The sequence below is a fragment of the Methanosarcina siciliae T4/M genome (assembly GCF_000970085.1).
GTDB lineage: Archaea > Halobacteriota > Methanosarcinia > Methanosarcinales > Methanosarcinaceae > Methanosarcina > Methanosarcina siciliae.
In genome coordinates this window covers 3,689,809-3,747,479 of the sequence record NZ_CP009506.1, presented here as the reverse complement: position 1 = coordinate 3,747,479, position 57,671 = coordinate 3,689,809, and the positions used below count along the sequence as shown (strand labels likewise).

The 57,671-nt window shown below is 41.9% G+C and carries 55 protein-coding genes and 2 pseudogenes; 34 read left to right on the top strand and 23 right to left on the bottom strand.

Going from position 1 to position 57,671, the window contains the following annotated elements:
* Nucleotides 1-123 precede the first annotated feature (123 nt).
* From MSSIT_RS15640 to MSSIT_RS15600, 10 genes and pseudogenes are all read left to right on the top strand, one after another.
* Nucleotides 124-1,332 (top strand): C39 family peptidase, encoded by a 1,209-nt coding sequence (locus MSSIT_RS15640; RefSeq protein ID WP_048173497.1) that lies wholly within the window; start codon nt 124-126, stop codon nt 1,330-1,332.
* Between the two features lie 27 nt (nt 1,333-1,359).
* A complete protein-coding gene (locus MSSIT_RS15635) occupies nt 1,360-1,896 on the top strand; it encodes a UPF0228 family protein (protein ID WP_048173496.1) in 537 nt (178 codons plus the stop codon).
* 41 nt (nt 1,897-1,937) lie between these two features.
* A complete protein-coding gene (locus MSSIT_RS25400; RefSeq protein ID WP_269430792.1) occupies nt 1,938-2,069 on the top strand; it encodes a hypothetical protein in 132 nt (43 codons plus the stop codon).
* Between the two features lie 104 nt (nt 2,070-2,173).
* Nucleotides 2,174-3,502, top strand: a complete 1,329-nt coding sequence (locus MSSIT_RS15630; RefSeq protein ID WP_048173495.1) for a YncE family protein — start codon at nt 2,174-2,176, stop codon at nt 3,500-3,502.
* 736 nt (nt 3,503-4,238) lie between these two features.
* Complete coding sequence (locus MSSIT_RS25010; RefSeq protein WP_048173494.1) at nt 4,239-4,523, top strand: hypothetical protein; 285 nt, start codon at nt 4,239-4,241, stop codon at nt 4,521-4,523.
* Nucleotides 4,520-5,473 (top strand): GTPase - sulfate adenylate transferase subunit 1, encoded by a 954-nt coding sequence (locus MSSIT_RS15620; RefSeq protein WP_231589892.1) that lies wholly within the window; start codon nt 4,520-4,522, stop codon nt 5,471-5,473. The genes MSSIT_RS25010 and MSSIT_RS15620 overlap by 4 nt, the downstream gene beginning before the upstream one ends.
* Nucleotides 5,474-5,667: 194 nt before the next feature.
* Entirely contained in the window at nt 5,668-6,366 is a 699-nt protein-coding gene (locus tag MSSIT_RS15615; RefSeq protein ID WP_231590561.1) for a UPF0228 family protein, read from the top strand.
* A gap of 173 nt (nt 6,367-6,539) precedes the next feature.
* Nucleotides 6,540-7,856 carry a YVTN family beta-propeller repeat protein gene (locus MSSIT_RS15610; RefSeq protein ID WP_082089039.1) on the top strand — a complete coding sequence of 439 codons (1,317 nt, stop codon included), beginning with the start codon at nt 6,540-6,542 and terminating at the stop codon, nt 7,854-7,856.
* A 162-nt stretch (nt 7,857-8,018) separates the two neighbouring features.
* Nucleotides 8,019-8,402 (top strand): UPF0228 family protein, encoded by a 384-nt coding sequence (locus MSSIT_RS15605; protein ID WP_230626495.1) that lies wholly within the window; start codon nt 8,019-8,021, stop codon nt 8,400-8,402.
* 98 nt (nt 8,403-8,500) lie between these two features.
* Nucleotides 8,501-8,770: pseudogene (locus MSSIT_RS15600) on the top strand (UPF0228 family protein).
* A gap of 94 nt (nt 8,771-8,864) precedes the next feature.
* Here MSSIT_RS15600 and MSSIT_RS15595 read toward each other — a convergent pair.
* A complete protein-coding gene (locus MSSIT_RS15595; protein WP_048173493.1) occupies nt 8,865-9,161 on the bottom strand; it encodes a hypothetical protein in 297 nt (98 codons plus the stop codon).
* 536 nt (nt 9,162-9,697) lie between these two features.
* On the opposite strand from MSSIT_RS15595, the gene MSSIT_RS15590 reads away from it, so the two are divergent.
* From MSSIT_RS15590 to MSSIT_RS15570, 5 genes are read left to right on the top strand one after another with little or no spacing between them, the layout of a single operon-like run.
* Nucleotides 9,698-10,147 carry a hypothetical protein gene (locus MSSIT_RS15590; RefSeq protein ID WP_048173492.1) on the top strand — a complete coding sequence of 150 codons (450 nt, stop codon included), beginning with the start codon at nt 9,698-9,700 and terminating at the stop codon, nt 10,145-10,147.
* 41 nt (nt 10,148-10,188) lie between these two features.
* Nucleotides 10,189-10,977, top strand: a complete 789-nt coding sequence (locus MSSIT_RS15585) for a C39 family peptidase (RefSeq protein ID WP_048173491.1) — start codon at nt 10,189-10,191, stop codon at nt 10,975-10,977.
* 36 nt (nt 10,978-11,013) lie between these two features.
* Nucleotides 11,014-11,697, top strand: a complete 684-nt coding sequence (locus MSSIT_RS15580; protein WP_048039238.1) for a hypothetical protein — start codon at nt 11,014-11,016, stop codon at nt 11,695-11,697.
* Entirely contained in the window at nt 11,694-11,939 is a 246-nt protein-coding gene (locus MSSIT_RS15575) for a hypothetical protein (protein ID WP_048039237.1), read from the top strand. Before MSSIT_RS15580 ends, MSSIT_RS15575 begins: the two co-directional genes overlap by 4 nt.
* Before the next feature lie 22 nt (nt 11,940-11,961).
* A complete protein-coding gene (locus MSSIT_RS15570; protein WP_082089038.1) occupies nt 11,962-12,429 on the top strand; it encodes a UPF0228 family protein in 468 nt (155 codons plus the stop codon).
* A gap of 93 nt (nt 12,430-12,522) precedes the next feature.
* Here MSSIT_RS15570 and hdrB read toward each other — a convergent pair whose 3' ends face one another.
* The 4 genes from hdrB to MSSIT_RS23560 all read right to left on the bottom strand — a co-directional run bounded on the left by hdrB (nt 12,523) and on the right by MSSIT_RS23560 (nt 16,880).
* Nucleotides 12,523-13,467, bottom strand: a complete 945-nt coding sequence (gene hdrB / locus MSSIT_RS15565) for a ferredoxin:CoB-CoM heterodisulfide reductase subunit HdrB (protein ID WP_048173489.1) — start codon at nt 13,465-13,467, stop codon at nt 12,523-12,525.
* Nucleotides 13,421-14,146: a ferredoxin:CoB-CoM heterodisulfide reductase subunit HdrC gene (hdrC, locus tag MSSIT_RS15560; RefSeq protein WP_048173488.1), complete on the bottom strand. Its 726-nt coding sequence runs from the start codon at nt 14,144-14,146 to the stop codon at nt 13,421-13,423. Before hdrC ends, hdrB begins: the two co-directional genes overlap by 47 nt.
* Nucleotides 14,143-16,572 carry a ferredoxin:CoB-CoM heterodisulfide reductase subunit HdrA gene (gene hdrA, locus MSSIT_RS15555; protein ID WP_048173487.1) on the bottom strand — a complete coding sequence of 810 codons (2,430 nt, stop codon included), beginning with the start codon at nt 16,570-16,572 and terminating at the stop codon, nt 14,143-14,145. The genes hdrC and hdrA overlap by 4 nt, the downstream gene beginning before the upstream one ends.
* A gap of 173 nt (nt 16,573-16,745) precedes the next feature.
* Entirely contained in the window at nt 16,746-16,880 is a 135-nt protein-coding gene (locus MSSIT_RS23560) for a hypothetical protein (protein WP_148705796.1), read from the bottom strand.
* Nucleotides 16,881-17,201: 321 nt separating this feature from the next.
* Between MSSIT_RS23560 and MSSIT_RS15550 the strand changes: the two genes are divergently transcribed.
* The 7 genes from MSSIT_RS15550 (at nt 17,202) to MSSIT_RS15520 (ending at nt 24,419) form a co-directional block, all read left to right on the top strand.
* The gene (locus MSSIT_RS15550) at nt 17,202-18,233 is read left to right on the top strand and encodes a FecCD family ABC transporter permease (protein ID WP_048173486.1); all 1,032 of its coding nucleotides are present in this window, start codon (nt 17,202-17,204) and stop codon (nt 18,231-18,233) included.
* Nucleotides 18,224-19,012: an ABC transporter ATP-binding protein gene (locus tag MSSIT_RS15545; RefSeq protein WP_048173485.1), complete on the top strand. Its 789-nt coding sequence runs from the start codon at nt 18,224-18,226 to the stop codon at nt 19,010-19,012. The genes MSSIT_RS15550 and MSSIT_RS15545 overlap by 10 nt, the downstream gene beginning before the upstream one ends.
* 77 nt (nt 19,013-19,089) lie before the next feature.
* A complete protein-coding gene (locus tag MSSIT_RS15540; RefSeq protein ID WP_048173484.1) occupies nt 19,090-20,184 on the top strand; it encodes an ABC transporter substrate-binding protein in 1,095 nt (364 codons plus the stop codon).
* A 139-nt stretch (nt 20,185-20,323) separates the two neighbouring features.
* Nucleotides 20,324-21,334 carry an ABC transporter substrate-binding protein gene (locus tag MSSIT_RS15535; RefSeq protein WP_156158877.1) on the top strand — a complete coding sequence of 337 codons (1,011 nt, stop codon included), beginning with the start codon at nt 20,324-20,326 and terminating at the stop codon, nt 21,332-21,334.
* A 54-nt stretch (nt 21,335-21,388) separates the two neighbouring features.
* The gene (locus tag MSSIT_RS15530; RefSeq protein ID WP_048173483.1) at nt 21,389-22,519 is read left to right on the top strand and encodes a LeuA family protein; all 1,131 of its coding nucleotides are present in this window, start codon (nt 21,389-21,391) and stop codon (nt 22,517-22,519) included.
* Entirely contained in the window at nt 22,512-23,381 is an 870-nt protein-coding gene (locus tag MSSIT_RS15525) for a beta/alpha barrel domain-containing protein (protein WP_048173482.1), read from the top strand. Before MSSIT_RS15530 ends, MSSIT_RS15525 begins: the two co-directional genes overlap by 8 nt.
* A 99-nt stretch (nt 23,382-23,480) precedes the next feature.
* Nucleotides 23,481-24,419 carry a hypothetical protein gene (locus tag MSSIT_RS15520; RefSeq protein ID WP_048173481.1) on the top strand — a complete coding sequence of 313 codons (939 nt, stop codon included), beginning with the start codon at nt 23,481-23,483 and terminating at the stop codon, nt 24,417-24,419.
* 83 nt (nt 24,420-24,502) lie between these two features.
* Here the strand turns inward: MSSIT_RS15520 and hacB are convergent, their stop codons facing one another.
* From hacB to nifH (MSSIT_RS15465), 11 genes are all read right to left on the bottom strand, one after another.
* A complete protein-coding gene (gene hacB / locus MSSIT_RS15515) occupies nt 24,503-24,997 on the bottom strand; it encodes a homoaconitase small subunit (RefSeq protein WP_048173480.1) in 495 nt (164 codons plus the stop codon).
* 81 nt (nt 24,998-25,078) lie between these two features.
* Nucleotides 25,079-26,176: an ABC transporter substrate-binding protein gene (locus MSSIT_RS15510; RefSeq protein WP_048173479.1), complete on the bottom strand. Its 1,098-nt coding sequence runs from the start codon at nt 26,174-26,176 to the stop codon at nt 25,079-25,081.
* 223 nt (nt 26,177-26,399) lie between these two features.
* Nucleotides 26,400-26,684, bottom strand: a complete 285-nt coding sequence (locus MSSIT_RS15505; protein WP_052721686.1) for a hypothetical protein — start codon at nt 26,682-26,684, stop codon at nt 26,400-26,402.
* Between the two features lie 21 nt (nt 26,685-26,705).
* Nucleotides 26,706-28,046, bottom strand: a complete 1,341-nt coding sequence (locus tag MSSIT_RS15500) for a nitrogenase component 1 (protein ID WP_048173478.1) — start codon at nt 28,044-28,046, stop codon at nt 26,706-26,708.
* Nucleotides 28,031-29,560 carry a nitrogenase component 1 gene (locus tag MSSIT_RS15495; RefSeq protein ID WP_048173477.1) on the bottom strand — a complete coding sequence of 510 codons (1,530 nt, stop codon included), beginning with the start codon at nt 29,558-29,560 and terminating at the stop codon, nt 28,031-28,033. The genes MSSIT_RS15500 and MSSIT_RS15495 overlap by 16 nt, the downstream gene beginning before the upstream one ends.
* Nucleotides 29,561-29,722: 162 nt before the next feature.
* Nucleotides 29,723-31,108: a V-containing nitrogenase subunit beta gene (gene vnfK, locus MSSIT_RS15490; protein WP_048173476.1), complete on the bottom strand. Its 1,386-nt coding sequence runs from the start codon at nt 31,106-31,108 to the stop codon at nt 29,723-29,725.
* 40 nt (nt 31,109-31,148) lie between these two features.
* A complete protein-coding gene (gene vnfG, locus MSSIT_RS15485; RefSeq protein WP_011021238.1) occupies nt 31,149-31,487 on the bottom strand; it encodes a V-containing nitrogenase subunit delta in 339 nt (112 codons plus the stop codon).
* Nucleotides 31,484-32,926 (bottom strand): nitrogenase vanadium-iron protein, alpha chain, encoded by a 1,443-nt coding sequence (gene vnfD, locus MSSIT_RS15480; protein WP_048173475.1) that lies wholly within the window; start codon nt 32,924-32,926, stop codon nt 31,484-31,486. Before vnfD ends, vnfG begins: the two co-directional genes overlap by 4 nt.
* Nucleotides 32,927-32,945: 19 nt before the next feature.
* A complete protein-coding gene (locus tag MSSIT_RS15475) occupies nt 32,946-33,317 on the bottom strand; it encodes a P-II family nitrogen regulator (protein WP_048173474.1) in 372 nt (123 codons plus the stop codon).
* A 46-nt stretch (nt 33,318-33,363) separates the two neighbouring features.
* The gene (locus MSSIT_RS15470; RefSeq protein WP_011021235.1) at nt 33,364-33,681 is read right to left on the bottom strand and encodes a P-II family nitrogen regulator; all 318 of its coding nucleotides are present in this window, start codon (nt 33,679-33,681) and stop codon (nt 33,364-33,366) included.
* A 19-nt stretch (nt 33,682-33,700) separates the two neighbouring features.
* Nucleotides 33,701-34,528, bottom strand: coding sequence for a nitrogenase iron protein (gene nifH / locus MSSIT_RS15465; protein ID WP_011021227.1), 828 nt, complete (start codon nt 34,526-34,528; stop codon nt 33,701-33,703).
* Between the two features lie 1,323 nt (nt 34,529-35,851).
* Here nifH (MSSIT_RS15465) and MSSIT_RS15460 point away from each other — a divergent pair.
* From MSSIT_RS15460 to anfK, 5 genes are read left to right on the top strand one after another with little or no spacing between them, the layout of a single operon-like run.
* Nucleotides 35,852-36,169 (top strand): P-II family nitrogen regulator, encoded by a 318-nt coding sequence (locus MSSIT_RS15460; RefSeq protein WP_048173473.1) that lies wholly within the window; start codon nt 35,852-35,854, stop codon nt 36,167-36,169.
* A complete protein-coding gene (locus MSSIT_RS15455) occupies nt 36,126-36,563 on the top strand; it encodes a P-II family nitrogen regulator (RefSeq protein ID WP_231589891.1) in 438 nt (145 codons plus the stop codon). The genes MSSIT_RS15460 and MSSIT_RS15455 overlap by 44 nt, the downstream gene beginning before the upstream one ends.
* 33 nt (nt 36,564-36,596) lie before the next feature.
* Entirely contained in the window at nt 36,597-38,159 is a 1,563-nt protein-coding gene (gene anfD / locus MSSIT_RS15450; RefSeq protein WP_048173472.1) for a nitrogenase iron-iron protein, alpha chain, read from the top strand.
* A gap of 22 nt (nt 38,160-38,181) precedes the next feature.
* Nucleotides 38,182-38,532 carry a Fe-only nitrogenase subunit delta gene (gene anfG / locus MSSIT_RS15445; RefSeq protein ID WP_048173471.1) on the top strand — a complete coding sequence of 117 codons (351 nt, stop codon included), beginning with the start codon at nt 38,182-38,184 and terminating at the stop codon, nt 38,530-38,532.
* Between the two features lie 15 nt (nt 38,533-38,547).
* Nucleotides 38,548-39,936: a Fe-only nitrogenase subunit beta gene (anfK, locus tag MSSIT_RS15440; protein WP_048173470.1), complete on the top strand. Its 1,389-nt coding sequence runs from the start codon at nt 38,548-38,550 to the stop codon at nt 39,934-39,936.
* Between the two features lie 540 nt (nt 39,937-40,476).
* Here anfK and MSSIT_RS15435 read toward each other — a convergent pair.
* Both MSSIT_RS15435 and nifH (MSSIT_RS15430) read right to left on the bottom strand, forming a co-directional pair.
* Nucleotides 40,477-41,010: a pyridoxamine 5'-phosphate oxidase family protein gene (locus MSSIT_RS15435; RefSeq protein WP_048173469.1), complete on the bottom strand. Its 534-nt coding sequence runs from the start codon at nt 41,008-41,010 to the stop codon at nt 40,477-40,479.
* Between the two features lie 311 nt (nt 41,011-41,321).
* Nucleotides 41,322-42,149: a nitrogenase iron protein gene (gene nifH / locus MSSIT_RS15430; protein WP_048173468.1), complete on the bottom strand. Its 828-nt coding sequence runs from the start codon at nt 42,147-42,149 to the stop codon at nt 41,322-41,324.
* A gap of 900 nt (nt 42,150-43,049) precedes the next feature.
* On the opposite strand from nifH (MSSIT_RS15430), the gene MSSIT_RS15420 reads away from it, so the two are divergent.
* Together MSSIT_RS15420 and MSSIT_RS15415 are read left to right on the top strand one after the other, a co-directional pair.
* Complete coding sequence (locus tag MSSIT_RS15420; protein ID WP_048173466.1) at nt 43,050-44,840, top strand: radical SAM protein; 1,791 nt, start codon at nt 43,050-43,052, stop codon at nt 44,838-44,840.
* An 865-nt stretch (nt 44,841-45,705) separates the two neighbouring features.
* Nucleotides 45,706-46,080 (top strand): hypothetical protein, encoded by a 375-nt coding sequence (locus tag MSSIT_RS15415; protein ID WP_048173465.1) that lies wholly within the window; start codon nt 45,706-45,708, stop codon nt 46,078-46,080.
* 370 nt (nt 46,081-46,450) lie between these two features.
* On the opposite strand, the gene MSSIT_RS15410 is transcribed toward MSSIT_RS15415, so the two are convergent.
* Nucleotides 46,451-46,876: a pyridoxamine 5'-phosphate oxidase family protein gene (locus tag MSSIT_RS15410; protein WP_048173464.1), complete on the bottom strand. Its 426-nt coding sequence runs from the start codon at nt 46,874-46,876 to the stop codon at nt 46,451-46,453.
* Nucleotides 46,859-47,046, bottom strand: a pseudogene (gene nifH / locus MSSIT_RS24280) (nitrogenase reductase); the annotation flags it as partial. The pseudogene nifH (MSSIT_RS24280) and the gene MSSIT_RS15410, both read right to left, overlap by 18 nt.
* Nucleotides 47,047-47,430: 384 nt before the next feature.
* Here nifH (MSSIT_RS24280) and MSSIT_RS15405 point away from each other — a divergent pair.
* The 4 genes from MSSIT_RS15405 (at nt 47,431) to MSSIT_RS15390 (ending at nt 51,548) form a co-directional block, all read left to right on the top strand.
* Nucleotides 47,431-48,411 carry an iron ABC transporter substrate-binding protein gene (locus MSSIT_RS15405; protein ID WP_231589889.1) on the top strand — a complete coding sequence of 327 codons (981 nt, stop codon included), beginning with the start codon at nt 47,431-47,433 and terminating at the stop codon, nt 48,409-48,411.
* A 174-nt stretch (nt 48,412-48,585) separates the two neighbouring features.
* Nucleotides 48,586-49,629 carry a FecCD family ABC transporter permease gene (locus tag MSSIT_RS15400; RefSeq protein WP_048173462.1) on the top strand — a complete coding sequence of 348 codons (1,044 nt, stop codon included), beginning with the start codon at nt 48,586-48,588 and terminating at the stop codon, nt 49,627-49,629.
* Nucleotides 49,620-50,402 carry an ABC transporter ATP-binding protein gene (locus tag MSSIT_RS15395; protein ID WP_048173461.1) on the top strand — a complete coding sequence of 261 codons (783 nt, stop codon included), beginning with the start codon at nt 49,620-49,622 and terminating at the stop codon, nt 50,400-50,402. Before MSSIT_RS15400 ends, MSSIT_RS15395 begins: the two co-directional genes overlap by 10 nt.
* Nucleotides 50,403-50,471: 69 nt before the next feature.
* On the top strand, nt 50,472-51,548 hold the full coding sequence (locus tag MSSIT_RS15390) for an ABC transporter substrate-binding protein (protein ID WP_052721685.1): 1,077 nt from the start codon (nt 50,472-50,474) through the stop codon (nt 51,546-51,548).
* A gap of 251 nt (nt 51,549-51,799) precedes the next feature.
* On the opposite strand, the gene MSSIT_RS15385 is transcribed toward MSSIT_RS15390, so the two are convergent.
* A complete protein-coding gene (locus MSSIT_RS15385) occupies nt 51,800-53,296 on the bottom strand; it encodes a DUF4139 domain-containing protein (RefSeq protein ID WP_048173459.1) in 1,497 nt (498 codons plus the stop codon).
* Between the two features lie 302 nt (nt 53,297-53,598).
* Here MSSIT_RS15385 and MSSIT_RS15380 point away from each other — a divergent pair, with 302 nt between their 5' ends.
* Nucleotides 53,599-55,098, top strand: a complete 1,500-nt coding sequence (locus MSSIT_RS15380; RefSeq protein WP_048173458.1) for a PGF-pre-PGF domain-containing protein — start codon at nt 53,599-53,601, stop codon at nt 55,096-55,098.
* A 258-nt stretch (nt 55,099-55,356) separates the two neighbouring features.
* On the opposite strand, the gene MSSIT_RS15375 is transcribed toward MSSIT_RS15380, so the two are convergent.
* Nucleotides 55,357-56,649 (bottom strand): condensation domain-containing protein, encoded by a 1,293-nt coding sequence (locus MSSIT_RS15375; RefSeq protein WP_156158876.1) that lies wholly within the window; start codon nt 56,647-56,649, stop codon nt 55,357-55,359.
* Between the two features lie 43 nt (nt 56,650-56,692).
* Complete coding sequence (locus MSSIT_RS15370; protein WP_048173457.1) at nt 56,693-57,634, bottom strand: nucleotidyltransferase domain-containing protein; 942 nt, start codon at nt 57,632-57,634, stop codon at nt 56,693-56,695.
* Nucleotides 57,635-57,671 lie beyond the last annotated feature (37 nt).

Sequence of the window (57,671 nt, the reverse complement as noted above, 5' to 3'; positions counted from 1 at the left end):
AGGTACCGCCCGAACTCCACAAAACACGCCTTGAAGGCATGAGTTATGTTAGCTCTGTCTGTATTTAAGACTTAGCTTGCCTGATTCTGCCTCCTGGGTATAAGATCCACAGGAGATAAAGTAATGAACCGTAATAAAATTGGAGTAGGTATACTTGTTTTAGCAACACTGCTGATTGGTATGGTGTTAATACCGGCAGTAAGTGCACAGGAAGAAAAAGATTATTCTGTAACTGCTGAGGAAGCTTTTAAGCATGCCAATGCAAACATGATAAACTTTATCGCAACTAACACATCAGGATTTGAAAACTGGACAGGGGCATCTATTGATTCCAAACCATTGGAGCTTTACGATCCAACTGGTCAAAAATTGTATTATCAATTTTCGGTCTATAAAAATAAAACCCTGATAGGTATAATCGACATTGCTGCAGATAAAAGGCTTGGGCAAACAGTCCAACTTGTTTTATTTGAGCCAAAGCCTTTTGATGCCACTACAGTTATGAATAAATCAATAGAAATCGCCAAAAATGAATACCCAGATGGAAAAATCAAATCAACCCAGATGGTTGTATACGATTATCCTCTCGTAGGAGCAATGACTATAGTAAAGGACAAAACTACAGGAGATGAACATCGGATATTTGTGGATGCTTATACCCTTGATGTGGTACCAGATAAACCCGCAACTGAAACCGAACCCGGAATATGGTCAATATATGAGCAGAGATTAAAGAATGGGATAGAAAATAATCTAGAACACTGGCAAAAAAGTGATGAACTTGTTAAATCTATAGAACAAGCAGCAGCTACCAAGGGAGTTAGTATTAATGAGGCAGTCACTGAAGAAAAGATTAAAGAACTCAGTGCCGATATAACAAAATCGAGGACTGATGTTGAAGTAGATCTCGGTGCTACTGTATATGCGCAAATAACTAGTTACTACTGTGGTCCAGCAACTGCCAAAATGCTTACTAAATATTACAATGATGAAAGTCCTCACCAAACTACTATATATGAAATGATGGATGGGGTAGCCCCTAACGGGGTAAATAATTCCCAGCAGTTACTTTATTATCATTCAAGCAACGGATTAAATAAACCTAATTCATATGTAGAATATTCTATTAACTTTGAAGAAGCTACTAATGAGATTGACAATGGAAGGCCTTTCAAGAGTGCAGTTGATGGCCATGCTCGAATGTGTCGTGGATACAAAATAAGTGGTTCGGATGAGTATTTGCGTATAGGTGATCCTAACCCTGTGTATTTCCGTATACCTTATTGGGAAGCATTTGGTTCTGAAGTTAACCGTATATATGTGAGGAGTTAAAACTCCTCATTTTTTTCGGCGATTGATATGAGTAAAATTAGCAAAGTAGTAGTTGTTTTTATTGTTTTTCTAATTATCCTAGTACTGATGATGCAATCTCAAGGAGCTAAAGTAGCTGCTTTATCTATTCAATTTGAGAATGAAACTACTGAGCCGGAAGTTAAAGCCATTCTTGAAAATTACAACATACCTGTGAATTATACCATAGACTACAATTCTAATATTTCGCGTGGAAAGTACTACATAAAAGCAGATGAAGATAAAATCAATGAATTGAGGAAAGATGAAAACTGGACTTCTGTAGTTGAACTCAAAAAAGGAAATTATAACATAATTATGTTATCTGCAGAATTTGTTCCAGATGAAAATTTTCTTACAATACTGGAAAAAAATAACCTTCAATTGAAAAAGGCTGTTGTGTGTTATGTCCATTTTGGAGATGGGTCACCGGAATGGGTTGTGGGTAAGAATTGCGTTCTGGAAAAGGATGCAATTAGGATAAAAAATGAGCTTGAAACAAATGAGAAAGTTTTGACTGTAGGCCTGGATTATATTGAAGGGTAATACTCCAAGCTTCGGATCATTGGGAAGCTTGGCTTGCCAATATGGGAGTGGAAGTTCAAAAAGAAGTTACATGGGTTGGACAACCAAAAGTCGTTGGAAAAGTATATGCATTTAGATTCTGGTCCGATACAAAAACAATAGAAGTCTCTGATTCAAAAATCAACCATATATAAATGGGATTTACCCCCCCTCATTTTTAAGTGCTGGTATGAATAGAATCTATGAGGGAGTCGCTGATGTTGTTGCTTTTTAATGAGTCCATAAGTTGGGATTTAAAATGGAAGAAATAACATGTAATAAAACATATCGAGAGCATACTTTCACAAGAGTTTTAGGAATAACTGCACTTCTGGTTTTAATACTGATAGGAGTAGCAGGTGCAGCTCCGTTTGCATATGTGACAAATCTGGGAGATTATGATCAGAGAGGTTATTATTACGATACGAATTATAATGGTACTCTTCCTACTCATAATGTCGCTGTAATTGACACAGCAACTAACAATGTTACAGCCAGAGTGCCTGTAGAAGGCTGGCCTAGAGATATTGCAGTCAACCCTGCAGGAACAAAGGTATATGTGGCAACTCCAGGATTCGGTCCAACTATCTCGGTAATTGACATAGCGACAAATACGGTTAGTGCTACAGTGAATGTAGGAGGTTATCCAATGCAAGTTGCAGTCAACCCTGCAGGAACAAAAGTTTATGTGACGGACCGTGATAGCACCAATATCTCTGTAATTGACACAGCTACAAATACTTTAATGGAACAGATTAATGTGGGGATGATTACTCGTAATGTTGTCATTAGTCCTGACGGAAAAAAAATCTATGTTACGAACATTTTCAACAATACTACTTCTGTAATTGACGCAATTACAAACAAAGTTACAACCACTATATCTGTAGGAGACAGTCCTTATGAAGTTGCAATTGCTCCTGATGGAAATAAGGTTTACGTGACTAATACAGGCAGCAACACTGTTTCTGTAATCGACACAACTGCAGACAATGTTACGGCCACCGTGCCCGTAGGAGATGGAGATACCCCCAGTGATATTGCAGTCAGTCCTGATGGAAAAAAGGCATATGTGACAATCTCTGGTAACTTCAATGATTCCGGTAACACTGTTTCTGTAATTGACACAGTAAATAACACTGTTACAGCCACAGTTCCTGTAGGAATTACTCCTTTAGGAGTTGCAGTCACACCAGACGGAAAAAATGTATATGTGACAAAAGCCAAAAGCGACAATGTATCCGTAATTGACACAGACACGGACACTGTTACGGCTACGGTGAATGTAGGAGTCCACCCTACTAGTGTTGTAATTGTACCTCCTACAGATTCTGATATGACTGTCCAAAGCACAGAGGAAACCTCCAGTTCAACTGAAGATATGGGAGTTGAAGAAACTAATATTTCTTCATCTGAAGAAATAAACGCTGTCGAACTAAATAATTACAGCGATGAAAATAATTCAGAATCTGGTAAGGATAATGGCTCAAATACAAATGAATCGAGCAAAAATAATTCTACGCCAGTTTTTGGATTATTAGGAAGCCTGACCTGCCTTTATGGAGGTTGGAAACTTGGGAAAAGGTAATTATCCGCCGTATTCAATTTTTTGATTATTACAACAATGATTGTATTGCAGCACGGGCTGGTAGCGGTCGTACTGGATATGGTAATATGGTAGTCCGGGCACTATGGATCATTAATTCCACACCGGCTATCTGAAGGCTGTCGAGTTTGGCTTTGGTGACCTGAAGAGAGGTGCTCTTGTTAAGGTGGAGCTGGGAAAAACCCATTCCGCAGGTGAGAGCGTGAGCGATATTTTGTCATAATTTGTCTAAAATATAGGAGACCTAATTTTTAAATAGACATGCCAAAAATTCGAAGGTTTATGATATATAAAGATCCCCATAAGATACAAACACTGATTCTATGTGGCAAAACTGTGAGATTTAAATAAAAATCAATATATGAGAATATTCAGTAGAATTGGGAAGTTTATAGAGAAGTACTTGAATATATAATGAGACAATATACCTATTTATATAATTTCTGGCCAAATCATCAAACTGTCAAGGTCAAGGAACTATTACAGGCAATTACAGATTCAAAATCAGTTCGAAAATCGAATTGTTTGAGAATTTACACAGAAAACTTATAAGGAGTTAGATAAGAGGGATTTATGGAGTTCAGAAGTGCTTTCCAGGTACCGCCCGAACTCCACAAAACACGCCCTAAAGGTATGAGTTATGTTAGCTTTGTCTGTATTTAAGGCTTAACTTGCCTGATTCTGCCTCCTGGTTATAAGATACACAGGAGATAGAGTAATGAACCGTAATAAAATTGGAGTAGGTATACTTGTTTTAGCAACACTGCTGGTTGGTATGGTGTTAATACCGGCAGTGAGTGCACAGGCAGAAAAAGATTATTCTGTAACTGCTGAGGAAGCTTTTAAGCATGCCAGTGCGAACATGATAAGTTTCATAGCAGCCGATGCACCAGGCTTTGAAAACTGGACCGGTGCATCTGTTGATCCCAAACCGGTTGAGCTTTATGACATAAATGGTCAGAAATTATTTTATCAATTCTCAGTATACAAAGAAAAAAATTGATAGGTACAATTGACATTTATGCCAATAAAACGCTGGGAAACTCATTCAACGACATTGCATTTGATCCTGAAACTTATAAAGTGGCTGAAGCCATGAAGAAGTCAAAAGAAATCGCTAAAAATGAATACCCAGATGGGGAAATCAAATCAACTAAAATGGTTGTATACAGCTATCCAAGTATCGGGGCAATGACCATTATAAAAGATAAAGTCACTGGAGTTAAACACCGGATATTTGTAGATGCATATACTCTTGAAGAGGTAGAAGATAAACCTGCAACTGAAACCGAGCCTGGAGTTTGGTCAATGTATGAGATGAAATGGGAGAATGGAGTGGAAGAGAATTTAAAAGAGTGGGAGAAAAGTGATCAACTCACGAAATCTATAGAACAAGCAGCGGCTAATAAAGGAGTCAATATTAATGCGGCAGTCACGGAAGAAAATATTGAAAAACTAAGTGCTGACGCGGTAACGCCAAAAGCAAGTGGTATTACGCTTCCTGTTACCAAGCGTGGACAAGAAAACGATGTTTACTGTGGTTGCGCATGTTGCCAAACGATTGGTGAATACATATGTGACATATATCGGACCCAAGATTACATCTATGATTTTCAGGAATGGCATGACCATAATAATCTGAGTGGAGGACTCTCAATTTCCGACGCTGTAGGTTATTGTTACTATACTCAGCAACAGGGTGGATTAGGACAACGAGGCACAGATGATGATTATACGCTTAGTTCTATGGATGCAGTCGGTGAAATTAACAATAACAGGCCTTTTATGAGTCTGATTAAAGGGCATTTTCGACTTTGTTATGGATACTTATCATCTGGTTCATTAGTTTATATGTATATTATTGATCCAAAGCCTGTTGGATCTGGCTCATATACGATTGAACGCTGTGGTGCTAATAACGAAGTCGCACGTATATATGTGAGACCTTCTTAAAATTCCTTAGAGGAGTTTGATGAACTTCGGTTTTAACTGTTGATTATAGTTTTTACACATAACCAGCTAAAAATTGGGGTTTATCGAGATCCTCAGTGCAAATTTTTTAAAGTTACAAAGGATACTCGTTACTATATCCACGTAATCAAAACGATGAATAACTAAAACACATCATCACTTGCGGTGTGGTAGAAATGAGTAATGTTAGAAAGGAAATTGTTGCCTTTATTGTTTTGCTGAGTCTCTTACTCTTATGGACACTATTTACACAAGCTCCAATTAATACATCTACTTCAGTTAATACATCTACTCCAGTTAATATATCTACTCCAGTTAATACATCTACACCGGTTAATACATCTATTCCAGTTAATACATCTACTCCAGTTAATACATCTACTCTAGATCCTGAATCTCAAGTAGCTGGTATGGCTATTCAATTTAAAAATGGAACTTCTGAGTCTGAAGTAAAATCCATTCTTCAAAACTATAACATGACTCGGAACTATAGAATAACATTTGACGCTAATCATTATCCGGAATATTACATAATGGTGAACAAAGAAAATATAACAGATGTAAAAGGTAAACTTGAAAAAGAGAAAACTTGGACTGAACCTATTCCAGCTATCGAAAAAGGAAATTATTACATAATTACAATATCTGAACGAGTTATTCATAATAAAAATTTTATTATGATGTTAAGTAAATATAATCTTCAATTGGAAAAGTTTGTTTGGTGTGATATCCGTTTTCTTTATAGTGATGGACCTCTGACGTACTGGATTTCGAAAGAAGATGCAACAAGGTTAAAGAATGAACTCGAACAAAATGAAAATATTTTTACTATACGATTTGATTACCTTTATCCTCCATATGACCCCACGACCTAAGAGGCTGCCTGAAAATTAGATTTAACTGTTTCACCTGAAATTATTTTGTCTTGTAACTCGTTTGTTTTATCCTGAAATTGACTTAAATTGATGAAGATTTTAGAAAGATATCCTACGTCCAAATTTTTTGATAATGGCACTGGCATGAAAACAAACACTGCTTGGGGAAAAAGATGAAAAGTAAAACTATCTCAACAATACATATCAACACATTTTCGATTCCATTCCCATTTGTGACAAGGTCTAATAAAGCATGCAGAGGATATACCCTCATAAGAGCTTTTGGAATAACTTCACTTGCGATTTTAATACTGATAGGCATAGCAGGCGCAGCTCCATTTGCATATGTGACAAGTCCGGGGAAAAACATCAACATTGGCACTGTCTTTGTAATTGACACAAAAACTAATAATCTTACAACCATGGTGGAGATTGAAGGCTACCCTGGCAAAGTTGCAGCCACACCAGATGGAACGAAAATATATGTGACAGATTCAAGTATAGGTAGCACTACTGTCTCTGTAATTAACACAGAAACAAATACACGAAGTGCCGCAGTGGATGTAGGAGGAAGTTCTTGTGGAGTTGCCATTAACCCGACAGGAACGAGGGCATATGTGGCGATCCGTGACAGTAACACTGTCTCAGTAATTAGTACAGCCACAAACAGTGTGATAGATACTTTAAATGTTGGAACTGATCCTTGGGCAGTGGCTATCAATCCAGATGGAACGAAACTATATGTCACGAACCGTCGCAGCAACACTACTTCTGTAATTAACACGGCTACAAACAATATTATAGCCACTGTAAATGTAGGAAATTTTCCGATTGGAGTTGCAGTCACTCCAGATGGAACAAAAGTTTATGTGTTGAACGCTCGCAGTAATAATGTCTCTGTAATTGACACAGCAACTAATAATGTTACAACTACAATTTCTGTGGGGAATCGTCCTGGTAGAGTTGCAGTCACTCCGAATGGAAAAAGGGTATACGTAACGAACTGGGAAGATGACTCGGTTTCCGTAATTGACACAGCAACTAATGATGTTACAACTACAATTTCTGTAGGAACTCATCCAAATGGAGTTGCAGTCGATCCAGATGGAACAAAAGTATATGTGGCGAATTATGACAGCAATAACCTCTCCGTAATTGACGTAGCCACAAATAATGTTATAGCCACTGTAAATGTAGGATATCATCCATCAGGAGTTGCCTTTGGCCATTTTATAGATTCTAATGTAACTGATCAAAGCACAAGGGTAACCTCCAATGCAACTGAAGATGTAGATGTTGAAAAAACTAATCTGTCATCTGAAGAAAAAAGCACTGTCGAACTAAATAATTCAAACAATAATAATTCAGAACCAGATAATGGTAATAGCTCAGGTGAAAATGAATCGAGCAAAAATAACTCTACTCCAGGATTCGGGTTATTGGGAAGCCTGACCTGTCTGTATGGAGGGTGGAAACTCAGGAAGGACTAACTAATACAGACTTGGATAATCGGATCGCTAGCGACTTATAATTATTCATTTCCTTTCTGGTTTAATAAACAAACTATTGAAACCTCTGGTTCTAAAATTAACCGTATAAATTAACCGTGTATAAGAGAGGGATTAAACTCCTCACCTTTTTGAGTGGTTGATATGAGCAAAATCGGCAAGGAAATAACTATTTTTATTGTATTTCTAACTCTCGTAGTGCTTTTGGGATTGTTTACAAACCCACCAAGTGATATTAGAACGCCAGCTAACAATGAGCTTAAGGTGGGTGGTATGAACATCCGATTCGAAGACGGAACTTACGAATCGGAAGTTAAAACTGTTCTTGAAAACTATAACATGACTACGAACTATAGCATAGATTGCAACACGGGTTCTGTGGGAAACAAATACTACATTATGGTAGACAAAGATAATCGAGATATAAGATGCGAATTGAGAAAAGAGATGGAGGAAGAGAATAAAGATTGGATTCATTTGGATTCGGTTAGGATACGAATCATTACAAATGTGTTATTTTTATTGTAATTTCCGTCAACTACAAAATTGGAAATCAATATTCGGTTCAAATATGAGTAGCCAATTTAGGGTAAACAAAATCCTTAACCGAATCCAAATTATATTGGATTATATCTTCTTCTGCTACTGGCATCAGAAGAGGAGATTCTTACGTAATCGCGGTATCCGAACAGGCTGTCAATGATGAAAAGTTTCTTTCGATACTGAATAAATATGACACTCAGGTGAAAAAGTTCGTCTGATGCTATATTCGCTTTGAAAAGCCGGACGGATCCAGGTATTGGATTCCGGAGGAAGATGCAGTCAAAATGAAAAATGAGCTCGAAAATAATGAAAGTATTTTTTCCGTATCTATTGACTACATTAATGATCAGTAATTTAGATACATATTTTTAAAAACGTTTCAAGCCGTGCCCCTCTTCACTTCCATTGTAATAAAAAAGGTAGCCAGTTCTATTTAAAAACTGGACTTTAGATTATGCCGGTCTTCTCAAGAAAACCTTCCAGAGGCACGGAGTGAGTCTGGAAACAGCATACTTTGTAGGGGTCTGCTCCCATTGAGGGGGCTACGAACTGGGCAATGTTCATGTGCACCATGTCGTACTCTACCCCGAACTCTTTTAACAGGCTGGTAGCGGTCGTATGAATATTGCAGTTCTGGCACATGTGGATCATTAATTCCACGCCGGCTCTCTGGAGGCTGTTGAGTTTGGTTTTAGTAACCTGGAGAGAGGTGCTTTTGTTAAGGTGGAGCTGAGAAAAACCCATTCCACAGGTGAGGGTACTGGTGGTATTTTATCAGAATTTGTCTAAAATGTAGATGATCTAATTTTTGGCGAAGCCTGTCTAGGTTTAGAGATTCGCATGCCTGACAGGCTCGTATTGGATACAAACGCTGATTTTTTGCTATAAAACTATGAGCCGTTCACAAATATCACTATACGTGAGTATAAATTTCATTCCTGACGTTTGTATATAAATTAATGAATATATAGTGAGGCAATATGTTTATATATATAATTTCTGGCCAAATCATCAAACTATTACAGACTATTACAGACTCAAAATTAGTTCGAAAATCGAATAGTTAAAGGATATGGTCAGAAAGCTTATAAGGAGTTAGATAAGAGTGATTTATGGAGTTCAGAAGTGCTTTCCAGGTACCGGCCGAACTCCACAAAACACGCCCTGAAGGCATGAGTTATGTTAGCTCTGTCTGTATTTTTATGTTAGCTCTGTCTGTATTTAAGACTTAGCTTGCCTGATTCTGCCTCCTGGGTATAAGATACACAGGAGATAAAATAATGAACCGTAATAAAATTGGAGTAGGTATACTTGTTTTAGCAACACTGCTGGTTGGTATGGTGTTAATACCGGCAGTAAGTGCACAGAAAGAATCGTCGAATGTGACTTACTCATTAGGTATGATCAGCGAAAAACAGGCAGAAGAAGTTGCATCTTACTCTATAAAAGAGATTTCTGGATCTGTACCTAATTTTGAAGACTGGGGAGACGCGACTGTGAAACAATCTACTGCTTACTACGATCTTGATGGTAAAAGGTCAGCCTATTCATTTAACGTTATCGAAAATAAGCAACAAGCAGGGTACATATTCATTTCAGCGACAAAGGATAACTATCCAGTTTTGGAGTTTTCAAAAGGCAAAATACCTAATGAAATTCCAGAATTTACAACCCGTTCTAATTTACAACCCGGTCTAAATCACTGGCACAAGAACGTGCCAACAAGATAAGGTTAGAAAGTAATGAAAAAGAAGAACTGACTATAGGAAAGATGAAACCTCTTTATTTAGGCCCAACCTTCTACTACGCAGAGTATGCACTAATCGATACTGAAGGTAAGGCTAAAGAAAAAGTAATAGTGGATTTACCATTTTCAACTATAGTAGATTTTAATAAATCAAATGTGAGTATTCCCGTAAATGAAGAAGACTGTTTATTTAACAACACATATTTACAACAGCAACAAGAAATGAGAACACAAAATTCAAACACAAAATGGACTGTCTTAGAAAAAGAAATAGCTAATTCCTCAAGTTATTCTACGTCTTCCAGTTCAAAAACGATCAGTGGTGTACCTAAGTATGGCTGGCTCTGTGGTTGTTCTCCAACTGCGTCTGGGATGGTATTAGGATATTGGGCCAGCCATGGATATTCTTACTTAATAACGGGGCCTGATCTAATTAGGGAATTAGCTACTACGATGGGTACAGAGTGGCCGGGAAATGGAGCAACCTGGCCATGGGCTATTGACAATGGTATAGAGACAGTTTGCAATAACCATGGATATAATAACTTTGATGCAAGCAATGATATCTATGTCTCATGGTCTGAGGTAAAAACCGAAGTGAATGCAGATAAGCCTTTCGTGCTTAGCATGCTAAACGGTGGGACAGGTAATGGTTACACTCAGCCATATGGCGATCATAGTGTTACCTTTGTGGGATACTATGATGGAAGTAGCGATTATGTATATATCCATGATACATGGGACACGAGTAATAAACACTACCTAACTTTTGGGAGCTGGACTGGAGCTATGGCAACATGGGTGAGGCCTTAACCACCCATTATATTTTTATTGAATTGAGGCACATAAATGTTTCACAAGAAAATAAGTAAAAAAATAGCATTTTTGATATTTTTGATAATTGCTCTTATTGGAGTATGGTTTATTTTCGATGTTATTTCAATTGGTCCAGGTTTACCCCCCTCAGAGGGCATGCCAGGATGGTACATACCAGGAGCCTGGCAGGGGAATGAACTGGGCTGTACACCACTTTTTCCGAAGATTTCTCCTTACTGTAATGCAGGAAACTATTCTGAAAGAAAATTTATAAATGTCTGGTACTTTGACGATGAATCTAAATTTTTAAAAGGGGAAAATACCCTTTATGAGTATCTGGAAGAAAACGGTAATGTATCCCATCAGGGGCTGAATATTAGTGCAGAACTTCAGAAGGTAATTGAAAAGCGTGAAGCTAAAAATTCTTGGAGACCCATTTATGGTCCTTACTCCTTTAATGCAACTGAGTATATGAGTCCGGAAACATCAGGATATTTTCTGGTGTACAAGCATTCTTTCCTTAAGGAGAGAGAAGATTATTTCATAGTTTATTATGGAATCAGGGGAATGGCGAATCTCACTGAAGAAACACCAGAAATAAAGAAATTGATTGCTGAGTCCTATTATATGGCTAATGGAGAAGGGAAAGTTGATAGCTTAAAGCCGGAGGATAAAAAAGGTAATTTATTTTCATGGATTGAAACAAAGTATGTGTGACAAACGCCGAAAGCGACAATATCTCAGTTATCGACACGGCAACAAACACTGTTACGGCTACGGTGAATGCAGGAATCTATCCTACTGGGATTGTAATTGTGCCTCTTACGGATTCCAATATGACTGCCAAAAGCACAGGGGCAACATCCAATGAAACTGAAGACATAGGGATTAAAGAAACGAACTTGCCATCTGAAGAAATAAACACAAGTGCCAGTAGAAGATACAAAAACACAAGTTAATGATGAGCTTAAGGTGGGTGGTATGAACATCCGATTCGAAGACGGAACTTACGAATCGGAAGTTAAAACTGTTCTTGAAAACTATAACATGACTACGAACTATAGCATAGATTGCAACACGGGTTCTGTGGGAAACAAATACTACATTATGGCAGACAAAGATAATCGAGATATAAGATGCGAATTGAGAAAAGGGATGGAGGAAGAGAATAAAGATTGGATTATATCTTCTTCTGCTACCGGCATCAGAAGAGGAGATTCTTACGTAATCGCGGTATCCGAACAGGCTGTCAATGATGAAAAGTTTCTTTCGATACTGAATAAATATGACACTCGGGTGAAAAAGTTCGTCTGGTGCTATATTCGCTTTGAAAAGCCGGGCGGATCCAGGTATTGGATTCCGGAGGAAGATGCAGTCAAAATGAAAAACGAGCTTGAAAATAATGAAAGTATTTTTACCGTATCTATTGACTACATTAATGATCAGTAATTTAGATACATATTTTTAAAAACGTTTCAAGCCGTGACCCTCTTCACTCCAATTGTAATAAAAAAGGAGCCAGTTATACTTTGAAACTGGACTTTATATTATTCCGGTCTTTTCAAGAAAACCTTCCAGAGGCACGGAGTGAGTCTGGAAACCGCATACTTTGTAGGGGTCTGCTCCCATTGAGAGGGCTACGAACTGGGCAATGTTCATGTGCACCATGTCGTACTCTACCCCGAACTCTTTTTCGATCACGGGCTGGTAGCGGTCGTACTGGATATGGCAGTTCGGGCACATATGGAGCATTAACTCCACACCGGCTCTCTGGAGGCTGTCAAGTTTGGCTTTGGTAACCTGGAGAGAGGTGTTCTTGTTAAGGTGGAGCTGGGAAAAGCCCATTCCGCAGGTGAGGGTGCGGTCTTCGTACCAGCGCACAGGGGCTGCCCCGCAGGCTTCGGCTATCGTGTCTATAAGCTGGGGGTTTTCGGGGTTTCCGATTACGTCAAGGTATTTGACTTTATAATAGTGGCAGGCGTGATGAGAGGCTGCTTTAACACCGGGGAAATCGAACTTTATCTCTTCTTTGATCTTTTCGACTTTGCTCAGAAGGACCTCGACTGCATGGTAGATATTGGTTCTCGGGTTCATGTCTCCTTTTTCATAGACAAGGTCGTCAAAGCCTTTTTCGCGGAAGATGGAGTTGACTTTTTCCCGGACCTCATCGTTGGTGTTAAGGAGTTCGCATGCGTCTTTGTTTATGGCATAGCAGGTCGAACAGAGGCAGGTAATGTTCGGGTACCCGCACTTTCTGGCAACGGCAAAGTTCCGGGCTGCAATGGCGGCTGTTGTAAGCCCTTCAAAGACATCGGTATAGTGGCCTATCCCCGTGCAGCAGGACTGCTCATCATTTATGCAGTAATCTACCCCGAGCCGGTCAAACACGTAACTGGTGGCTGTTTCGATTCCGGGGTATTCCTGCCCGACCATGCAGCTCTTAAACAGTAAGAGCTTCCTGTCCGGGATACTCGCTATCGCTTTCAAAGCCGAAGTCTCCGCTGTTTTTCTTGTTTTCAGTGCAGGCTGTCCCTGTGCGGTCCGTCTTCATAAACCCGTGGATTCTTTTTTCCTGGACCCTTGCTTTAATCCACTTTTCCCTTTCGAAATATCCCGTGCTTTCAAGAATAGCCTGGACCTCTCCATGGGTGTTCCTCACATCCCTGGCACTGAGCCCCAGTTCGGAACGGATTGGCTCAAGGCTCCCTTTAATTCCGATCCAGCGCTTTCCAAGGTCTCTTTCCATGTTTTTGATGCCGGCGCCCGGGACCTTGCTTGCTCCGTTTTCTCCGAGGTGCTCTCCGATCTCAAGGAAATAGGCAAGCTTTTCAACCCCTATTCCTTCGTTGATAGCCATCTGCCGCAGCACCTGCACGATTGTTACAGGGCTGTTGTTCCTGGGGCAGCGCAAATTGCAGGAATAGCAGTAGAAGCAGGACCAGATCATTTCGGACTCAAGGACACTGCGGTCATTTTCGAGCACTTTTTTTACGATCTGCCGCGGGCTGTAGTCAGTAAACCGGGCTGCAGGGCAGGAAGCAGTGCAGGCTCCGCACTGGATACAGCGGTCCAGTCCGAGGGATTCAGGGGTTCGGATACTTTTCTTTGCGGTCTCTGCAAGAGTTTTACACTCCGGGGTATCGTATTTGTTTACATATGGCATCATCTTATCATCTCTCCTTCCCTGGCAAGGCTCGTAAAAGTTCCTGCAAGCCCTTTTGTGTTCGGGACATAGGCTTTCTTGAAATAGATCCGGTTTCCTGGATCCCCAAGTTCCTCTTTGAGTTTCTCAAAGTGGCTGACAGTAAGAGGATATATCACCTCAGCCCTTGGATTGTCAGGCGGGTCTTCTACAAAAAGGACAGAGGATGCCCCGTGCCTGAAAGCATGCAGCACCAGGTCACTGTCCACCACAAGGCCCGTCGGGACCTTTATCAATTTAACATTTGAAGGGTAAGTGAGTACGCTGTTACCGATATTGTCACAGGTAAGAGAAGCAATCCCACTGTTTACAAAGCCTAGCACATCCCCTTCTTCGAGCACGCCCTCCATCTCGGCTTTCAGCTGGAGTTTCGTAAAGCCTGCGATCTGGACGGCTCCTTCTCCGCAGAGCTCGGTACAGTATCCGCAGCCTGTGCAGATAAGCGGGTCAAGCACGACCCTTCCGCTCTCATTTACGGAGAGGGCATCAAAGGGGCATTTAAGGCATTCTCCGCAGCGCGTGCAGAGCAGCTGGTTAATAGTCGCAATTTCATTATCCAGCACCTTCGGGCTGTCTGTAATGAAAGCCCTTGCCCTTACGGCTGCAAGGCCTGCCTGGGCAATGGTATCGGTAACGTCCTTGGGGCTCTGGGCAGTGCCGCAGACAAAGATCCCGTCAAGAGAACTGTCCACGGGTTTCAGTTTGGAGTGCCTTTCCTTGATAAAACCGCTTTCGTCCTGGCTCAGGTTCAGCACACTGGCAATTTTTCTGGTTCCGGGAGACGGCACCATTGCCGCGGAGAGCACAACCAGGTCGGCAGGAATTTCCCTCATTTTCTGGTCAAGTGTATCTTCGACCCTCACGACAAGGCTCTTGTCCGGCTTTTCAATAACTTCGGCCGGCCTTCCCCGCACAAAGTTGACTCCGGTTTCCTGAACTGCGCGGTAATAGTTTTCGTAGAAACCAAAAGCTCTGACATCAATATAACAAATCGTGATTTCCATTTCCGGGTATTTTTTCTTAATCAAGCTTGCGTGTTTCAGGGCCGCCATGCAGCAGTATCTGGAACAGTAACGGTTTCCTCCTTCTTTTTCGTCCCTTGAGCCCACGCACTGGATCATGACTATTCTTTTCGGCGTTTCGACATCAGAAGAAAGGTCAGAAGAGGGATCAGAGGAATTTTCACACCCTGAAGTGCAGGCTGCGGGTGTCGGAACCGCAGAAGCCGTACTGAAGTCGGAGATCCTCAGGAGTTCTCCTTTTGTCGGGCCATTGATGCCGAGAACTCTGGCAAGTTCCATCTGGGTCAGCACGTTCTCAAAAATCCCGTATCCGTACTGGGGTTTCTGGGAGACGTCATACTCCTCAAACCCGGTGGCAACAACAACCGCCCCAACGTTAAGTTCAACGATTTCTTCCTTCTGGGAAAAGTCAATTGCTCCGTTTTTACAGGCATCCGCACATTTTCCGCAGGCTTCTCCGTTCAGCTGGAGGCAATAATCGGGATCTATACAGTAGATCTTGGGGACTGACTGGGAGAAGCGCAGAGAAATTGCCTTTTTGTCCATATATCCGCAGTTGAACTCGTCTTCAACCTGGACAGGACAGACCCGGCTGCACCTTCCGCATGCTGTGCAGCTGTCTTTGACGTATCTTGGCTTTTTCTTTAGCCTGACCGTAAAGTCTCCTGCGCTTCCGCTCAGGCTTTCAACTTCGGTCCGGGTCAAAAGTGTAATTTTCGGGTGGGCTGCAACCTCGTTCATCAGAGGGCTGAGCGAGCACATTGCACACTCTTCCGCAAGCTTATCCGGGGAAAAGATCTTCCCTATTTTCGCCATCTGCCCGCCAATGCTTGTGTTTTTCTCAACTAAAAAAGTGGAAACTCCGTTATCTGCAAGGTTCAGTGCAGCCGTTATTCCTGCTATCCCCCCACCGATAACAAGGGCCTGCTGAGCGATATCTACTTTAATTTCGTCCAGGGGTTCTACATTTTCCAGGCGTTTGAGTTTGGCCCGCAGGAGGGAAAGAGCTTTATCTGTAGCTCCGGTCCTGTCAGGGTGCACCCAGGCACACTGTTCCCTCAGGTTTGCAATTTCAAGCCCTGCCCTGTTCAAGCCGGTTTCCTGTATGCACTTTTTGAAGAGAGCACCGTGTTTGGAAGGAGTACACGAACCTATTACCACCCTGTCCAGGTTCCCCTCCAGAATCTTCTTTTTAATCAGCGCCTGTCCCTGGCTTGAGCACATGTATTCATAATCAAAAACCGAGATCCCCTCTGCCTTAAGGGTTTTTTTCACGGAATCAATATCAACGTGTTCGGAAATGTTCCCGCTGCAGTGGCAGATAAATACGGCAGCTTTGGCCAGCCCGTCAGTCATCCCATCAGTCATTATACTAAATCTTTCAGGGATTCATATTTAAGATTTGCCGGAAAATGTTGGATGATTCACCCAAAAAGGGCATATTTCAGGAAGTAATTGCCAAAATGAGATAGATACATTAGGATATCAGAGATTTCAACATTCCTCTGCCTGAGTTGAGTTGCAGCTTCACGTTGAGAATGTTATCCAAACTTAGGGACTGTCTGGCAAACTGAATCTTTGCATTTTTCATTTATATAGTTGAATTGCTGATCATGGTCATGATGGGAAGCTCCTTCTATTGTCTTCCTATTAGCCTGTAAACTACGACCAAGCATATGGAGCCCTAAGCTATAATCTTTCCATTTCTAAGCAAATCGTTATGTTAAATTGAACATATCTATTCTCAATCACGATTTTGCAAGTATTCCTGCTTAGTTAGCCAAGATGTCAGTTTTATACTCACAAAATACATTTTCCTTGCTTACATCGTATGTTAGTGTTTCGTTGTGTAAACACTCATACAATTAATATATAATTATATAGATGCTTATTTATACTATAAAGTAGGTAACTCATTTCTGTATTTCATTATATAATAGTTGTTATGTTCAAACAAACATAATGGATATGTACATAGATCCGGTGTGGAAAGAACAATGAACAGGCGAATAAACAGGGAAACCATCCGAAATATCTCTTCAACAACTGTGCTGATAGCACTCCCGGTCATTTTATTTTTCGGGTCTTTTATGATTGGCCGATATCCGGTGTCTCCCCCGGACGTAATGCTGGCCATTGTATCGGTTTTTGTGCCTATGGAAACAAATTTGGACCCCACTATTTATACAGTAGTCTGGGACATACGTTTGCCTCGCATAGTAGCTGCGATGATTGTAGGTGCAGCTTTATCAATTTCAGGGGCTTCTTTTCAGGGGACTTTCCAGAATCCGCTGGTGTCCCCGGATATCCTTGGTGTTTCTTCAGGTGCGGGTTTTGGAGCTGCAATAGCTATTTTGTTCAGTTTTTCCATGGCGATGATTCAGACTACAGCTTTTTTATTCGGCCTCCTTGCGGTTTTCCTCACTTACTTCCTGAGTAAAAGATTTAAGAGCAATACCATTTTGATGATGGTGCTGGGCGGGATAGCTATTGCAGCACTCTTTTCCGCTCTCATTTCATGTATCAAATATCTTGCAGATCCTGACAGTAAGCTCCCTGAAATCGTATACTGGCTTATGGGCAGCCTCTCTGCGGTTGAAAGCAGCAGTATATTAATGATAGCAGGACCGGTTCTGGTTGGGTTTACAACATTACTGCTTGTCGGATGGAGAATTAATGTCCTTTCAATGAGTGACGACGAAGCACGCTCACTTGGCATAAACACGGAGAAAATGAGACTGTTGATAATTTTTTGCTGCACACTCCTGACAGCCGCTGCCGTAAGTATTAGTGGAATCATTGGCTGGGTGGGCCTTGTAATACCTCACGCTGCCAGAATGCTTGTAGGTCCGGACCACAGGAAGCTTTTGCCTGCAAGCATTTCACTGGGAGCTACTTTTCTCCTGCTGGTGGATGATGTGTGCAGAACAGCCACATCTATCGAAATTCCCCTGGGAATATTAACAGCTATTATAGGAGCACCTTTTTTCGTGTATCTACTCCAAAAAGGCTACGAGGGATGGTCGTGAGAAATATTATGGATATAAGGAATGCAGAGTTCTCTTACAATGGAAAGGAAAACATATTTCGAGACATAAACCTCTCAATTGAGAGAGGGGATGTCCTGTGTATATTAGGACCCAATGGAACCGGAAAATCAACATTAATCAAATGTATGAGCAGCCTGCTCAAACTAAAAAGTGGCAAGATATTATTGAAGGACAAAAATATATATTCAATGAATAATACCGAAATCGCCAAGGTCATGGGGTACATCCCCCAATCAAACAATTCAACCTTTGCATATTCAGTTCTTGATATTGTTCTAATGGGCAGAACTCCCTATTTAAGCATAACATCGGTTCCCGGGAAAAAAGATTATAAAATAGCTGAAGAGGCTCTGGAAAATCTTGGAATCCTGCACCTGAAGAATAAAAGCTACACTGAGATCAGTGGGGGAGAAAGACAGCTAGTACTGATGGCCAGAGCAATAGCCCAAAGACCCGAAATTCTTCTTCTGGACGAGCCTACATCCCATCTGGATTTTGGGAACCAGATACGAACACTCAAAGTCATAAATAAATTGTCTAAAACTGGACTATCAGTTGTTATGACTTCTCATTTTCCGGACCACGCCTTTTTGTCATCCAACAAGGTCGCTATAATGAATCAGGGCACAATCATGAAGATGGGAGACCCGAGAACCGTAGTCACGGAAGAAAATATGAAACAAGCCTATGGCATAGACGTAAAAATACTGGATGTGGATGAACAAAGAAAAGCATGCATACCTGTGCAGATACAATAACCATACGGGGCTATGAAAACAACGGGGATATGAAAACAAATCGATCCGGGCATATGATGGTAAATTAAGGTGATTGGATGGATAAAAAGAGTATGGTGGCTATCATTGCAGTTATTGTAATTTTATCCATTGCAGGGGTAGGCTACAGTAACACAAGGTCTGGGCTAGATAGTAATATCGGGATAAGAACTGATCAGGGCGTTCAGATAACAGACCAGACGGGAAGAGTTGTAACTGTGCCGGCGAATGTGACTCATGTGGCTGCTCTTGCCGGTCAGTCATATGAAAAATTAATTTTGCTAAATCAGACCGACAAGATGGCAGTGACAATATCGGCATGGACCAATCTGCCCTGGTCATATAAAATAGCCCCACAGTTGAAAGATATCCCTATAGAAAACGATCCCAATGTTGAAGATCTTATCAGCAAAAAAGTGCAGGTCGTTTTTTGTTTGTCATACGACGGTAATAAGGAGAAACTGAATTCGAGCAATATAGCTGTTGTGATCACTCAGAAGAACTCGGGAAACCCCGAGAACGCAGACTCATTTGTTAAGTACGTGAAGCAGGAAATAGCGCTTTACGGCGAAGTTATGGGCCCGGATGCGGAAGAAATTGCTGATGAATGGGGTGTGTACTTCGATCAGAAAGTGAATTATGTGACATCGAGAACTGCAAACCTTACAGATAGTCAGCGTCCCGAAGTGTATTATGCCAGGGGTCCGGATGCGATAACAACACAGGGTAAAAACTCTTATACGCAGTTTTACGTGGAAATGGCCGGTGGCGACTACGTTGCAAAAAATACCAATAAAGAAGGACTTCAAAGCGTCACAATGGAACAGCTACTGGCATGGAATCCTGATGTAATTTTTGTAGGCCGAATTAACAGTACGGATATAATTACGAATGACTCTCGGCTGAGTAACATGAAAGCTGTACAGGATAATAAAGTATATCTCTGCCCACAGGGTGTGGCCTACTGGGATTATGGTGCCGAAGGGGTGTTACTGATGGAGTATTTTGCCAAAACCCTACATCCAGAACTATTTGAAGACCTGAACATGACCGGTGAGGTCAAAGATTACTATTCGAGGTTTTGCCACTATAACCTGACAGACGAGGAAGCAAACAGGATACTGCAGCATCTGCCTCCTGCAAGCTCGACATGAAAACAGAGAAACAAAATGAGGGGGTGAAAACATTAAGGTAGAAAATAGAGATACTTTAGATTTACGTACAGAAGGAAACGACTACAATTCCGAAACCGAACTTTGTAGCGGTGACCTGCCACCCGGAGAATTTGACTTTATGGGACGAATTCCGGTCCCTTTAAAGTATACGTTCAAGGATGGTTTGGAAGCCATACTAAAGAATTATCGGATTGAAAAAGGAATCCGGCTCAAATGCTATTTTCCCATGGGTGGAGGAAGCGGCTATTCACCGTTTCAACATATTCACGAGGTGGACAACATTGATGACTTTCCCAACATAGTGTTGTCTTCATCGTTTGATAATGTATTTGAGAAAAATTTTTTCGGGAAATTTATCGATAAGGGTTATTTCCAGGCGTGCCAGCCCAAACCATTACCCCCCATATATGCTGATTGCGGGATCGAAGACCCTGAAAAGCAATTCACTATTTTTGCCGTAGTTCCTATTGTTTTCCTTGTAGACCATCGGAGGCTGGGCAGCCTGCCCGTTCCCGGACAGTGGAGTGATATTCTTGACCCGATTTACCATGATAAAATAATAGTCGGAGGCTGGAGGAAAGATGAAAAAAGCCCGTATTCCGAGTTTAACACGTTTTTATTTTTAAATATATATAAAGACCATGGCATTCAGGGCTTAAAACATCTCGCGTATAATACGAAAAACATGCTGCATTACGTCCATATGTCGAGAATTGCAGGTCCGGATAACGAGCTTGGTGCAGCCATATATATCATTCCCTGGTTTCTGGCCGATATTTGTCCGAGAGGAGGGAAGACTTCAGTGATATGGCCGAAATATGGGGCTCTGGCGTTTCCGTTTTATATTTTAGCCAAGAAAGCAAAGCTGGAGGAACTGGATGTATTGATAAAGTACACTACCGGTAGAAAAATAGTGCTCGTATCTACCCATGATCCACTGTTAGCTTTAATGGGCAATCGTCGGATTGTAATCAGGAACGGTGCGATATCCAATATTATTGAAACAAGTAAGCAGGAAAGAACGAATTTGGAATACATGGAGTTTCTGGATTGCAAAATGACGGAACTGCGTGATATGTTGAGAAACGGAGGGCGGATTGATACCGAACTCAACTGGTGTTCCGGATGATGAAAATCAAAAACAGGTTTTTCTAAATTTTGAATTATCGGCGGAGGAATCGAGTTGAAAAAAGACATTAAGATTTCAATTGTGGACCATACAATCAATGAGGTCATACGCCTGGGGGTTAATAATCCTGCCGATGTAAGGTTTATGCTGTCAGTTCTGAAAAAATACTCATTAGATGCGGCAGATGTCTCATTGAATAATTTAGAAAAAAATATGGTTGAATTTGAGGCTGATGAATTTTCGGAAATTATGAGATGCAGAGTAAGATGTTCCGGACATGAGATATTCAGGGCGAAAAAGCTCGGTTTTTCCAAAATAGTAATAAACACTTCTTTCGACCCCTTCACCCCCATACAGGATATGCTTGAACCTGTATTGCAAATGGCCTGTAGCAACGACCAGGAAATTTATTTGAGCATTGACAATGCTCTGGAATTCTCAATAAGGGACGTAGAAACAATATATCCCCTTATTGCCAAATACGGGATAAAAAGGTTAATACTGGGCGATAGAAGCGGGAAAGCGGACCCTTTCACCACCTATGATAAGCTTGGCTTTTTATGGAATACAATTCAATGTCCTGTTGAATATGTGGGGTACAACGATTACGGGACTGCTACAGCCAACACGCTTTCAGCGTTAAGAGCAGGCGTTGAATACGTTGCAACGGCTGTCAGCGGTATCGGAATCCCGGGAGTAGCGGCCATGGAAGAGGTCTTAATGGCAGCAAGGCATTTGTGGAAAAATGAACAGGTGCCCGATGGATATAGCATTGCAGCAGATTGTGAGAATATTTTATACAGGGCTGGTATTATGTTGCCCGGAGAAAAGGCCATCATAGGAAAAAATGTATTTGCGCATGAATCCGGGATTCACGTTGACGGTGTTCTTAAAAATCCTGATTTATACGAAGCGATTAAGCCGGAGGAGGTGGGCCTGCGCAGGCTTTTAGTAATTGGAAAACACTCTGGGACAGCATCATTAGCGCAGAAGCTCCGGCAGCTGGGTTTATCTTTAAGTCCAGAAAAAGCAGCTGTATTGCTCGAAAAAGTAAGAAATACTGCGATTCTGCAAAAAAAACCGTTAACGGATTTGCAGCTTAAAACTCTTTACGATTTGCAGATGGAATCGGTAAAAGACCCGAATATTCATTTATCAGGCAAAGGAGAAATGTCCTGTGACTGAAAACAAAAGCTTTGAAATCGTTGATACAACTCTGCGTGACGGGGAACAATCTGCAGGTGTTGTATTTTCGATTGAAGAAAGGGTGAATATCATTTCGGCTTTAGATAAAGCAAACGTGAAATGGATTGAAGCCGGTATCCCTGCTATGGGCAAACAGGAATGTGAAGCTCTGAGCCTTATGCTCGAACTCCCGATAAAATCGAATCTTATCGCGTGGAACAGGGCAAATTTAAAGGATTTAAAGGCTTCTATCGAATGCGGATTTAAATTTGTTCACATCTCTCTGCCGGTATCCGACCTGCATATAGAATATAAGCTTCAAAAAAGCAGGACCTGGGTGCTTGATCAATTGAAAACCTGCCTGGAATATCTCAAAAACTGTGGGATAACGAGTATTGTAGGAGCGGAGGATGCATCCCGAGCAGACCCGGATTTCTTTCTTCAATATGCAGATGTTGCGGCTTCTTACGGTGCGATAAGGATACGATATTCGGATACGGTCGGATGCCTGGATCATTTTACGACTTATAATAAAATCAAAAGCATTGTAAATTGCAGCCCGCTTCCTGTTGAAATTCATGCACACAATGATTTTGGCCTGGCCCTGGCAAATACCCTGGCAGCATACAGAGCGGGAGCAAAGTTTGCCAGTGTTACAATAACAGGGATTGGGGAACGTGCAGGAAATGCGTCAATGGAAGAAACAGCCGTGTCTTTAAAACACTTTTACAACTATGATTGCGGAATTGAACTCAAAGCTTTACCTTCCCTGGCTGAAATGGTCGCAAAAGCAAGCGAAAGAACATTGTTTCCGTATAAGCCAGTAGTGGGACCCTTTACACAAAATATTGCAGATAATTAATATATTTAACTTTATTTTTATTCTTAATACACAGCATTGCTTTTCAGGATATGAGTTAAAGCAAAAAATTTGATTCATTTTTTAGTCAGGGTGATACAAATGTTCACTGTTGAAACAAGCAACATAAAAGGAATTACAAGCTTTACCACGTATGATAGTGGTGGACTGAAAGAGTGTAAACTTAATGAGTACAATTTAATCCACACAAAATACGGGGACTTTGTTCCTCAGTATGGAAATCCCGGAATAAGGAGAAAGCAGTTAAATGCCCTTTCTTTCTATAAGAGTGGAAAAGTTAAAAACATTTCACTGGAGCAGCAGACAGAAATAAGCACCTCAATAGGCAACTTTCCGGCTGAACTGGTCACTTTTTTTGAAGACGGCTCGCTCAATAGTTTATTCCCGTTAAACGGACAAATAAGCGGTTTCTGGTCGGAAGAAGAGGAAGGTGCCCTGGCGCAGAAATATGATTTCACATTTCCGTTCGGGAGCTTCAGTGCAAAAATAATCGGTCTGCGTTTTTATCCGGACGGAAAAGTCAGAAGCCTGATACTGTGGCCGACAGAAGGAATCGCAGTTGACACCCCTGCAGGAAAAATTCCCATCCGGACAGGGTTCAAGCTTTTTGAAGACGGGAGTATGGAATCCGTAGAACCGGCAAAACCGGTTCCTGTTGAAGCCCCTATCGGTTTGATCAATGCATATGATGCGGCCGCAGTGGGTATTGATGCTGATGTAAATTCCCTGCGCTTTGATAGAAATGGAAAGTTAACTTCTCTTGCTACCTTTGACATCATTTCGGTCAAAAAAAGCAACGGTGAAATGAAAGTAACTTTCCCTAAGCTGAAACCCGGCCTGACGGAAGAGTATGAAAAAGTGCCAATAAAATTGAGCTTTGATGACGATACTGTAATTATTAATGACGGGGCTAAAGCAAACGAATACAGGATATCCGATTCTACATTCAAAATCACAGGCGGTGACTATACGGAGGCTCCAACTTGCGGATATTGTTCTAAATGTAAGGGCTGCATGTAACCCGATTTTGAGTACCCTAACTCGATTTTGAGCACCCGATTTCGAGTATCAATGAGATATGAATCAGTAACCGGATTTTGTTACTATTTTTTCTCACTCCTAACCTTTTTTCTGTGAGCTACAAGTCCACCGTCATTGAGTATATCAAGCAGGAAATCAGGAAGTTTGTTTCCTTTGAATGTGCCTTTCTCCGGAACCAGAACCTCCCCCATGAGCAGGTCAACTTCAATCTCATCTCCGTCCTGACACTCGACATCTGCTTCCATGAGAGGCAATCCTATATTGATTGCATTTCTAAAAAAGATCCTTGCAAAAGACTTTGCCACAATACAGGCTATTCCGGCATGTTTCAAAGCGAGGGGAGCCTGCTCCCTTGAAGAACCACAACCGAAATTAGTGCCTGCAACAATGATATCTCCGGGTTTTGCTTTTTTTGTGAACTCAGGGTCAATGCCTTCCATTGCATGAGTCCCGAATATCTGCATATCCCTGGTTCGCAGGTATTTCCCGGGGATAATTGCATCGGTATTAATGTCATCTCCGAATTTCCAGACTCGGCCTACAATAGGATTTGCCATCACCCTCACCTGAAAGTAAATTTTTAACGCATTTATACCTTAAAAAGCACCAAAATTTTCCGCCAAACTGCCAGTAATAGATCAATCTGGCGCCTCTGCATTCAGAATTTTTTGAACTTCCTCATCCGTAAGTTCATACTCAAAGAAAGTTTTGTAGAACCATTTTGTTTCATTATTTATGTCAATGAACTGAAACTTATCCGGATTGATGGTTTTTGCAGCCCATTGAATCTGAAGCGCTTCTTCTGCTCCGGCCCTGCTCCAGATAAATGCCCCTTCAGGATTTAGAAACACCCTGTTATCCTGAACTGCTTTAACTTTTTTCCATTGATCACTGTTCATAATTTGTTCTTTCTCCCGGGATTTGGCATTTACACTAAGAATAACCACATCCGGGTTCCACTTTAAGATTTGTTCCATTGAAACTTCCTGCATAATACCCCCTTTTACCTCTTCGGCTGCATTAACCCCTCCTGCGGCCTCAATCCAATCGCTTATAATATTTCCTCCGCCATCTACACACAAAGGTGAGAGTGAAACCACATGAAGAACTTTAGGCCTATTTTCATCAGGTATCTGGGATGAAGTATTTCTTACCGATTCCAGTTTACTATCCAGGTATGTATTATATTGCTGTGCGCGTTCCATGGCTTCTTCGTCCCCCAATACATTCGCAGTATCTGAAATGCATTTTTTCATAGAATCGAAATCTGTAAAACTTACCTGTACTACAGGAATTCCAAGATTGGATACCTTTTCGAGATTCTTATCGGATTTCGACATGAAAACAACATCGGGTTTGGTAGCAATCAAATCTTCGATATCATACGTCGGGCTCAGTGTCACAGCATCGTTGAAGGTCGGACAAACCTTATACATCCACGGCCTTTTTTGGGGACTGAACATTGTAGCAACAAGCCTGTCATCAGCTCCAAGCATAGCCAGCACTTCATTATGCCCCATCCAGGTATCCGCAACCCTTTCTACCTTTAATGGAACCTGAACTTGGCGACCTAACGAATCAGTAACAGTCCTATTCCCTGCGTTTTCATCGTTTGAAGCGGATATGCCTTTTGTGCTACCATGCCCCTGCAAGCTGATTTTTTCTTCTATACAGCCAGTGAAAAATAATACCGATAAGATTGCGATGAAGAGAACAGTTATTATTTTTTTGTTCATTCAGATACCTCATTTTATTCTTAGGATTCAGCACTAATTTCCAGGAAATATCCATTGTAAAGATGCTTACGGCTATATCCCCGGCTATCAGAAGTAAAATGCTTCCAAAAAATTTTGCATCAAAAGGAAAATAATGGTTGACGGTTTATTAAATTCCGGAATCGAGAAAAACTATCGGCATTCGGAAATAATGCCGTATAATTCGGTTTGCCGTATAACTCGGTTAGATTTTATACCTGTTTCTCTGCTTCCCCACCATCTGCAAATACTTTAATCCACACTCTATAGTATAACAATATTCAACGCAATCAATCCCGTATTCTTGAAGCTTTTTTTGCTTATCCTGCACAAACGTATTGTCTGCAAGTTCCCCTGAATAACCTTCGGTGAGTACATCCTCTTTGTTCAATAACCCCGCATCTTCCTCCGTAAAACCTGTGGTATTTGCCAGTAAGGTTCCATGCATCCGTACACTCTTTTTTAGGGCTGTGCATGCCCAATCCACCATTATCACCTCAATTCCTCTTAGTTACAAATATTCTTCCCAGTTAATCTGCTTTGAACGCAGCGCTCTTTCCCAATCGTTCGCAACATTTTCTAAAAAGTTCAGCATACCTTCGTATCCGAAATAGGCCTTATTCAGATAATTTACTCTGTTTGTAGGGTTAAAAACGTCAAATGCAAACTTTATTCCCAGTTCTTCAGCCATGTAATATTCCCAGGAAGAACCAAATACGGCATCAACGTTGCTGTCCATTAAAGATTGTTTTACCTGGTACCCATCTGCGGAAAAAACAACCCTGGGAGAAATCCCCATATCTTTAAGTTCATTTTCCAGCAACAACTGGGAGTCAGGCATAGAAGACCTGAAAAGCAACAGTTCCGGGATCATTTCCAGCTCTTCGAACAGCATCCTGATCAAACCTATTCCCAGGGTTGCATCGGCTGAAACGGCTACTCTGCAGTTTCGGTACCTTTGAATCATCATCAGTCCCCTGCGTCTCAGCGCATCGATAGTCATATATTCTCCATCTCTGATTATCGTCTCGACCTGTTCTTCAACACCGAAATACTTTCCCACCGCACGAAGCCATATTGCCGTATTTTTCAGCCCGACGGGGAGTGGAATGTCAGATAATATAAGTGGTATATCATGAACTTCCTGCATTTTTAATCCGAATTTATACCCTGCATCATGACTGAGAAGTATATTTGCCGATGCCATTCCCGCATTCTCCAGTTCCTCCAGTGAAGTCTCATGAGGAAGCACAGCCTGGACTTTAATTCCGACTTTGTCAAGGACCTCACGTACCCATTTCAAATCCGCCCACCAGGTAGGATTCAGGTTTGCCTGAGGGACTATCAAGTTCACAGTGTTTGGAATTTTTTCCTTCTGTTTTTTAATGAACGGGAATAATGCGTTCAGTCCCAGGTCAATACCGGCATAGCTGTCCCCTCGAAACCCCCCTGCCATCAGGGGGACAAGCTTCGCATTGATCTGCGGCTGGAGATTCCTGCATAAGCCCTCAAGATCCTCACCGATAATATCAGCTGCACATGTGCCAATTACGAAAATAGCCCGGGTTTTAAATTTCGAATCAACTTCCCTGATCAATTCCTTCAGCTTATCCGAAGCGCCCATAACTATATCCGTTTCAAAAAGCCGGGTACATGCGACCTTTCGCTTTGTAAAGTCAATTTCGTGGGTATCGTAAGCCACTGCAACCGTTGAAGAACAACCTTGAGGAGAATGTATGACAATGCTGATATCCTTCATACCGGCCAGTATGCCGGCAGCACCTTCAAGAGCGCATCCGACCATCGGGTCCTTGCTATGGTTGCAATTCTCGAATTTTAGCTCATCATACATTTGCCCCTCCCCTTCCCTGCATAGATTGTGCAATCCGGCAATTCCTGAGCCAGCTTGGGGGTAAGCGACTGAGCCGAACACAGACCGGAATTTTCAGGGAACACCATTTTCTTCATTACCCAGCTGCGCGGTCTGAAGGAATATTCAAGAGCGGTGCAGATACATTTTGCCACCTTTAAAGCCCCCATGTAACCGAATCTCGGACGGTTCAATATGGCGTTTAAGTCGACTACCGGAATATTCGGGAAACTCATTGATGACCCGAAGTATACGGTTCTTTCCGGACTCATGTCTCCCAGATATTCAAGCAGTTCATTTTCAGTTTGAAGCATTGCCTCATATTTTCCAAAAGCAAGCGTACCCTTTGTTATCAGTATTTCAGGGTCAAGTCCGGTCTCAAGAAGGTAATCAATACTTGTTTCCCTTGCTTCCGTGCTCCAGGGGTGGAAATTGTATATGACCACACGCATATCGAAATCACGTTCGAGCATATGGGCAATTGACAGAGCCTTTATCGCGTCATGCCCTTCAACAATTGCCAGCTTGCCGGCAAGATGTTTTTTTGCCTCTTCAAACTCGACACGTATTGCTTCATATTCTCTTTTGATCAGGGTTTCAGCCTCGGCTTCCATGTGTAAATACTTAGCCGCTTCACTCAGCCATCTTTCCGTTGCACTGATACCATAAGGAAGAATCGTCGAATTCAGAGGGGTGTCAAATTGATCAAGCATTTCTCTCCCTATCGCATACCCGAGATCCAGGCATAAAGTACAGTTTACGGCCACGCCGGGAGCCCGCCGTATCTCCTCCAGCGAGCAGTTGCCTGCAATAATTGCATTTACGTTTGCACCCATGCCTTCAATTAAGCGCCGTAATTCTTTAACATCGGTATCAATTTCCGTCCTCTCGGGACCCATTTTCCCCCCGACGATATTGACCGAACTGGCAAGAGCTGCTCTGCTCTCCGAATCAGGTTTATCCATAAGCTGAACGATCTGCCTGAAAACGAGGTCGAACCCGCTCCTGTACTCTCCGGCAAAGCCTTCACAGTGAACGGCCATGATTTTGGCGTTAATTTTGGGCCGGACTCTATTCACTATCGCATCCACGTAGTCTCCGATTATTCCGGTAGCGCAGCTTGTCGCTACAAAAATGATGTCCGGTTTATACTTGCTATCGACCTCCAGTATGGAGCCCTTAAGTTCCCGTTCACCTCCGTACACAACGGCTTTTTCGTTAATATTTGTGGTAATGACGGATTCATACGGCGAACCGCTGTTTCTGCAATTTGTTAACTTATAGGTCTGTTTTACTCCGAATGCGCAGCCGCTGGGGCCGTGAGCAATCACGACAGCATTTTTAATCCCACTCAGTATTTTCATTGCGGTCCAGAATTTACAGGGTCGGGTATGGCTGCCCTGTAATTTCGTATCGATTTTCCCTTCTTTCGCCAGTTGATAAAGCTCGCTTAAATTTCCAAAAAACACTATACTTTCGTTAGCAATTCCAGCCATATTCTCCTCATTCCTTTCACACAATTGAGTACAACCAAAAAAAATAAAAATTGTTAAGAGTTTTTGGCTATAATTTAAGCCATTAAACAGGATACCCACGCAATTCCGCTATAACAAATGCTGCTACCACCAGATAATTCTCCATTTTTTGCCTCCTTTCGGTTACCAGACATTGATAATCCATTCTCTGTCATGCTTGTTTTCCATGGACGCAAAAATTGTATTTGCAATGTTCTCAGCCAGCCACTCAGCTCCTTTGTATCCGATTACCGGATATTTCCAAAGCCCTGCCCTGTCAAATGTCGGGAAGCCTACCCTGACCATTGGGATATCATTATCTATTGCGATGTACCTGCCTTTTGAGTGCCCCAGAATCAAATCAATGTCTATTGTTTTGTTTTTGATACGGCTTTCCAGTTCCCATAAATCAGAGTTCCAGATGACCTGAATATCACAATTTGCCTTTTCCTCAAGTTCCTTGAGCCTCGGGTCTTTTTTATACGAGGTGTTATCGTCGCCTAACATTAAGAGTACCGGCTCAAGCTCGCATTCCAGGCAGAACTGTGCAAGACCGAACACAAGGTCAGGATTGCCGAAAATGGCTACTTTTTTATTCGCAAAAAACATGTGTGCCAGGTCTACAATTGCATCTATCGCTTTGCCGCGTTCGATAACCAGTGATTCGGGTATGGGTTTACCGGTAAGTTCGCTAATATTTTTAAGGAAGATATCGGTATTGTTTATGCCTATGGGCGTTGGCGTAACAATTGAAGGCACATCGAACTTCTCTTTTAAAAATGCTGCAGCATTTGCTCCTTCATATCGGCTTAATGCAATCGATCCGAGAGCGTTCGCAGAATCGGCTATGTCCTCAATGGTCGTGTTTCCATATGCGAATGCCGATTTATCCGGCATAATAGGAGAATCAAAGGTCTCGGTATCCAGGAGTATGTTTCCATCAACCTGCATCTCAGATAGAATGTGTTTAATTTCGGAAACATCCCCCGGATTGACCCAGCCGGTGAATATGTTCAGCTTTTCGGAAGGTTCACCTTTTTTTGCAAGAGCTTTTACCATAGCGCTGATTGCATTATCATATCCCGTCACCATGCTGCCGCTGTAGCTTGGGGTGTGAATGGCAATGAGCTTTACATCTCTGTCAGGATGATTTTCCTTGACTTTCTGATTTACTTTCCGGATTATACCTTCAATATCGTCCCCGATCGTTTCAGTCGAACACGTCGTTATGATAGGTATAATCCTCAGGTGAGGATACCTGGCAATAAGCGTTTCAACGGCTTCTTCTACCCTTATTGCACCCCCGAAAACGGCAGCACTTTCATGCAGAGAAGAGGAAGCAATATCAAAATTTTCTTTAAAGTGTTGAGCGAACAGCAGTCGGACAAACATGCTGCAGCCCTGACCGCCGTGTACAAGCGGGATGCAATCTTTTACGCCAATTCCCGCATACTGGGCACCTGCCGGCTGACAGGTGTACATAGGGTTAATTATTCCTGTTCTTTCCTTCAACATCAATTCACATGACACACTTTAACCCCCTTTTGATTCAGCTGGTATTTTTATTCAGTTAATAATTTGGCAAGTTCAGTTCGCAGTTCCGGGACTTTTTTACAGTAATATGGAGCAGTCTTTTTTTGACGCCTTCAACTAACTCCAGTATTCCTGATTTGTCGAGTTCGGAGATCCAGGGCATCTTATTTTGTATATCTGCAGCCAGATTTTTTGCATCGGAATAAAATGCTTTATCTGCAGGAGTTACAAGATTTATTTTTTCGCCGTTGAGGATTTTGCCGGTCATTGTCATAATACCTTCAATGTTTTCCTCCCGGTCCCAGCTTCTTGAAAAGAACTGCCACAAACACCGTTCCTGGATAAGAGCCGTAATTTCCTCTATTTTTTCATTCATGACTCCTGCACCACACCAGAATCTTTTTCAGTTAAGCTCCACATAGGGGAATCTGTCTCTCTGGGATCTTTTCCGGCTAACTTCCACATCGGGGAATATATCGCGTTATACATGTCTCTCGCCATGTTTACTGCTCCTTCAAAACCCATGTAAGGACCATTGTGATACGCATGTCCGTTAATGTATGGAATATGCAGTTTTTTGACGAGGTCTCCAACCCTCGGCCCGGTAAAAATCAGATCGGCATGGATATTATCTAGCACCTCGAAGAATTCAAGCTCGTTCCCATCATCGATATAGATGGTCCCTATCCTGCCTCTGGCAATAACTTTTTCAAAGTCCTCCTGATGCCCAAATTTGGAGGACATGGCAACAACTTCCATACCCAGATCATCTTCAAGAGCCTTTGTCCAGTGCCAGAGTCTTGGACCACCGGTCCAGATACATATCTGCTTTCCTTTGAGCCGTTCCTTATACCAGTCAAGCTTTCCTTCGTATTTTGCAACTTCTTCTGCAATTACCTCTTCAGCCTTATCTTCCAGTCCAAAGAAAGCCCCGATCTTTCTCAAGGCTACTTTGACGTATTCAAAACCCCAGGTATCAACATCCATTCTAGGGATGTCATATACTCTCTTAAGTTCGTTAGCTATATATCCGGCAGAACGAGCACAGTTGACAACATTCAGCTTTGCTCTATGCATGCAGCGCAGCTGGTCATAGGTTACATTCCCGGTGAAGTGTGCGATAACCTGGATACCCATTTTGTCAAGATATTTTTGCAGGACGTAAGTATCTCCCTGAATATTGTAGTCGCCAATGACATTAATCGTGTATTCGCTTGTGATTTCAGGTTCAAGCGTGCCTATTTTATCCCTCATCCAGCCAATATTTAGCTCATGGTGTCCTTTCGACTGGCTGACCCCGGCAAAGCCCGGACATTCGACAACGAATATATCGACATCTTCAAGCTCTTCCTGAACTTCACGGCATACAGCTTTAGGATTATCTCCTATGAGTGCGGTTGTGCAGGTTGTATAGACAAACATTCTCTTAATTTCCGGAAATTCCTGGAAAGCTTCCATTATTGCTTTTTTCAGCTGCTTTTCAGCGCCGAACACAATATGCTTTTCTTTCGTATCCGAAGACCAGATGTATTTTAATTGAAAGTTGTCATTGTCACTGGGATACCGCTTCGTGTGCCAGGTATCATACGCACACCCTACAGGCCCGTGTATCATTTGAATACAGTCTTTAATTACTCCGCCAATAACGAGTTTAGCTCCGCAATAGCTGCAACCTCTTTCCGACAACGATCCTGCTATTGTATCAATATTTGACAGTGGGAGAAAATCAGTTGTGTCTTCCCCTTCTTCCTTGATGTAAACATGGTTTTTTCGCTCAGGTATGCATTCATCGCAACAGAATAGTTTTAACGGCATCTTATACTCCCTTGTCTGTTTATTTCAAAGATAGTTCTCCTTTTTCGCCAGTCCTGATCCTGATGACATCATCAATCGGCTCAACGAAAATCCTTCCATCCCCTATCTGGGCAGTTTGATTGACTTCGATAATGGTTTTTACCACCAGATCCACATCTTCGTCATTTACGACTATGCTCAGAAGCCTTTTGGGTATGTATTTCATACCTGTACTGTACCTTTTTGCAAGCAGCTTAGGTTGTATGTAAAAGTTAAGTTCCCCGGAGATGCCTCTTTGCTTGCCTTTCCCTAATACCGGAATTGCTGTCATAGCAGGAAAGCCGATTTTATCCAGTGCATCTTTTGTGGTAGACATTTTATTGGGTCTGACAACTGCAGTAACTTCTTTCATATGGAAACCTCCCGGTTTTCAAAATTTCCTGCTTTTAGAATTATTTTCATAATCCTTTTGCACCCGAGCTAATCGTGTATGCGTCATCGATCGGGCTCACGAAGATTTTTCCATCTCCCATACTGCCTGTATATGCTTTACCAGAAATGATTTTTATTACTTCTTCAACCGCTTCATCTTCCACAGCCATCATGATCATGGTTTTTGAAAGTTCGTCGTAGTGCATATCACCAACAGTAATCCCTTTTTGTTTTCCTCTACCGAAAACGTTTATTTTTGTAAGAGAATAATATCCAGCTTCTGAAAGTCCATCGGTTACTTCTTCCGTCCACTCAGGTCTTAATATAGCACGAATCATCTTCATTTGCCAACTCACCCCCAGGTTAATCCATAAGACCGTATCTTGCCACCATTTTTTCCAGTTGATCCATACTTAACGGTTTGGGGATCACGAACATATCATTCTCAAGAATTTTCTTGGCGAGTTTTCCGTATTCTTTTGCCTGGTTGCATTCCGGGTCGAACTCCACAACTGTCTTTTTATTAAACTCCGCCTTTTGAACAATGTTATCTCGTGGCACAAAGTGTATCAGCTGTGTTCCTAGCGCGGAAACAAACTCCTCCATCATTTCCAGCTCATTATCGACCTTACGGCTGTTACAAATGATTCCGCCCAATCTCACCCCACTCTGTTCTGCATACTTCAGCAGACCCTTACAGATGTTATTTGCTGCATAAGTCGCCATCATTTCTCCCGAAGCGACTATGTATACCTCCTGAGCTTTACCCTCCCTAATTGGCATTGCAAATCCGCCGCAGACAACGTCGCCAAGCACGTCAAAGTGAACAAAATCCAGGTCATCGGAATAGGCTCCCAGCTCCTCCATAAGGTTAATAGCGGTGATTACACCCCTGCCAGCACACCCAACACCCGGTTCCGGACCCCCGGATTCAACACATCTGATTCCTTTGAAACCGGTGTTAACTACATTATCAACTGTTACGGCCTCCTCACCCAGCTCTCTGAGCGTATCCATTATTGTGGTCTGAGGCACACCCCCGAGTGCCAGACGAGTACAGTCTGCTTTGGGATCACACCCGTGGATGAAAACATTTTTTCCATGATAATATGCCATAGCTGCAGCAGTATTTTGTTGAGTGGTGGATTTTCCAATACCACCTTTCCCGTAAAAAGCAATCTTTCTGGTCATTTTTACTCCTCCAACACTTTAAAAAACATCATCTAAAAAATCACAATTCATTTCCTTGAGTAACATACTCTGAAAAATCAATCAATTTTCTAACCAAAGTAACAAGATTTCCCCTAATTGCCTACTCCATTTTCTGCCTCCTTTGATTATTTAATCTGTATTATGTTTATTCAAACATAACGTTGATTTAAGTTTTAGGAAAACAGTAACCTATTTCCTATATAATACTATAAATAATTATCTATCACCGGTACTTGAAAACGGGATAAAAACAAAAATTAGAGATATGTATAGTTCGAAAAACGGTTACTATAAAAAGATATCAGTATCCATTTATGTATAATTTCTCGATAATTATTTTATTCCAAAAGAAAGAGTTTGAATTATGTTTGTGTATAATATAAAACTTACAAGATAGGGGTCAATTATCGATTGCATACGGCATCATTATGTAATAAGAAAAACATAGTACAGTATGCTTTTTACACAAAAACTTAATTCCAAAATCGTGAGTGTGCATAGCTTTCAGTACAAAAGGGTGTGAATTGCATATTGTTATGTTTAAGTAAACATAACTATTTTATTTCAATGGATTTTGGTTTTTTATCTCGTGAAACTAAGTACCTCACCAGGTTATGCTTGACTGAACATAACAAACTAACATGAAAAACGAATGCGTCTTAAGTTTTTCGCATAAAAAGTATTAAACGAGTACTTATTTAAGAAAATTAGTTGGTATATTTGGAGGGGACATGTAAACTCAAAAACTTAGTCCATAACACTTAATCATATTTAAATAGTGATTGGAATCCCTGCTCAAAATAGCGAAGCAACTGATTGATTTTATTTAAAAGTACATTTTTTGTATTATGAAACTTTTTGAAGTAATGGGGACTCTCCTCAATAACGGCCCAAATGCATATTTAGAATGTTTTTGAAGCATTTTGGCTATCTCCGACTCTGAACTTTTAATTCGTGGTCATTATTCGTTATGTGTAGTTTTACATAACCATATTTTGTTCCGGGGAGCTTTCGTCGACAAATAATGATTAAATTTTCTTTTGTCAATAGTAATCTATTTATATTATTGGATAGGAAATAGGTATCTGTTTTCCTTTAATATAACATTTGTTATGTTTTATTAAACATATCTCTGTTAATAGCTACAAAGGAGGTTATGAAAAATAAAGAGAAGTTAATTATGCACATCGGATGTTGAAGTGCAAAATTCCACTCTGTATGCATGCCTCATTGCCTGCATACAAGGCTTTGCCGTAGGATGAAATTCCATATTGGAAGCATGATGGAAAAAGGAGGATTAATGTGAAAATGATCAAAGCTATAATACGTCCTGAAGCCGCTGATGATGTTATCGACGGACTTGAAGGGGCTGGTTTTTTCTCACTGACAAAAATAGATGTATTTGGTCGTGGGAAACAAAAAGGAATTACAGTAGGAATAATACATTATGATGAACTTCCTAAAACAGTGATAATGCTAGTCGTTGAAGATAAGTCTGTTGAAGAAGTTGCTAAACTTATTAAATACAAAGCGTACACAGGTAATTATGGGGATGGTAAAATTTTTATAACTCCTGTTGACGACGCGTACACGATACGTACTGGAGTTTCAGGGCTTTGAAAGAGGTGCCGCTTTGAAAGAAATAATTGCAATAATTCGTCCAAAAAAAGTTGAACCTACAAAGGAAGCTCTTGTGGAACTTGGAATCCCGAGTGTAACTGTAGTCCCGGTATTTGGACGAGGCAAGCAACGAGGTATTGCAGAAGAGCTCAACATTGATATTCGTCCCGGTCTTTTGGATCAGGGCTTGTTGGCTGGAATGAAATATATGGAATTCATTCCCAAACGTCTGCTGTACTTAATCGTTAGTGACGAAGATGTCGATACTGCTGTTGACACAATAATTAAAGTCAATCAAACAGCTCAGATTGGCGACGGGAGAGTTTTCATCTGTCCGGTGGATAATGCCATTCGAGTGAGGACAGACGACCAGGGAGATAGTGCCCTTCTATAAAAATAAGAAGAAAAAATAAGGAGAAACAAACCGATGCCATATCATACTTTTGAATGTAGCGAATGTATTCCCGAAAGGGCGATGCATGCTGTTATAAAAGGTCCGGGTGAAGATTTGACGTCCTGTCTTCCCCTTGGATATCTCAACACAATTCCTGGGACGATTTCAGAAAGAGGATGCGCTTACTGTGGTGCAAAACATGTTATAGGCGCACCCATGAAGGATGTCATTCATGTAAGCCATGGTCCGGTTGGATGCACCTACGATACCTGGCATACTAAGCGTTACATCAGCGATAACGACAATTTTCAGCTTAAATATACCTTTGCAACTGATATGAAGGAAAAACACGTCGTATTCGGCGCTGAAAAAATGCTTAAACAGAATATTATTGATTGTTTCAAGGCTTTTCCCCACATCAAAAGAATGACTATCTACCAAACTTGCGCTTCGGCACTTATTGGAGATGATATCGCTGCAGTTGCTAAAAAAGTGATGGCCGAAATGCCAGATGTAGACATTTTTGTCTGCAATGCTCCAGGTTTCGGGGGACCCAGCCAATCTGGAGGGCATCACAAAATCAATATTGCCTGGATAGATCAAAAAGTTGGAACATATGAACCTGAAATAAAAAGTAAATATGTTATCAATTATGTTGGTGACTATAATATCCAGGGGGATGCGGAAATCATGGTGGATTATTTCCAGAGAATGGGCATTCAGGTTCTTTCCACCTTTACCGGGAACGGATCCTACGACGATCTGAGGGGTATGCATCTGGCCCACCTCAATGTGCTTGAATGTGCGCGTTCTGCTGAGTACATCTGTAACGAGCTCAGAAAAAGATATGGGACTCCACGCCTTGATATCGATGGATATGGTTTTGAACCGCTATCGGCATCACTTATGAAAGTAGCCATGTTTTTTGGGCTTGAAAAGGAAGCACAGGCGATTATTGATGAAGAAACCGCCAGATGGAAACCAGAGCTTGACTGGTATGCAAAACGCTTGAGAGGAAAAAAGATCTGTCTCTGGCCTGGTGGTTCTAAACTCTGGCATTGGGCACATGTAATTGAAGAGGAAATGGGAGTTAAGGTTGTCTCAGTGTATTCAAAATTCGGCCATCAGGGAGACTTTGAAAAAGGTGTTGCTCGGTGCAGTGAAGGGGCACTTGCAATTGACGATCCTAATGAACTTGAAGGGCTGGAAGCTATGGAGATGTTACAACCCGATTGTGTCCTTACAGGTGTCCGTCCGGGAGAGGTCTCCAAAAAGATGAGAATCCAATATCTCAATATTCACGGATATCACAATGGCCCATATAAAGGGTATGAAGGATGGGTCAGGCTTGCCAGGGATCTTTACAATGCAATATATTCGCCAATTCACCAGCTTTCTGGCATGGACATAAGTAAGGATGAGATTCCCACTGATAAAGGATTCTTGACCAGACAAATGATTTCCGATGTAAATATTGTTGATGACGGAACAACTCCGTCTGAGGAGAGGCCGTATACTGGCGACTGGGATATTGTTACAAGATTACGTGGAAAAACGTATCCAAAGCTTGAATCACAACAGCTTGGTACGGCATAATGGAAAGAAGGGGAGGTCATAAATGGACGACGTTATGGAAGATAGAATAGAGCAGCTTGTAGATTTTATTATGAAATGGTGCCTTTGGCAGTTTCATTCACGTTCCTGGGACAGAGAGAGACAAAATGAAGGGATCCTTACGAAAACCATGCAATTACTGTGTGACGAACCTGTTGATCTCAGCACGCCTTCAGATAGATGCTATTGGGTAGATGCTGTGTATCTGGCTAATGGTTTCAAAAAGAGGTACCCCTGGCTGGGCACGATGGAAAAAAAAGACATCAAGCTGCTTATGCAGGGGCTAAAAGACCGTATCGACTACTTAACTATTAACGGGTCACTTAATCAAGAACTCACTAACCCGCTCTATTGAGGAAAAGGAAATATTATGTCTTGTGAACTAAAAGAACGAGAACGTCCGGGAATTATCAACCCTATATTCACATGCCAGCCTTGCGGAGCACAGTATGCCAGTATAGGAATAAAGGACTGTATAGCAATTGTTCATGGAGGGCAGGGATGCGTAATGTTCGTACGTATGTTACTCGCACAGCATTTCAAGGATAGCTTCGAGATCGCATCCTCATCTCTACATGAGGACGGTGCAGTATTTGGAGCTCTCAATAGAGTTGAAGAGGCTGTCGATGTGCTCTTGATGAGGTACCCACATGTGAAGGTTATACCAATCATCACGACGTGCTCGACTGAAGTTATTGGAGATGATATTGACGGTCTTATTCGGAAACTAAACAAAAAGCTTCTGACAGAGAAATATGCAGATCGGGAGGTACACCTTATTCCTATCCATACTCCAAGTTTTAAAGGAAGTATGGTAACTGGCTATGATGTGGCGGTCCATGATATAGTAATGGAATTTGCCAAAAAAGATAAACCTAATGGAAAAATCAACCTGATCACCGGATGGGTCAATCCTGGAGATGTTACTGCACTCAAGCATCTTTTGTCAGTAATGGACATCGATGCAACAGTCCTTTTCGAAATCGAAAGCTTTGATTCTCCTTTGATGCCGGATAAAAGTGGAGTTGCCCATGGCAGTACAACGATAGAAGATCTGACCGGAACTGCAAATGCAACAGGAACAATTGCACTGAACAGATATGAAGGTGCAAAAGCCGCCAAATATCTTGAAAGCGAATTTGATGTTCCTGCAATCATAGGACCAACTCCGATAGGAATCCGTAATACTGATACTTTCCTGCAAAATTTGAAGAAAATGACAGGAAAACCAATTCCGGAATCACTTGTTCGCGAAAGAGGAATTGCAATCGATGCAATTACTGACCTTACTCACATGTTTTTCGCAGACAAGAAGGTTGCTATATACGGAAATCCAGACCTTGTCATTGGTCTTGCCGAATTCTGCCTCGATATGGAGATGAAACCTATGGTTCTTCTTCTTGGAGATGACAACAAAACTTATCCGGATGATCCACGCATCAAAGAATTGCAGGAAAAAGTCGATTTCGATATGGAAATTATTATGAATGCAGATATGTGGGAACTTGAAAGGAGGATCAAGGATAAGGAAGTTGAACTTGATTTGATTATGGGGCATTCCAAGGGTCGATGGACTGCTATCGATAACAACATCCCTATGGTACGTGTGGGTTTCCCCACTTTTGATCGTGCAGGGATGTACCGCCATCCAGTTGTTGGATATGAAGGCGCTATATGGCTTGCTGAACAGATGGCAAACACGCTCTTCACCGATATGGAATATAAGAAAGACAGGGAATGGATACTGAATGTATGGTAAGGCTTATTCGTTGAATAAAACCTTTGGACTCTCAAGCATGTGAGAGTCACTTGAGATTTTTTTGGGGTCTGCCAGTTCACAGTGTTACTGATTTCTGGCAGGATCAATTAACAGTAGACATAAACTCAAATGTGATGATGCATCCGATTGCAAAAGATAATCTTTCGCCCTCTTGCTCCTTTGCGAAACAAAAAATGCAGGGGTGCATCTACACTGCTTTTATTAGCTGTCTGTTTTTCTGTTATCTTTTTCTGTTATCTTACCTGTATGTTAAATTGTTGTAAAGTTAGAATCATTTTATTTAAGAAATACAACCCTTCGGAACTTATGTGACGGAGCAGAACGTTTCAGAGGAAAACAACTATTTTAGTTCTAATATAAATATACTCTAATTTCCAATCTGAATGGGGGAAATGTCTTGAAAATTGCAGTTGTGGAAGACAATAACAAAAAAACGAGTTCAATATTTGAAGCAGTATCAAGAGGCGTTTTTGGAGCTTTACCCCAAAGCGCCTTCTCTTTATGTAACCTGGCATATAATTATTTTATTTCCAAATTAAACAGGTTTTCGGACTCCACTGAGTTTTCTTTGGCTGTCATCCACTGCGGAGTTATTCGATAAACAGAAACAGGATTTTCATCAAGTGATGACCGATACTTCTCAACAAAAGTACCGGTTAAAGGGTTATTGTAATACCCTGGCATATATTTATTAACCAGCTTCCATAGGGCTTCAGCAGCTTCTTCCTTGTCACTCACCTTTTCAGCCTTTCCGAAAATCATTACGCTCATGTATGCAGTATCAGCATGGCAGGGAACCGGGTCGGTCACTGTACCATGTTCCTTATATATCGTGAAACAAACAGGCGGACACCGGGAAAGAATCTCTTCCTTTTTGCCTGATCCCATTCCATGTAAATAAACAGAACCTTTGTGCCATACATAGTTCATCGGGACAGCATAAGGGAAAATACCGTTTACCATCCCCAGTACACCGGTTCTTTCCTGTAAAAGAAATGATTCTATTTTCTCCTTATCTGTACATTTTCTCTGGGTATAACGAACCTGATCCATTAAAGAACACCCTATGCATATTTGTTCTAGTTGAGTAAGAAAGATATTAGCGACTTAGTCCTGCTGGCATATTAAAGGCAAATAAGCAATTTTCCGGTATATTCAGCGGATAAAAGATTTTTTGGAAAATATTTATTAAAGAATAATGACTTCTGCCAGGTATTTTCTCCAACGTCTACCTTCTATAAGAAGTTTTTAAAGTGATAATACCCGGCTTCTGCCAGTAGTCAGTTATTTTATTCTCTCGGCCAGACAATATATAGAGTAACATTCATATGGAGTAACTATTTTTGCGACCTTCCCTTGAAAAATTAATCCATAAGACCGTATCTTGCCACCATTTTCTCCAGTTGATCCATACTTAACGGTTTAGGGATCACAAACATTTCATTCTCAAGAATTTTTTTGGCGAGTTTTCCGTATTCTTTTGCCTGGTTGCATTCCGGGTCGAACTCTACCACTGTCTTTTTATTAAACTCCGCCTTTTGAACAATATTATCTCTTGGCACAAAGTGTATCAGCTGTGTTCCAAGTGCGGAAACAAATTCTTCCATCATTTCCAGCTCATTATCGACCTTACGGCTGTTACAAATTATTCCGCCCAATCTCACTCCACTCTGTTCTGCATACTTCAGCAGACCCTTACAGATGTTATTTGCTGCATAAGTCGCCATCATTTCTCCCGAAGCTACTATGTATACTTCCTGAGCTTTTCCTTCCCTAATTGGCATTGCAAATCCGCCGCAGACTACGTCTCCAAGCACATCAAAGTGAACAAAATCCAGGTCATCGGAATAGGCTCCCAGCTCCTCCATAAGATTAATCGCAGTGATGACCCCCCTGCCAGCACACCCAACGCCCGGTTCCGGACCCCCGGATTCAACACATCTGATTCCTTTGAAACCGGTGTTAACTACATTATCAACTGTTACGGCCTCCTCACCCAGCTCTCTGAGCGTATCCATTATTGTGGTCTGAGGCACACCCCCGAGTGCCAGACGAGTACAGTCTGCTTTGGGATCACACCCGTGGATGAAAACATTTTTTCCATGATAATATGCCATAGCTGCAGCAGTATTTTGTTGAGTGGTGGATTTTCCAATACCACCTTTCCCGTAAAAAGCGATTTTTCTTGTCAATTACAATCCTCCAATACTTTTTTACAAATCGGACCTTAAAACTCAGAATTTACACCTCTGAACACCGTATTCGGAATAACTGGCCGCCATACCGGACAGAATAAAAATACTTTTTCTGTAGATTTTGTATGCCTGCTCCAGTTACACACCTCCACATGTAGATCAGAATGTGTTATGTTTTATTGGACATAACCTATCTTTATATTAAGGAATACAGTTTCCTATTTCCTATCTAATAATATAAATAGATATCTATTGACAAATTAGAAGCGCCCCCAAATTAGGAAGAGAAAATAACCGGGAAGTAAAAAGCAATCCCAGAAAGGATAAACAGTATCAATAAACGTTTCAACAAAGAAATAATACTGAAAAAATTTGAATTCAAGGTAGAAATACAGATATGTTTATATAAACATAACTAATTACCTGAAGAGAAAAAATAACATAATTGAGAAGCCAGTGGGTTTATGGGACAGATGACACCGTTATGTTTAAGTACATAACGCTTAAACCCTCAAATCACAAACGTACAGCTGTTTTGGTTAAAAAACATACCCAACAGTACGTCACCATGTTTAAGAGAACAGAATTTCCCTCCCCAAAAAGTGTAATATTTTTTTACTTATATCCGGGCATATGCACATGGTTATGTATGAAAATACATAACGAATTGACCAAAAAATGGGATGTAGATTCCGTTTCTTGGAAAAAAGACCTGGAGAACAGAATAAATATAAAATTTATACTGTAAGGGAAAAAAGCGTATTAATAAAAATTCATTCCGGAAAAACTTGAGGCTAATAAGAAAGCTTGAAGATAGACAGCCATCCCCTGCCGTGCGGCTCAGGAGGAATCCGGCCGGTGCGGAACCGAAAAGTGTTAAGCAACGGAGACTAAAAAATGCAATGCAATATATGTGAAGTCAGGTGCGAAATCGGAGGATGTAGCATGGGCAGATGTGGAGCTTATGTGTGTACAGGCGACAATATTGCCCAGTGTCCCGGAATGGGGTACCTTGGGGCATATCCGACTTCAATAGAAGCAGTTCCTTTGCTTCATTATTATCCTTCAGGCAAATTCCTTCAGGTTTTCAGTACGGGCTGTAATTTCCAATGTTCCGGCTGCATGGCCAGGGTGCTGGCTTCAAGCAGACCCCTTAACCAGCTGGCCCTCACCCCATCTCAACTAGTGGAAAAAGCCCTGCAGCAGAATTGCCTTGGTGTGGTTTCCACAATGAATGAACCTGCTGCAAATTATTATCTCTTCAGGAACCTTGCGGTGCAGGCAAAAGAACGGGGTTTGCTCTCAGGCTGTTCAACCAATTGTTATTTCACAGAAGAAACTTTGGAAGAGCTTGGACAGCTTGTAGATTTCATGAACGTGGGAATTAAAGGATACTCTGACAGGAGCTACATGAATTGTGGAGTTCCTTCGTCAGCCCCGGTTTTCCGCAACCTTTCAAAGCTCTTCGACATGGGAGTACACGTCGAAACTTCAATCGTTTATTCCAGGGGAAATGAGGAAGAGATGATAAAAGTTGCAGAAGCAGTGGCTGAAATCTCCCCCACAATTCCCTTGCAGGTCATGAGATTTCTTCCTTTCGGCTATGCTCCTATGGAACTTGAACCTTCAATAGGAGAAGCGGAAAAACTGTGTTCTTCCCTGCGGAAGCATGTGGATTATGTCTACCTCTTCAATTCCCCGGGTACGGAATTATTGGACACTTATTGTTCCGAATGTGGCAGTCCGTTAATAGAGAGGGAATTCCAGGAATTTATGGGTTCCAGGTTTGTAAAGGTGAGTTCTAAGTGTGGTTGTGGTAACAGCATTCCGGTTAAAGGGACAACTGCCAATGAAAGTTTCATTGAGACGGGCTTGATGGACGGTCACAGATTAGTCCAGGCTTTCCGTATGGTCCACGCAGTGCTTACGTGCCTGGATATACGGGACGATAAGTTAGTGGATTTCTGGATGGATGATAAATTAATGGATGTCTGGAGGGAAGTTTCCGATACCAGAACCCTCATGCACATACATAAAATGACACAGCAGCCACATTCTTATCTGGATTTCATAGAACTTATCGCTAAAAAAGCCAACGTACCAAAAAAAGGAGGAAAACTTATCTCTTTCATTCGCAGTCGCCTTGAAATTGTCCAGAATATTGCAGCAGAAGATAACGGTTGTAAAGCTTATTATTGCATGGGTTCTCCCCTCTTTGCCCTGAACGCCGAGAGGATGGAGAACAACCTGGTAACGTTTTCCGGAGGTGTTAGTATTAATAAACAGCTTCAAAAGAGAGGTAAACCGGGTGTGAATGTTTCTCCTTCATTTATCAATGAGCACAATCCGGAAGCTATTTTCATATCCGGTTTCCTTTCTCGTCCCCTCAATGAGTTTTATGACCTGTGCCAGAAATATGGAATAAATGCAGATGCAGTAAAGCATCGGCAGATTTATGCCGTCCCACCTACCTGGGATTTTGGGAATCCTCGCTGGATACTGGGTCTTTTATATATAACTGACAAGCTACATCCCGGAAAACTTGAAATTGACCTGAAAAAGGAGGCAGATGAATTTTACATGAAGTTTTACGGTATGCGGTTTAAGGAAGCCACTCCTAACAGGTCTTTTCATAGGCCCTCTTCTGGTATCTGGCCTCGGCACACGATAAGGCATACTCGTGTCTGATTACATCTAGAGTATTACAGTAAAATCAAAGTTGTAGTGGCGCACCCCGTAGTGACTGGGTATGTTCACGCTGTCGCAAACGATTATATTCCTTTGATTGTAGAATTAACACTCTACAGGATTGTATGCGAATAGAGCAGATCGTTGCACCGGTGATTTGAACCGGGATTCATTGTAACATATGAGGAAGACGGAGGGGAATGGAAAGTCCTGAGCCGTTTTGAAAATAAAGTTTGCAACGCGAAAGGCATGGCTGCGGTACGCATTGAAGGCAGAGGGTAGAAAACTGCTATTAAAAATGACAGGAATGCGGTTGAACTGAAAAATCATATGTATTAAGCCTTCAACAGTCTAAGAGCCTATCCGAAAAGTCAATAACTGCATGTTGTAAAAGTTGTAAGGTCTATAGGATTAGGGCATCCATTCCGTTTTTGCATACCGCATATTGTAAAAGTTATAGCAGGCGACCACTTTTCGGATAAGCTCTAAATCACGTTTTTGACATCAATATCTATCGTTCATTATTTAGTCTTTTAAGTATGTAAGTCCAGACTAATTTATTTTCGTGTAATTATTTGATGAATTTTCTATATTGATGAAGTTCCTATATTGATGAAGTTCCTATATTGATGAAGTTCCTCTATTTAATAAAAATTTTCATTTCTAATCCATGTTTCTCTATATAATATATTACTTGAACTCTAATAGTTAATTGTGAGTTTTTAAAGTCGTTTCGGTGATTTAATAGTCGGATTTGAGTGTAATATAGTCGTACTCGGTTTGTTTCTGACTGAACTATTTCACTAAAAAATGTAAAATTATAACTTAAGTTATAGTAACTAAATTTGATACGGGGGTAAAAAGTATGAGTAAATATAAAGGAACAAAGGCACTATCCCTATTTGTAGGGATGTTACTTTGTGTAGCATTAACAGGGAATGCACTTGCTGCATGGAATATACCAGAGGATATGCAGCAGAATTGGGAAAACATAGATTGGGACGAAATTATAGGAAACGCAACTGATGGGAATACGACAGGAAATTCAACAAATAGTTCTGTTTCTTCTTCAGATCTTGAGAATATTTCTGAGATAATCAATCTCATGAATAATAAATTAAATTCAACAAATGGTCCTGTTTCTCCTTCAAATTTTGTGGATTTTTCTAAGTTGACCGATCTCATAAATAATTCAATACCTGAAAATGCAACCGTAACTAATGAAACTAATGGAACCTGATGTAATTAAAAAATAATAAATAGTTTGTAAAATTACAAGATGGACTACGGATCAAATCCGGCAAAGGATCAAATCCGGCAAAAATACACAGGACTTACGTACTTGAGAAAGGGCACTGAAATTAAAAACTGTCTCCAGATGTTTCAGTTAAAATTGATTGGTTTTCCAACTGCGTAAGTCCCATACTTTTAAACTGAAACAAATAAGATCAAGACTCTCTGGTTAATCTTCAACAACTCGCATAGAGCTTTCATATCTGATTGAAGGTAGCTTCCTTTATCCCTTATGAAAATAGTACAAGCTTCACAAATGTGGGATTAACCAGTTCGGTTTTATTAAAATTTGTTTTCTTGATTGTGAATCCAACAGACTAATTTTCTTTGGCTATCATTCCCTGTGGCGTTATCCGATAAACCGAAACTGCATTCCCATCAAGTGAAGATTTATACCTCTCAATAAAGGTGCTGCTTAAGGGGTTACTGTAGTACTTCGGCATATATTTGTCAACCAGTTTCTGGAGGACTTCAGCAGCTTCTTCCCTGTCACTCATCTTTTCAGCTTTTCCAAAAATCATTACGCTCATGTATGAAGTATCAACATGGCAGGGAACCGGATCTGTCACTGTACCCTGTTCCCTATATATTGTGAAACAAACAGGTGGATTTTGGGAAAGAAGATCTTCTTTTTTACCCGAACCCATGCCATGAAAATAAACAGAACCGTTGTGCCATACATAGTTCATCGGAACAACATATGGAAAAATAACACTTGTGGGGCGTTTTTTTAGCTGATCCATGCTTAGTGATTTTGGATCATAAACATATCATTTTCAAGAATTTTCCTGGCAAGTTTTCCGTGCTCACGCACCTGGTTGCATTCAGGATCGTACACTACAACCGTTTTTTTATTGAACTCCGCTTTTTGAAAAATATTGTTGTGTGGCACAAGATGAATTAGTTGTCTTCCATGGAAAAGATACGCGCATATTCAGTGATAATGTTTGTAGAGTATTCGAGTTCCCATAAATAATAAGGTATTTATATGATTACTAGGAAATAGGTAACCGTTTTCCTATGTTATAAAAAGCGTGAAAATTCGAAAAATGCCACAAAAACGCAGGAATTATTAAATAAGCATGTCCAATAGCGTTTTTCAATTTCTCATAAGATAGGACATCGATTTACATTATGTTCATCATAACATAACGACTATATACTCAAAAGTTTGTCAGGTATTTCTATGGGTGGAAAAATAGGTATAATATTGATATTTTATTTTCTGGTTCTAGTTGTTGCATTCGGTGGATGTGCAGAAAATTCAGATCAACAGGCCGTTCCGAACTCAAGCACTGTGCAGATCACCGATATGCTGGGCAGGCAGTTAACCGTACCTGCGGAAATATCTTCGACTATAGGCACTTCTTCGCCTTCCACTATCCTTGTGTATATGCTCGCCCCGGATAAACTTGCGGGCTGGAACTCCAAACAAAATCTCACCCAACCCTGCATGGATGAAAATTACTCAAATCTGCCTGTAATAGGAAACTGGTTAGGATCAAAAACCGGAAATTATGAAACCATTATTGAAATGCATCCTGACATTGTTATTGAAAGCACCTCCACGGACGGTCAAGTCAATGAAGCCATAGAACGCAGGCAGGAAAGTCTCGGCAGCATCCCGGTGGTGGCTATTAATGATTCTATTCTCTTTGTGACGCAATCCGACCCCACTATCGAATATACGGGCAAGCTGCTTGACTGTGAAGCCAGGGCAGAGAAACTGATCGAGTTCCGCAGTTCAATCCTCAACGAGATCAACAGCACTGTTAAAGATACTCCCGATGATGAAAAAGTACGGGTTTACTATGCCGAAGGCCCGAAAGGCCTGATGACCGACCCTTCAGGTTCCCCCCACTCCCAGCTCATTGATATCTGCGGGGGCCTCAACGTTGCCGACTGCCCCCTCAAATCAGGAAGCGGCATGACCCAGGTTTCAATAGAACAGGTCATGGACTGGAACCCCGAGGTAATCATCACTTCCAATCCGCAGTTCTACGCATCCGTATATTCTGACTCCCTATGGGAAAATGTGGATGCTGTCCGGAACAAACGGGTATACCTTGCCCCTCAGAATCCTTTCTGCTGGATCGATAGGCCCCAGGGTCCTCACCTCATAATAGGGACTGCCTGGACTGCAAAAATGCTGTATCCGGACCTTTTTGCAGATATGGACCTCTCCGGGCTGACCCGTGAGTTCTATTCGGAATTCTTCCACTACGAGCTTACGGATAAAGAACTGGATATGCTCCTTAACCCTGCAGCAGAGGCCTGAACATGAGCGAGAAGGGAAAATTTCCGGTTTTGACCTAGGATACCGGGTTCTTTGGATCCTTATATACCGGAACTCATGTAGAAACCGACGCTATCGGAAATATCCATTGCGGCAGCAGATTCCATAATACCATGTCCGACAAACGAGGTCTTCAGGTCAGGAGGTTGCATAGTAATGGAATTTTTTTTGCGAAATAAAAAAGAATTTGAGATATCTGTACTGACACTTCTGGCGATAGTACTTATCTTAACATTTTTCATTTCTGTATATATAGGAAGATACACGATTACCCCAAGCCAGCTAATAATGGCAGTGGCAGGCAAAATTACAAATGTTGATTACACTTTGCCTGATACGGCTGACACGATTCTGTTCAAGGTTAGACTGCCAAGGATAATTGCCGCGATCCTTATCGGTGCCAATCTGGCTACTGCAGGAGCCGCGTATCAGGGAATGTTTAAAAATCCAATGGTATCTCCGGACATCCTGGGAGCGTCACATGGAGCTGGATTTGGAGCAGCAGTAGCAATATTACTTTCATCTGGAACTGCCGGCATACAGATGTCTTCATTATTATTCGGACTCGGAGCCGTTCTACTCAGCTACACCATCAGTAAAATTGTCGGGCATGGAGATAATGCGACCCTAACAATGGTTTTGACCGGAATGGTTGTTTCGACAATGTTCTCCGCATTTATCTCAATGACGAAATATGTTGCCGATACGGACGAAAAGCTACCTGCCATAACGTTCTGGCTAATGGGAAGTCTGGCATCGATAACAAGAAAAGATGTCCTCATTTTGTTGATCCCGACCGTATTGGGCATGATCCCCCTATTATTATTAAGATGGAAACTGAACGTTTTAGCCTTCGGGGATGAAGAGGCACAGGCGATGGGAGTGGATACGAAAAAAGTGAGGTCAATAATTATTTTTTCTTCCACGCTACTTGTCGCATCATCCGTTTCGATAAGCGGCATGATTGGCTGGATAGGGCTTATCGTTCCTCATATCGCAAGGCAGTTTGTCGGACCCAATTACAAACACCTTCTTTTCGCATCCATGCTTGTGGGCGGTTCGTTTCTGTTGATTGTTGATGACGTTGCACGAAACGCTTTCTCGGCAGAGATACCGCTGGGAATATTAACAGCACTTTTAGGAGCGCCGTTTTTTCTGTATCTTCTACTAAAAGAAAGGAGGAAAGCAAAATGGAACTGAAAGTTGTCAATGCCAGTTGTGGTTATGGGAAAAAAACAATTATCAGCAATATTTCCATGAAAATCAAATCCGGGGAAATTATGTGCCTTCTGGGTCCGAACGGTGTGGGGAAAACAACCCTGTTCAAAACTATTTTGGGCCTTCTGGAACTTCAAAGCGGTGACATTCTCCTGGACGGGAAAAACGTGAAGAAATGGTCAAAAAAAGACTTTGCAAAGGTAATAGGGTATGTCCCGCAGGCCCATACTCCCCCATTTCCGTTTACCGTTTTAGAGGTTGTGCTTATGGGACGAACGCCATACTTGGGCGCCTGTGCGTCCCCGACAAAAAAAGACACTGCAGTTGCGGAAGAGAATCTGGATTTGTTGGGAATTACATACCTGAAGGATAAAGTGTATACGGATATCAGCGGGGGGGAAAGGCAGATGGTCCTTATTGCAAGAGCCCTTACCCAACAACCAAAAATTTTGTTTATGGACGAACCCACTTCAAACCTCGATTACGGCAATCAGGTCAGGGTCCTGGAAAGAATAGTTGCTCTGGCAAAGACGGGCCTGGGTGTGATAATGACATCACATTCTCCGGATCACGCTTTTCTCTGCTCGACAAAAGTAGCGCTTTTACAAAGAAACGGGCTCTTTGAAATTGGAGCTGCTCACGAAATAGTAACCGAAAACAACCTGCGCTCCACATATGGAGTGGACATAATGGTTGCAAGTGTTACTGGCAAAAATGGCAATTCAATTAAAACCTGTATTCCGATGTTGAGCTGATGTTCAATTTATGCCACACAGGAGAACTGCAAACTACGATTATCAATAATCATCATGGAGAAATTTAGTATGAAAGCAATAAAAATAACGTTAGTTCTGCTTATTTTGCTGTCCGGACTGCTGATAAGCGGATGTTTACAGCAAGCAAATGATGTGGTAGAAACATCAGCCGAAACACCTACCGTAAAAAGCACTGTGCAGGGAACCGCTGCGGAGGCGGAAACCAGAACCATAACGGATATGGACGGAGTGGTGTGGACAATTCCAAAGGAAGTAAAAAGCGTAGCAGCAAACGGAGCTGGAAATCAGATCGTGTTTATGGTCGGAGGCGCTGACAAACTGGTCGGAACAGCTTCTGTCGTTCAACAGAATGAAATGTTCGTAAAGATATATCCCCGAATTACTGAAGTAGAAACTATCTTTGTTACAGGCCAGGATGTCAACTTTGAAGAATTGGTCAAATTAGATCCGGATGTTATCATCGGAAATCTTGATGATGCCGAAGAATACGGACTTGTTGATCTGGACATAAGAAACCAGAGTCCGGAAGACATCAAAACAGAGGTTTTGCTTGTAGGCGACCTGTTTGGAGAAGAAGAATATAAAAAAGCTGAGGAATTCTGCAATTATTATGACGGGAATTTAAATTATGTTACGGAAAGAACAAAAAACCTTACTGATGAAGAAAAAGTAAAAGTATTCGTTGCCGGAGCGGATATTCTTTCCACTGAGGGGATCGGTTCGATCACTACCTCATGGATTGAAAATGCCGGAGGAATAAATGTTGCGGCCGAAGCCGGAGTCAAAGAACGCGGCACTATCTCCATGGAAGATCTGATTGCGCAGAATCCCGATATCATAATAACAAGGGACAGCAAGACCAGGGAGGAACTGCTGACAAACGATCAGTATCAGGATATCTCCGCGGTTAAAACCGGGAAGATATATGTCAATCCAAAAGGCGTTTACCTGTGGGGAGTAAGAAGCGCAGAAACAGCGCTGCAAACACTTTGGTCGGCAAAAATGATCCATCCCGAACTATTCGAAGACCTGGATATGAATGAAGAGACAAGAAAGTTTTATTCGACATTCTATTATTATGAATTGAGTGAGGAGGAACTCGACTCGATATTAAACCCCCAATGAAGGAGTTAATTATGTACTCTGCCTTCGCAGAGGTTTTCGAAAAACCGATGCCTTCAATCGTGAATAATCTTCATACGAGATTATCAAATTAGTCGGTAAAAAGAATACGAAAATCAAAATTATCACACCGAACTAAGGAAGCTAATTAAGAAGGTATAAACCCTCTTAATTAATTTCTCAAAAATTTTTCATCCGGTTGGGACCCCGGATATTTTCAGTATATTGAGTCAGGATTTAATAGCTGTGGAAACTCAATATCTGTATTCCACTGTGAAAGTAATTTTTTTCGACCCATCCGATGGCACGGTTACTTCCCATTCGACAGTGTAAGCATCCGTCTTTTCAGAACTATCGGAACTTGTGATAATTTCCCAGTCACCATAGAAATGTTCCACAATCCTGACTGTCTGGGCTTCGGACTTATGGTTCTTTAATTCAATTTCATAACTTTGCCGCCGGACATCATTGCTTACCTTGTCATAGTCGGTCTGGGTTCTGGTGGCAGTAACATCAAAGGAATTTCCGACAACAACTTTGACATCCTCGTCTTTAGGGGTGTGGTCTATACTGTCCTCTCCGAGGAACTGGAGCTGCCCGTCGGAATCGCTTTTGTAGACCCTCATAACTCCGGCGGGGAGAGGCATTCCGAGACCCTTTTCCTTTGAATTCTCGAGGTTCAGGACTGCCTGGACATTCTCGCTTTTTGAAACGTCAAAGATAAGTTCCTTTTCCACGGGCACGGAATCCGCAGAGAGCAGGGAAATCTGCTTGACCTGGTTATTTTTCAGGGTAGCCGGTCTTTCAAGGGTATAAAGGTGGTACTCAAAGAGGGTTTCTTCAACAAAGCCCCCGCCTCCATCAGAGGACATCGGTACTGCTTCATCAACTGCATAATCATAGCTTGTTTTCGATACAGCTGTACGATGGACTTCCCCTGCAACGAGCTTCAATCGGGCATTCTCATAGGTGGTTCCTGCCCCGTTGTCAATACTGACCCAGCCCTGGATATCAGCTTTTGTATCGTCCGCATTCGTCTTTACGATGTAGTCCGCATTCCAGTTCATACCGCTAGTAAGATAAGAAGTGAGGACATCCCGGCTGCCTGCCACAGGGGAATAAACCTGCCAGACCAGGGTCGGCTTTGTAAGCAGCCCTGCAGAGTCAGGAAACTCGAATTTGGAGACTTCGGAAAGGCTTACAACATTTCCGTCGCTTAACTGGAGCACAACTCCTCCGTCATGGCTGAGAAGCGTGCCCGTATAGGTCTCCCCTTCCTTTTCAGTTGCAGTGATTTCCTTTCCCAGGAATTTATCCAGCAGCTTGTAACTGCTTACCAGGTCATACTCATAGTTTTGTTCAAGCACTGCAGTGTTTTTATTTTTTGTATCCTCAAACATGACCGAGGTAGGGTCAATGAGAGCCGCAACATCCGTATACTCAACGCTGTTGACCCCTGTCTTCAAGTTGAGTGACCTGCGTTCTTTCACGAGGGCAAGATTATCATTGTAAACCGTAACCTCGGTGGCAGCATCGGTAACTGCGGCTCCGGCGGTAAGAAATTCCAGAGGATTTGAAGGTTCTACCTTTGTGATTACACTGGAAGAAGACTCAATTCCATTCACAGCTATTTCCTGCTCATCAGCCTGAACCGTTTCTTCGGTAGAGTCGGGATAAGCAAATGCTGCGGCGGTGGCCATAACCCCTACAAAAAGCAGAGCAAGCCATAGATAACTTTTGTTCGTCCTCATAACAGAAAATAGATCACTGTTTTATTTATATGTGACTTTAACTGCGGATTCACTCGAAGTTATCCTTCTTCTTCTCAGATATTTCGAAGCCAGAAGATGTCAGAAGATGCTGTAAAAATAGATAGTCCTCAAAAATTAAAGAAAATATCCGGTGGTCCACAGTTATAATAATATAGACCAAGACAGAATATAGAAATTAAGATAGATGCGGAGACAAATGTTAAGATAGTTGCTAAAATGGTGCTATAACGATACCAGAATAGATACCAGCTACTTCCCACAAAACTAAAGGACTCGTTTTCATGAAAACTATTGAAACTCTTAAAGTAAAAAACCGGATCAAAAACTCAAGTTTTATCTCCGGGCTTATATTTCTTCTATTTTTTGCTGTAACCTTACTGCCAGTTTCAGCCTCCGGAATCGAGGCGAGCAGGGAGCTTTCTGCAGGAACGGTTTATGCAGGTGAAACCTTTACAGTAACCGTGCATATAGAAGCAACCCAGCGCATCGAAGCCCCTACTCTTGATGAAAACCTTCCCGCCGGATGGGATGTAACCGTAATTGAAAATGAAGGGGCTACGTTCCAGAATTCCGATACTTTCAAAGCGTCTACCCTGGAATGGATCTGGGTCGAGAGCCTTTCAGCAGGCGGGGAAAAAAACGTAGTCTACAGGGTTACAGTGCCGTCAAATCCTGAACCCGGAAATTTCACGGTCTCAGGCAATGTTTCAGCGTATTCTATCTCTGCCGTGCCTGTTACGGGAGCTTCGGAAATAATAGTCACATACCCTCCTCCAGAAGCCGAATTTACCGCAAGCCCCCTCTCCGGCACCACTCCCCTTACAGTCCAGTTCACGGACCTGAGTACAAATAACCCGGATTCCTGGAAATGGGATCTCAACGGAAACGGAAGCATCGATTCTACAGAGAAAAATCCGGCATGGACTTATGAAAACCCGGGCACTTACACAATCACCCTCACAGCAAGCAACAGTACCTACGGAAACGATACCGAGACAAAAACAGGTTATATCACAGTCACTGAAGAAGCCTCGACTTCCGGAGGAAGCAGTAGCAAAAGCAGTGGGAGCAGCGGAGGGGGAGGGGGAGGCGGAGGAGGTGGATCTCCTGAATCAAGCCGAAACGTAGAGCTTAAAGAGGTTTCAAATGAGCAGGTCTTCAAAGGAATCCACACCTGCTACACCTTCCAAGGGGAAACAAACGAGATCGTTAGTATTGAGTTTGACCCGAAAAAGAACTTCGGGAAAACAACCACAATTGTAGAGATGCTGAAGAACACATCCTCAATAGTGAAAGAACCTGCCCCCGGAACCGTTTACAAGAACCTGAATATCTGGGTCGGAAACAGTGGCTTTTCAAGTTCCGATAACCTTGAAAACGCCCGGATAAACTTCAGGGTAAAAAAGACCTGGCTTTCCGAAAACCGCATAATTGAAAACACAATAACCCTGTACCGGTACATCGATGACACCTGGAACACCCTTCCCACAAGCCTGACCGGAGAAGACCAGGATTACTTCTACTTTAGCTCAGAAACCCCGGGATTTTCTCCGTTTGCGATCGCGGGTCCTGAACAAGATACCCAGATAATAGAGATAACTCCGATTAGAAACGAAGAAAGTAATATCATGAGTACAGGAGAGAGATCGACAGAAGATGAAGAAAAACTTGCCTCAGATAACGAAAAAACTGATGAGGATTCTCCCGGACCCGGGATTTTTTTTGCAGCAGCCGGGCTTCTGGCATCGTATGCAGCCCTGAAGAAAAGGAAAATAAAATAAAGTTCTCAAGGCCTGGGAAGGTTCGGAGAAACCTTCCTTTCTATCTACTACTTTTTTCTTCTCCATTCTTAATTTTGGGTAATTTCGATTTAGTTTTTAGGAAAGCCTTTACAGTTCTCTTTTTACTAAAAAGACCTGAACCAATTAAGCGGTACACTGGGCTGGTATGGAATAACGGAAAGCAGTCTTAGTTCTCGATGCCCCATTGATTGCAGATCCGCCTGAATAACGGGTTGGTTGTTTCCTTCTCGTTGTTGGCTAAGCACGATATGTTCGAATATCACAGGAACTCAGCCCACCAACAACCATATCGAGAAAATGGTCGACGTCCTCTTTTTTTGTGGCAGGCTCGTAATAGCCTGCCGTAAGAGTCAGTACCTCATTATATGTTGAAGCCCCGAGCATAAAGGCAGGAGCATGGAAGGCTGGAGTGACCATGTAAACGTCTTCAGCTGCCGTTTCTCCAAAAAAGAGCGGAGTTGGGCTGATTACCCCTAAATTGGTGAGCATAGGGGTAGACTTTCCGCTTACCAGAGATGTTTGCCACTCTTTTTGAACCGTTTTCAGGACTTCCCGAAAATTCATTCCACTCATTAATTCGCAGGCAAGAGCACTTTGTATACCTGGAAAGTTAATTTTAATTTTTTTCATGGCGAGTACAACCCTTTCCAGTGTGGAAGTAAAGGGTTCGCACTTTATCCTGGGCAGTCTCAAACTCTCGATCCCGGATAAGTTGGAGATGGATATATTTTCTTCTTCTGGCAAATAACGGCGTAAGTCCACGGTAAACTGGATTTCCATTGGAGCATAAAGTTCAGGTTCTATCATGTCAAATAGCGCTCGAAAATAAGCTGTCAGGATAATATCGTTTATTGTTTCTCCGTGAGCCCTTGCATAGGCCGCAATGTTCCGAAAATTTACGGAAGGGATTCGAGTTACAGAGAATTGCATCGATTCCTGCTCTGCAGATCGTTTCCAGGGAAAAGCCCATGTAGGCTCCGCTCCCACAGGAATAAAAGAAGATTTGAGCTCAGTTATTCCCCGGGCTTCAAGCACAGCACTCTGATCTCTTTTTCCCTGCACATTCGGTTCAGGTTCAAAAGAAGGATCTCTACAAAGCTTAGTATATAAGCCAGCCAGCAGTTTAAGGTATTCTCTGGCGCTCCTGCCATCGCAACAGGCATGGTTGAGCTTGATGCACAGGGTGTCTTCCTGACAGTAGCGTAGCAGGAGCGCCAGTATCTGCGGGTCACGGTCCGTATTCAAAGGTTCAAGCAGAAACTTCATAACCGAATCTTCTCTGTCCTTCGTCTCTTCCAGCCTGCACCAGGAAATTTTTTCCGGATCAAAAAGGCGCTGCCAGAATGGGCTGTTTTCCTTTTCTACAAAAAAGCAGCCCAGAACAGGCTCAGCATCAATAGAGAGTCTTACAGCCCGGGCCAGTTTCGCCTCATCCAGCTTATCTTTAAAATGTATTACAGCCTGAAGATTATGATTTGAGATCCCATAACGAGCCGCATAATTAAACATGTCCTGCGATGTGGCGGGCATCGTTTGGGGAATATTTTGAGACTTTATTTCCGAACAGACCTTTTCACCTATACCCACACTTTTCAAGCCAGGTAAGGGACCGGATCCATTCCCCTTTTGGTTCCCTTGAGGTTCCAACGACCAGCCGCTTCATATCTCCGACTTCTTCGACCACCCCGCTGGCTTCTATTATCTCTCCTGGGAGGGCCTGACCTGCATAGGTATGGGTGTAGGAGAGCACATGGTCAATTTCGTCATGCTCCACTTTGTAGTAGGCAGGGCTGTCAAAGGCAAAGTCAGCGTTTGTGACCTCGGCTTCTATTTTCATTTTGACCGTATCTTTTCCCCGCAGGAGAGGGGCTTTAATCTGGTCCCATTCCCGCACGAAGAGGAGGTCGAAATAAGTGCCTTCGACCATGCCTCGGTTGCCTTTCCTGGACTCGTGGCGCATGAATTCATCAAAAGAAATCTCAGGGATTCTTTTCCTGTAGATCCTCTGCCACATCGCCTCATCGATCTCTTCGATAGGGCCCTCCTGCTGTTTTGCAATGGCTATGGCATCCCTTGCCCTGAACCACATGGGACCGTAGACAACAAAATCAACATCAGAACTCTCATTCTGCAGGCCTGCAAGCATAGAACCCGTAACCCCCATACTTGTCCTGGGAATTCCGGCAACATCAAGCACCTTTACGATCGCCCTTACCCGGCTGTCGGAATTTACAAGCTTGGGAATAACTTCAGAGGGGTGCAGCACCTTTTTTACTTCGGATTCAGGGACAACATGCACGTCCTGGACCCACTCGGGCCTGTTTTGTTTCATGAATTCGAAAGCAGGGCCGAAATCGTATTTTTTGTACCTTTTCCCGTTTAACTCCCTTTCCCCGGTTTCATCCGGAACGTAGCGGAGTGTGGCTCTGATTCCATCACTACGGAAGTAGTCCGAAACCGCAAAAAGCCAGTCATCTTTTGTAAGAAGAAAATCTCTCAGGCGTGTTTTGAGCATTTGTACCATCCCTGTAAATATGAAGAGTACTTGTGTC

Coding starts and splice junctions, on each gene's coding strand:
- MSSIT_RS15640 (WP_048173497.1), top strand. CDS start 124: ATGAACCGTAATAAAATTGGAGTAGGTATACTTGTTTTAGCAACACTG.
- MSSIT_RS15635 (WP_048173496.1), top strand. CDS start 1,360: ATGAGTAAAATTAGCAAAGTAGTAGTTGTTTTTATTGTTTTTCTAATT.
- MSSIT_RS25400 (WP_269430792.1), top strand. CDS start 1,938: ATGGGAGTGGAAGTTCAAAAAGAAGTTACATGGGTTGGACAACCAAAA.
- MSSIT_RS15630 (WP_048173495.1), top strand. CDS start 2,174: ATGGAAGAAATAACATGTAATAAAACATATCGAGAGCATACTTTCACA.
- MSSIT_RS25010 (WP_048173494.1), top strand. CDS start 4,239: ATGAACCGTAATAAAATTGGAGTAGGTATACTTGTTTTAGCAACACTG.
- MSSIT_RS15615 (WP_231590561.1), top strand. CDS start 5,668: ATGAGTAATGTTAGAAAGGAAATTGTTGCCTTTATTGTTTTGCTGAGT.
- MSSIT_RS15610 (WP_082089039.1), top strand. CDS start 6,540: ATGAAAAGTAAAACTATCTCAACAATACATATCAACACATTTTCGATT.
- MSSIT_RS15605 (WP_230626495.1), top strand. CDS start 8,019: ATGAGCAAAATCGGCAAGGAAATAACTATTTTTATTGTATTTCTAACT.
- MSSIT_RS15595 (WP_048173493.1), bottom strand. CDS start 9,161: ATGGGTTTTTCTCAGCTCCACCTTAACAAAAGCACCTCTCTCCAGGTT.
- MSSIT_RS15590 (WP_048173492.1), top strand. CDS start 9,698: ATGAACCGTAATAAAATTGGAGTAGGTATACTTGTTTTAGCAACACTG.
- MSSIT_RS15585 (WP_048173491.1), top strand. CDS start 10,189: ATGAAACCTCTTTATTTAGGCCCAACCTTCTACTACGCAGAGTATGCA.
- MSSIT_RS15580 (WP_048039238.1), top strand. CDS start 11,014: ATGTTTCACAAGAAAATAAGTAAAAAAATAGCATTTTTGATATTTTTG.
- MSSIT_RS15570 (WP_082089038.1), top strand. CDS start 11,962: ATGAACATCCGATTCGAAGACGGAACTTACGAATCGGAAGTTAAAACT.
- hdrC (WP_048173488.1), bottom strand. CDS start 14,146: ATGATGCCATATGTAAACAAATACGATACCCCGGAGTGTAAAACTCTT.
- hdrA (WP_048173487.1), bottom strand. CDS start 16,572: ATGACTGATGGGATGACTGACGGGCTGGCCAAAGCTGCCGTATTTATC.
- MSSIT_RS23560 (WP_148705796.1), bottom strand. CDS start 16,880: ATGCTTGGTCGTAGTTTACAGGCTAATAGGAAGACAATAGAAGGAGCT.
- MSSIT_RS15550 (WP_048173486.1), top strand. CDS start 17,202: ATGAACAGGCGAATAAACAGGGAAACCATCCGAAATATCTCTTCAACA.
- MSSIT_RS15545 (WP_048173485.1), top strand. CDS start 18,224: ATGGTCGTGAGAAATATTATGGATATAAGGAATGCAGAGTTCTCTTAC.
- MSSIT_RS15540 (WP_048173484.1), top strand. CDS start 19,090: ATGGATAAAAAGAGTATGGTGGCTATCATTGCAGTTATTGTAATTTTA.
- MSSIT_RS15535 (WP_156158877.1), top strand. CDS start 20,324: ATGGGACGAATTCCGGTCCCTTTAAAGTATACGTTCAAGGATGGTTTG.
- MSSIT_RS15520 (WP_048173481.1), top strand. CDS start 23,481: ATGTTCACTGTTGAAACAAGCAACATAAAAGGAATTACAAGCTTTACC.
- hacB (WP_048173480.1), bottom strand. CDS start 24,997: ATGGCAAATCCTATTGTAGGCCGAGTCTGGAAATTCGGAGATGACATT.
- MSSIT_RS15510 (WP_048173479.1), bottom strand. CDS start 26,176: ATGAACAAAAAAATAATAACTGTTCTCTTCATCGCAATCTTATCGGTA.
- MSSIT_RS15505 (WP_052721686.1), bottom strand. CDS start 26,684: ATGGTGGATTGGGCATGCACAGCCCTAAAAAAGAGTGTACGGATGCAT.
- MSSIT_RS15500 (WP_048173478.1), bottom strand. CDS start 28,046: ATGTATGATGAGCTAAAATTCGAGAATTGCAACCATAGCAAGGACCCG.
- MSSIT_RS15495 (WP_048173477.1), bottom strand. CDS start 29,560: ATGGCTGGAATTGCTAACGAAAGTATAGTGTTTTTTGGAAATTTAAGC.
- vnfG (WP_011021238.1), bottom strand. CDS start 31,487: ATGAATGAAAAAATAGAGGAAATTACGGCTCTTATCCAGGAACGGTGT.
- vnfD (WP_048173475.1), bottom strand. CDS start 32,926: ATGCCGTTAAAACTATTCTGTTGCGATGAATGCATACCTGAGCGAAAA.
- MSSIT_RS15475 (WP_048173474.1), bottom strand. CDS start 33,317: ATGAAAGAAGTTACTGCAGTTGTCAGACCCAATAAAATGTCTACCACA.
- MSSIT_RS15470 (WP_011021235.1), bottom strand. CDS start 33,681: ATGAAGATGATTCGTGCTATATTAAGACCTGAGTGGACGGAAGAAGTA.
- nifH (WP_011021227.1), bottom strand. CDS start 34,528: ATGACCAGAAAGATTGCTTTTTACGGGAAAGGTGGTATTGGAAAATCC.
- anfD (WP_048173472.1), top strand. CDS start 36,597: ATGCCATATCATACTTTTGAATGTAGCGAATGTATTCCCGAAAGGGCG.
- anfG (WP_048173471.1), top strand. CDS start 38,182: ATGGACGACGTTATGGAAGATAGAATAGAGCAGCTTGTAGATTTTATT.
- anfK (WP_048173470.1), top strand. CDS start 38,548: ATGTCTTGTGAACTAAAAGAACGAGAACGTCCGGGAATTATCAACCCT.
- MSSIT_RS15435 (WP_048173469.1), bottom strand. CDS start 41,010: ATGGATCAGGTTCGTTATACCCAGAGAAAATGTACAGATAAGGAGAAA.
- MSSIT_RS15420 (WP_048173466.1), top strand. CDS start 43,050: ATGCAATGCAATATATGTGAAGTCAGGTGCGAAATCGGAGGATGTAGC.
- MSSIT_RS15415 (WP_048173465.1), top strand. CDS start 45,706: ATGAGTAAATATAAAGGAACAAAGGCACTATCCCTATTTGTAGGGATG.
- MSSIT_RS15410 (WP_048173464.1), bottom strand. CDS start 46,876: ATGGATCAGCTAAAAAAACGCCCCACAAGTGTTATTTTTCCATATGTT.
- MSSIT_RS15400 (WP_048173462.1), top strand. CDS start 48,586: ATGGAATTTTTTTTGCGAAATAAAAAAGAATTTGAGATATCTGTACTG.
- MSSIT_RS15395 (WP_048173461.1), top strand. CDS start 49,620: ATGGAACTGAAAGTTGTCAATGCCAGTTGTGGTTATGGGAAAAAAACA.
- MSSIT_RS15390 (WP_052721685.1), top strand. CDS start 50,472: ATGAAAGCAATAAAAATAACGTTAGTTCTGCTTATTTTGCTGTCCGGA.
- MSSIT_RS15385 (WP_048173459.1), bottom strand. CDS start 53,296: ATGAGGACGAACAAAAGTTATCTATGGCTTGCTCTGCTTTTTGTAGGG.
- MSSIT_RS15380 (WP_048173458.1), top strand. CDS start 53,599: ATGAAAACTATTGAAACTCTTAAAGTAAAAAACCGGATCAAAAACTCA.
- MSSIT_RS15375 (WP_156158876.1), bottom strand. CDS start 56,649: ATGCCCGCCACATCGCAGGACATGTTTAATTATGCGGCTCGTTATGGG.
- MSSIT_RS15370 (WP_048173457.1), bottom strand. CDS start 57,634: ATGCTCAAAACACGCCTGAGAGATTTTCTTCTTACAAAAGATGACTGG.